General features: G+C 67.0%; 50 protein-coding genes (1 of these 50 only partly in view). 24 read left to right on the top strand and 26 right to left on the bottom strand.

Translation table 11 applies throughout. From position 1 onward, the window contains the following. Together ACWDTD_RS16490 and ACWDTD_RS16495 are read right to left on the bottom strand one after the other, a co-directional pair. Positions 1 to 872, bottom strand: partial view of a DUF5995 family protein gene (locus ACWDTD_RS16490; RefSeq protein WP_449748210.1) — the 5' portion only. The gene continues 58 nt to the left of window position 1, outside the view; 872 of the gene's 930 nt are visible here — the first part of the coding sequence; the start codon lies at positions 870 to 872; its stop codon lies off the left edge, out of view. Positions 873 to 888: 16 nt separating this feature from the next. Beyond that, positions 889 to 1335, bottom strand: coding sequence for a DUF1905 domain-containing protein (locus tag ACWDTD_RS16495; RefSeq protein WP_449748211.1), 447 nt, complete (start codon positions 1333 to 1335; stop codon positions 889 to 891). A gap of 204 nt (positions 1336 to 1539) precedes the next feature. Here ACWDTD_RS16495 and ACWDTD_RS16500 point away from each other — a divergent pair, with 204 nt between their 5' ends. Beyond that, complete coding sequence (locus ACWDTD_RS16500; RefSeq protein ID WP_449748212.1) at positions 1540 to 2037, top strand: hypothetical protein; 498 nt, start codon at positions 1540 to 1542, stop codon at positions 2035 to 2037. Positions 2038 to 2058: 21 nt separating this feature from the next. Here ACWDTD_RS16500 and ACWDTD_RS16505 read toward each other — a convergent pair whose 3' ends face one another. Beyond that, positions 2059 to 3501, bottom strand: coding sequence for a DHA2 family efflux MFS transporter permease subunit (locus ACWDTD_RS16505; RefSeq protein ID WP_449748213.1), 1443 nt, complete (start codon positions 3499 to 3501; stop codon positions 2059 to 2061). Between the two features lie 73 nt (positions 3502 to 3574). Here ACWDTD_RS16505 and ACWDTD_RS16510 point away from each other — a divergent pair, with 73 nt between their 5' ends. Then, on the top strand, positions 3575 to 4120 hold the full coding sequence (locus ACWDTD_RS16510) for a hypothetical protein (RefSeq protein ID WP_449748214.1): 546 nt from the start codon (positions 3575 to 3577) through the stop codon (positions 4118 to 4120). Here the strand turns inward: ACWDTD_RS16510 and ACWDTD_RS16515 are convergent. After that, the gene (locus tag ACWDTD_RS16515) at positions 4098 to 4595 is read right to left on the bottom strand and encodes an SRPBCC family protein (protein ID WP_449748215.1); all 498 of its coding nucleotides are present in this window, start codon (positions 4593 to 4595) and stop codon (positions 4098 to 4100) included. The two genes, ACWDTD_RS16510 and ACWDTD_RS16515, sit on opposite strands and share 23 nt — an antisense overlap. Positions 4596 to 4640: 45 nt before the next feature. Next, positions 4641 to 6011, bottom strand: coding sequence for a glucose-6-phosphate dehydrogenase (locus tag ACWDTD_RS16520; protein ID WP_449748216.1), 1371 nt, complete (start codon positions 6009 to 6011; stop codon positions 4641 to 4643). Between the two features lie 38 nt (positions 6012 to 6049). On the opposite strand from ACWDTD_RS16520, the gene ACWDTD_RS16525 reads away from it, so the two are divergent. After that, entirely contained in the window at positions 6050 to 7843 is a 1794-nt protein-coding gene (locus ACWDTD_RS16525; protein ID WP_449748217.1) for a glycoside hydrolase family 15 protein, read from the top strand. On the opposite strand, the gene ACWDTD_RS16530 is transcribed toward ACWDTD_RS16525, so the two are convergent. Then, complete coding sequence (locus tag ACWDTD_RS16530) at positions 7810 to 8181, bottom strand: DUF427 domain-containing protein (protein WP_449748218.1); 372 nt, start codon at positions 8179 to 8181, stop codon at positions 7810 to 7812. The two genes, ACWDTD_RS16525 and ACWDTD_RS16530, sit on opposite strands and share 34 nt — an antisense overlap. Before the next feature lie 129 nt (positions 8182 to 8310). Here ACWDTD_RS16530 and ACWDTD_RS16535 point away from each other — a divergent pair, with 129 nt between their 5' ends. Next, complete coding sequence (locus ACWDTD_RS16535; RefSeq protein ID WP_449748219.1) at positions 8311 to 9969, top strand: MFS transporter; 1659 nt, start codon at positions 8311 to 8313, stop codon at positions 9967 to 9969. Between the two features lies 1 nt (position 9970). On the opposite strand, the gene ACWDTD_RS16540 is transcribed toward ACWDTD_RS16535, so the two are convergent. After that, positions 9971 to 10636 (bottom strand): nitroreductase family protein, encoded by a 666-nt coding sequence (locus tag ACWDTD_RS16540; protein WP_449748220.1) that lies wholly within the window; start codon positions 10634 to 10636, stop codon positions 9971 to 9973. Between the two features lie 23 nt (positions 10637 to 10659). Between ACWDTD_RS16540 and ACWDTD_RS16545 the strand changes: the two genes are divergently transcribed. Continuing rightward, positions 10660 to 11679, top strand: a complete 1020-nt coding sequence (locus tag ACWDTD_RS16545; RefSeq protein ID WP_449748221.1) for an alpha/beta fold hydrolase — start codon at positions 10660 to 10662, stop codon at positions 11677 to 11679. Between the two features lie 5 nt (positions 11680 to 11684). Here ACWDTD_RS16545 and ACWDTD_RS16550 read toward each other — a convergent pair whose 3' ends face one another. Further along, positions 11685 to 13208: a catalase gene (locus ACWDTD_RS16550; protein WP_449748222.1), complete on the bottom strand. Its 1524-nt coding sequence runs from the start codon at positions 13206 to 13208 to the stop codon at positions 11685 to 11687. Between the two features lie 245 nt (positions 13209 to 13453). Here ACWDTD_RS16550 and ACWDTD_RS16555 point away from each other — a divergent pair, with 245 nt between their 5' ends. Then, the gene (locus ACWDTD_RS16555) at positions 13454 to 14860 is read left to right on the top strand and encodes an ethanolamine ammonia-lyase subunit EutB (RefSeq protein ID WP_449748223.1); all 1407 of its coding nucleotides are present in this window, start codon (positions 13454 to 13456) and stop codon (positions 14858 to 14860) included. Beyond that, positions 14857 to 15669, top strand: coding sequence for an ethanolamine ammonia-lyase subunit EutC (gene eutC / locus ACWDTD_RS16560; protein ID WP_449748224.1), 813 nt, complete (start codon positions 14857 to 14859; stop codon positions 15667 to 15669). The genes ACWDTD_RS16555 and eutC overlap by 4 nt, the downstream gene beginning before the upstream one ends. Positions 15670 to 15900: 231 nt before the next feature. Here eutC and ACWDTD_RS16565 read toward each other — a convergent pair whose 3' ends face one another. From ACWDTD_RS16565 to ACWDTD_RS16585, 5 genes are read right to left on the bottom strand one after another with little or no spacing between them, the layout of a single operon-like run. Then, positions 15901 to 16287, bottom strand: coding sequence for a YybH family protein (locus ACWDTD_RS16565; protein WP_449748225.1), 387 nt, complete (start codon positions 16285 to 16287; stop codon positions 15901 to 15903). A gap of 1 nt (position 16288) precedes the next feature. Beyond that, positions 16289 to 17281 (bottom strand): acetamidase/formamidase family protein, encoded by a 993-nt coding sequence (locus ACWDTD_RS16570; RefSeq protein ID WP_449748226.1) that lies wholly within the window; start codon positions 17279 to 17281, stop codon positions 16289 to 16291. Further along, a complete protein-coding gene (locus tag ACWDTD_RS16575) occupies positions 17278 to 18105 on the bottom strand; it encodes an alpha/beta fold hydrolase (protein ID WP_449748227.1) in 828 nt (275 codons plus the stop codon). The genes ACWDTD_RS16570 and ACWDTD_RS16575 overlap by 4 nt, the downstream gene beginning before the upstream one ends. 18 nt (positions 18106 to 18123) lie before the next feature. Continuing rightward, positions 18124 to 18981: an alpha/beta hydrolase gene (locus tag ACWDTD_RS16580; protein ID WP_449748228.1), complete on the bottom strand. Its 858-nt coding sequence runs from the start codon at positions 18979 to 18981 to the stop codon at positions 18124 to 18126. 20 nt (positions 18982 to 19001) lie between these two features. Next, positions 19002 to 19766 carry an alpha/beta hydrolase gene (locus tag ACWDTD_RS16585; RefSeq protein ID WP_449748260.1) on the bottom strand — a complete coding sequence of 255 codons (765 nt, stop codon included), beginning with the start codon at positions 19764 to 19766 and terminating at the stop codon, positions 19002 to 19004. Between the two features lie 194 nt (positions 19767 to 19960). Between ACWDTD_RS16585 and ACWDTD_RS16590 the strand changes: the two genes are divergently transcribed. Beyond that, entirely contained in the window at positions 19961 to 20932 is a 972-nt protein-coding gene (locus ACWDTD_RS16590) for an AraC family transcriptional regulator (protein ID WP_449748229.1), read from the top strand. Between the two features lie 126 nt (positions 20933 to 21058). Here the strand turns inward: ACWDTD_RS16590 and ACWDTD_RS16595 are convergent, their stop codons facing one another. Further along, positions 21059 to 21673, bottom strand: a complete 615-nt coding sequence (locus ACWDTD_RS16595) for a TetR/AcrR family transcriptional regulator (protein ID WP_449748230.1) — start codon at positions 21671 to 21673, stop codon at positions 21059 to 21061. A gap of 123 nt (positions 21674 to 21796) precedes the next feature. On the opposite strand from ACWDTD_RS16595, the gene ACWDTD_RS16600 reads away from it, so the two are divergent. From ACWDTD_RS16600 to ACWDTD_RS16615, 4 genes are read left to right on the top strand one after another with little or no spacing between them, the layout of a single operon-like run. Then, a complete protein-coding gene (locus tag ACWDTD_RS16600; RefSeq protein ID WP_449748231.1) occupies positions 21797 to 22867 on the top strand; it encodes a Rieske 2Fe-2S domain-containing protein in 1071 nt (356 codons plus the stop codon). A 27-nt stretch (positions 22868 to 22894) separates the two neighbouring features. Next, positions 22895 to 23980, top strand: coding sequence for an NAD(P)H-dependent amine dehydrogenase family protein (locus tag ACWDTD_RS16605; protein WP_449748232.1), 1086 nt, complete (start codon positions 22895 to 22897; stop codon positions 23978 to 23980). Positions 23981 to 24010: 30 nt separating this feature from the next. Continuing rightward, positions 24011 to 24706 carry an N-formylglutamate amidohydrolase gene (locus tag ACWDTD_RS16610; RefSeq protein WP_449748233.1) on the top strand — a complete coding sequence of 232 codons (696 nt, stop codon included), beginning with the start codon at positions 24011 to 24013 and terminating at the stop codon, positions 24704 to 24706. Between the two features lie 34 nt (positions 24707 to 24740). Next, the gene (locus ACWDTD_RS16615; protein WP_449748234.1) at positions 24741 to 25559 is read left to right on the top strand and encodes a transglutaminase-like domain-containing protein; all 819 of its coding nucleotides are present in this window, start codon (positions 24741 to 24743) and stop codon (positions 25557 to 25559) included. A gap of 26 nt (positions 25560 to 25585) precedes the next feature. Here the strand turns inward: ACWDTD_RS16615 and ACWDTD_RS16620 are convergent, their stop codons facing one another. Further along, a complete protein-coding gene (locus ACWDTD_RS16620) occupies positions 25586 to 26536 on the bottom strand; it encodes an oxidoreductase (protein ID WP_449748235.1) in 951 nt (316 codons plus the stop codon). A gap of 121 nt (positions 26537 to 26657) precedes the next feature. Here ACWDTD_RS16620 and ACWDTD_RS16625 point away from each other — a divergent pair, with 121 nt between their 5' ends. Continuing rightward, the gene (locus tag ACWDTD_RS16625; RefSeq protein WP_449748236.1) at positions 26658 to 27713 is read left to right on the top strand and encodes an alpha/beta fold hydrolase; all 1056 of its coding nucleotides are present in this window, start codon (positions 26658 to 26660) and stop codon (positions 27711 to 27713) included. Positions 27714 to 27730: 17 nt separating this feature from the next. Here ACWDTD_RS16625 and ACWDTD_RS16630 read toward each other — a convergent pair whose 3' ends face one another. Then, complete coding sequence (locus ACWDTD_RS16630) at positions 27731 to 29089, bottom strand: styrene monooxygenase/indole monooxygenase family protein (protein ID WP_449748237.1); 1359 nt, start codon at positions 29087 to 29089, stop codon at positions 27731 to 27733. A 144-nt stretch (positions 29090 to 29233) separates the two neighbouring features. Here ACWDTD_RS16630 and ACWDTD_RS16635 point away from each other — a divergent pair, with 144 nt between their 5' ends. Together ACWDTD_RS16635 and ACWDTD_RS16640 are read left to right on the top strand one after the other, a co-directional pair. After that, the gene (locus tag ACWDTD_RS16635; protein ID WP_449748238.1) at positions 29234 to 31408 is read left to right on the top strand and encodes an acyltransferase family protein; all 2175 of its coding nucleotides are present in this window, start codon (positions 29234 to 29236) and stop codon (positions 31406 to 31408) included. Between the two features lie 205 nt (positions 31409 to 31613). Further along, the gene (locus ACWDTD_RS16640; protein WP_449748239.1) at positions 31614 to 32867 is read left to right on the top strand and encodes an acyltransferase; all 1254 of its coding nucleotides are present in this window, start codon (positions 31614 to 31616) and stop codon (positions 32865 to 32867) included. Here the strand turns inward: ACWDTD_RS16640 and ACWDTD_RS16645 are convergent. The 5 genes from ACWDTD_RS16645 to ACWDTD_RS16665 are packed head-to-tail and all read right to left on the bottom strand — an operon-like array spanning position 32851 to position 38873. Continuing rightward, positions 32851 to 34443, bottom strand: a complete 1593-nt coding sequence (locus ACWDTD_RS16645; RefSeq protein WP_449748240.1) for a class I adenylate-forming enzyme family protein — start codon at positions 34441 to 34443, stop codon at positions 32851 to 32853. The two genes, ACWDTD_RS16640 and ACWDTD_RS16645, sit on opposite strands and share 17 nt — an antisense overlap. Next, positions 34440 to 35204, bottom strand: a complete 765-nt coding sequence (locus ACWDTD_RS16650) for a glycosyltransferase family 2 protein (RefSeq protein WP_449748241.1) — start codon at positions 35202 to 35204, stop codon at positions 34440 to 34442. The genes ACWDTD_RS16645 and ACWDTD_RS16650 overlap by 4 nt, the downstream gene beginning before the upstream one ends. 5 nt (positions 35205 to 35209) lie before the next feature. Beyond that, on the bottom strand, positions 35210 to 36241 hold the full coding sequence (locus tag ACWDTD_RS16655) for an NAD-dependent epimerase/dehydratase family protein (RefSeq protein ID WP_449748242.1): 1032 nt from the start codon (positions 36239 to 36241) through the stop codon (positions 35210 to 35212). Between the two features lie 8 nt (positions 36242 to 36249). After that, on the bottom strand, positions 36250 to 38202 hold the full coding sequence (locus ACWDTD_RS16660) for a hypothetical protein (protein ID WP_449748243.1): 1953 nt from the start codon (positions 38200 to 38202) through the stop codon (positions 36250 to 36252). A gap of 50 nt (positions 38203 to 38252) precedes the next feature. Next, complete coding sequence (locus ACWDTD_RS16665; protein ID WP_449748244.1) at positions 38253 to 38873, bottom strand: SanA/YdcF family protein; 621 nt, start codon at positions 38871 to 38873, stop codon at positions 38253 to 38255. A gap of 128 nt (positions 38874 to 39001) precedes the next feature. Between ACWDTD_RS16665 and ACWDTD_RS16670 the strand changes: the two genes are divergently transcribed. The 6 genes from ACWDTD_RS16670 (at position 39002) to ACWDTD_RS16695 (ending at position 48374) form a co-directional block, all read left to right on the top strand. Further along, on the top strand, positions 39002 to 40420 hold the full coding sequence (locus tag ACWDTD_RS16670) for a WS/DGAT/MGAT family O-acyltransferase (protein ID WP_449748245.1): 1419 nt from the start codon (positions 39002 to 39004) through the stop codon (positions 40418 to 40420). Between the two features lie 191 nt (positions 40421 to 40611). Beyond that, on the top strand, positions 40612 to 44073 hold the full coding sequence (locus tag ACWDTD_RS16675) for a heterodisulfide reductase-related iron-sulfur binding cluster (RefSeq protein WP_449748246.1): 3462 nt from the start codon (positions 40612 to 40614) through the stop codon (positions 44071 to 44073). 242 nt (positions 44074 to 44315) lie between these two features. Further along, positions 44316 to 45569 carry a pyridoxal phosphate-dependent aminotransferase gene (locus tag ACWDTD_RS16680; RefSeq protein ID WP_449748247.1) on the top strand — a complete coding sequence of 418 codons (1254 nt, stop codon included), beginning with the start codon at positions 44316 to 44318 and terminating at the stop codon, positions 45567 to 45569. A gap of 261 nt (positions 45570 to 45830) precedes the next feature. Beyond that, on the top strand, positions 45831 to 46265 hold the full coding sequence (locus ACWDTD_RS16685; protein WP_449748248.1) for an alpha/beta fold hydrolase: 435 nt from the start codon (positions 45831 to 45833) through the stop codon (positions 46263 to 46265). A gap of 23 nt (positions 46266 to 46288) precedes the next feature. After that, positions 46289 to 47215, top strand: a complete 927-nt coding sequence (locus ACWDTD_RS16690) for a metal-dependent hydrolase (protein WP_449748249.1) — start codon at positions 46289 to 46291, stop codon at positions 47213 to 47215. Between the two features lie 19 nt (positions 47216 to 47234). After that, positions 47235 to 48374: a PDR/VanB family oxidoreductase gene (locus tag ACWDTD_RS16695; RefSeq protein WP_449748250.1), complete on the top strand. Its 1140-nt coding sequence runs from the start codon at positions 47235 to 47237 to the stop codon at positions 48372 to 48374. On the opposite strand, the gene ACWDTD_RS16700 is transcribed toward ACWDTD_RS16695, so the two are convergent. Beyond that, positions 48336 to 49904: an MFS transporter gene (locus tag ACWDTD_RS16700; protein ID WP_449748251.1), complete on the bottom strand. Its 1569-nt coding sequence runs from the start codon at positions 49902 to 49904 to the stop codon at positions 48336 to 48338. The genes ACWDTD_RS16695 and ACWDTD_RS16700 overlap by 39 nt on opposite strands. An 86-nt stretch (positions 49905 to 49990) precedes the next feature. On the opposite strand from ACWDTD_RS16700, the gene ACWDTD_RS16705 reads away from it, so the two are divergent. Together ACWDTD_RS16705 and ACWDTD_RS16710 are read left to right on the top strand one after the other, a co-directional pair. Further along, entirely contained in the window at positions 49991 to 50569 is a 579-nt protein-coding gene (locus ACWDTD_RS16705) for a TetR/AcrR family transcriptional regulator (protein WP_449748252.1), read from the top strand. Then, complete coding sequence (locus ACWDTD_RS16710) at positions 50569 to 51381, top strand: MerR family transcriptional regulator (protein ID WP_449748253.1); 813 nt, start codon at positions 50569 to 50571, stop codon at positions 51379 to 51381. Before ACWDTD_RS16705 ends, ACWDTD_RS16710 begins: the two co-directional genes overlap by 1 nt. On the opposite strand, the gene ACWDTD_RS16715 is transcribed toward ACWDTD_RS16710, so the two are convergent. The 3 genes from ACWDTD_RS16715 to dcd all read right to left on the bottom strand — a co-directional run bounded on the left by ACWDTD_RS16715 (position 51341) and on the right by dcd (position 54731). Continuing rightward, positions 51341 to 52573 carry a hypothetical protein gene (locus ACWDTD_RS16715; RefSeq protein WP_449748254.1) on the bottom strand — a complete coding sequence of 411 codons (1233 nt, stop codon included), beginning with the start codon at positions 52571 to 52573 and terminating at the stop codon, positions 51341 to 51343. The genes ACWDTD_RS16710 and ACWDTD_RS16715 overlap by 41 nt on opposite strands. 63 nt (positions 52574 to 52636) lie before the next feature. Beyond that, a complete protein-coding gene (locus ACWDTD_RS16720) occupies positions 52637 to 54049 on the bottom strand; it encodes a UDP-glucose dehydrogenase family protein (protein WP_449748255.1) in 1413 nt (470 codons plus the stop codon). Between the two features lie 106 nt (positions 54050 to 54155). Further along, on the bottom strand, positions 54156 to 54731 hold the full coding sequence (gene dcd, locus ACWDTD_RS16725; protein ID WP_449748256.1) for a dCTP deaminase: 576 nt from the start codon (positions 54729 to 54731) through the stop codon (positions 54156 to 54158). Between the two features lie 216 nt (positions 54732 to 54947). On the opposite strand from dcd, the gene ACWDTD_RS16730 reads away from it, so the two are divergent. Further along, on the top strand, positions 54948 to 56411 hold the full coding sequence (locus ACWDTD_RS16730; RefSeq protein ID WP_449748257.1) for a hypothetical protein: 1464 nt from the start codon (positions 54948 to 54950) through the stop codon (positions 56409 to 56411). Between the two features lie 36 nt (positions 56412 to 56447). On the opposite strand, the gene ACWDTD_RS16735 is transcribed toward ACWDTD_RS16730, so the two are convergent. Continuing rightward, the coding region (locus ACWDTD_RS16735) for an SDR family NAD(P)-dependent oxidoreductase (protein WP_449748258.1) at positions 56448 to 56948 on the bottom strand (501 nt) is incomplete at its 5' end.

Consider the following 56948-nt stretch of genomic DNA (forward strand, 5'->3'; position numbering starts at 1 on the left):
GCCCACAGCGCGTTGATCGCCGACACCGCGGCCGGTTTCGTCGCCGGATTCTGCAACGCCAGGCCGTTCTCGAAGGTGAGCACGTTGTATCCCACATCGGCGGCACGCAGCATGGGTCCGGTGGCGCGACCGGCGCCGACGAGGCGATCGAGTCCCTCGCCCAGAAAGTAGAAGCGGAAGGTGGGGCCCAGGTCGACGCCGTAGTACTTCTTCGTCGCGGAAACGATGGAATCGGCATGGGCGGCGATGGCATCGACGATCCGATAGAAATCCGCGGCGTCGGCTCGCGTCGCCCGCGAGTCGGCCACCGCGTACGCGAGGTCGACGGTGATGTGTGCGTTGTACCCGGTGGCCGCCGTAAGTAATTGCGAGGCAGCACAATCGGCTGCCAACGAGAAGTACCGCTGCCAGTGTGCGGGCACCGCGGCGCCGGTGAATTCGGCGTGCAGCGCCGCGAGATAGCGGTCGAGGAGCAGAATGCTCAGCGTCTGCGCCCAGCTTGGGCGGTTCAGCGTGCCGCTGGTCTCCAGCGGAAGTACGGCGTCGCGTTCGGTGGCGGCGAGTCCCACCGTGAACAGACCGCGGCGATCGTGGTTGCGCACCAGGATCGCGGCGATCGCATCGAGGCGCGCCACATGATGCCGGAGGGTGGTCAGCGGCGGCTCGCCGGCAGGTGCCGCAGGCGGCGCCGAGAGGCGCGCCACCTCGGCCACTTCCGCCGGCGACAGCGGATGGCCGCAACCCCCGCGAGCCGGATCGGTCGAGGCGTCTGCGGGCGCGACGACGATGACCGACGCACAACCGAGAGCGACGACGAGTCCGACAACGCTCCCGCAGAGCCGTCGAATGCAGCGGGATTGCATCGCAGGCATCGCGGCACCCACCCGATCAGTGGGCCAACTGCGCCAGCGCCGCCGCCACGCGCCGTGCACGCGTGTCGTCCTTCTTGGCGTCGGCCACCGACCGCACCATCTCCTTGCGGCGCGACGGCGCGAGGGCAGCAAACGCCTTCTTCGCGGCGGGGTCGGCATCGAGCGCTTCGGCCAGCGCGGGCGGGACCTCCACCTCGCGCGGACCGGCATCGAGCGTGATCTCTATGTCGACGGTGTCTCCGGCCGCGACACCGAGTTGAGTTCGAACGGCCTTGTTGAAGCCGAGCAGATTTTCCCCACCCATCCGGCCGATCCGACCCTGCACCGTGGTACCGGCGATGGTGAACGCTACCGGCGGCGTCTTGCCTGCCCCGAGTGATGCCACCTCGTCGTCGGTAAGGATCACCGCGGCGGCAGGCCCGCGCGGCTCGAGTCGGGTGGTCAGTCGCAGAACGTCGCCCATCGCTCGATTCTGACACCGCAGCCGGCGCCGAGCAGGCTGTTCAGACGTCATTTGTCCGAACGACCAAAAACTACGCCGCACTAACGATCGTGCCGTCGACTCCGAACTACCGGTCGATCGACGTACCGCGTCGGCGCCCGCCCCGTTTTCGAGAGGAAGACCATGTCCGTTTTTCGCACGTCCCGCACCCTTCGACTCCGACACGTGGCCACGGTTGCTGCTGTCGCCGCAGCCGCAACCGGTGTCACCGCGCTTGCCGCCGGTTCCGCGCACGCAGCCACGCAGCCGACGCAGATCTGCAAAGCCGCCGCCGGCAATCCGATCTTCCCGCTGAATCCGGGCGGCGCATACATCCAGATCAATCAGAGCTACGACCCCATCTCGATCACCCCGTACCGGGACAAGCCGGTGTCCGGAAACGTCGACCTCACGGCAGTCAACGGTCCGGTCCTCGTGCTCCCCGGATACGACCAGACGGTCCGCTTCGACTGGGAGAATCTGACCACCCACAAGACCGGAACCGCCACCGCCACCACGGCGGTCGGCGGCGAAGGCGGGGCAGCCTACGTTTCGCACGTCGTCACCGGGGCCGGACAGGTCCGTGTGACCGCGCACGTCACCAACACAGGGAACGCAGCCCTCGGGTCGTCGGGATTGCGCCAGTACGGATCCTGCGGCGGTAAACCATTCACGGTGATCTGACGCGAGTTCGTCTGGCCGCACTCATCGCTCGGACCGCAGCAACGTCGCTCGGTCCTGGCATGCCGCGTTCACCGCGGGCATGACCTGCGGCCGGAACCCGGCACCCGACCGGATGGTGAACGCTGCCACGACTCCGCCGAGCGCGCACCCCACCGCAGAGGCCAGCATGGCGGTGGAGAATCCCGGGCCGAGTGGCTGTCCCGGGCCGGCATCGATTCCCGCGATCGCGGGCAACGTGGCCACCGCCAACAGACCCGCGATCCTCGACACCGCGTTGTTCACCCCAGACGCGGCGCCGACGTGGGCGTCGTCGACTGCGGCGAGGGCGGCGGCGGTCAGCGGTGCCACGGTGATCGTCATGCCGACGCCGAAGAGCACGACGGCCGGAAGCACCGCGCCGAGATAGCTTGCGCCGGGCACGATACGCGCCATCAGCGCCAGCCCGCATGCGGCGATCAGCGGCCCCACGGTCATCGGCATCCTTGGGCCGGTGCGCTGCGCCAGCCGCCCCGACAGCGACGACCCGAACAGCATGATCACCGTGCTCGGCACCATCGCAGCGCCTGCTTCGAGCGCCGAGTAGCCCATGCTCTGCTGCAGTTGCAACGCCACCAGGAACAGCGCACCGCCGAGTGCCGCGTACACCAGGAACGTGGTGAGGTTGGTGCCCGAGAACTGGCGCGACCGGAACAGCCGTAGCGGCAAGAGCGGTGCGCGAGTATGGGATTCGACGATCACGAAGACGACGAGAAAGACCGCACCGGCGACCAGGGGGGCCAGCGTCGTCGCGGTCCAGCCGCGCGCGGGACCTTCGATCAACGCGTAGATGATCCCGGCGAGTCCGAGGGTCATCGTCACGGCACCGGCCACATCGGGCCGTCCGCTCTCCTGCTCATCGCGGGACTCGGCGACATGCCGCATCGAGATCCAGATCGCGCCCAACGCCAGCGGAACGCTGAGGAAGAACACCCACCGCCACGACGCCGCGTCGACCAGCCATCCGCCGACGAAGGGTCCGAGTGCGCTGGTGGCTCCCGACATTCCCGCCCACAGCCCCACCGCGCGCCCGCGGTCGGATTCGACGATGCCCGCGTTGACCAGCGCGAGACTGCCCGGGACGAGCGCGGCCGCGGCCACCCCCTGCAGCAGTCGCGCGGCGATCAGCAACTCGATGGTGGGAGCGACACCGCAGGCCACCGACGCGACGGCGAACACGGCGAGCCCACCGACGAAGATCCGCCGCCGCCCGTACCGGTCGCCGGCCGCGCCGCCGGTGAGCAACAACGCACTCAGGGTGAGCATGTATCCGTCGACCACCCACTGCTGTCCGGCCAGGCCGGTGTCGAGGTCGCGGGAGATGGTCGGTAGCGCAACGTTGACCACGGTGCTGTCCAGAAAGGCCACCCCCGAGCCGAGCACAGCGGCGGCGATCAGCCACCGTCCGGCGGCAGACGACGCGGCCACGCCCGGCCCATCCGACGTTCGCTTCTGGTCCACAGGGTTGCCCGCTTCCGGTCACACGTGTTGCGATCGGACCATGTCCACTTTGGTCCGCTCCGTCCTAACTGCCACCTTTTCCGTTCTACTGCTGGCCGGCGGGTCGCTGGTGGCGGGTACGCCCAGCGCAACCGCCGCACCTCCGAGCGCCGACGTGGTGACATTCACCATCCCCGCAACCGGCGGGGTGGAGGTGGGACCGGCGAGCGTGCCCGGCGGATCCTTCCGACCGGTGACCGTCGTGGCCCGGCCGGCACCGCGCACCCTGCAGTACCCGCCACCACCAAGCGCGGTGGAGTTCACGGTTCCCAGGCCCGCGCCCTACCACTACCAGTACTCCTACCGGTACCTCTCGGTCTCGTGGCTCAACCTGCAGACCGGGAAACGCGGGACCGTGCAGCTACGCCACTGGCAGCTACCCGGTTTCGCCGTCGCGGGCTACCCGGCGTCACTGCCCACCTCCGCCGTCGCGCAAACCGGGGCGGGCGCGATCGTCGCGACCGTCACCGTGCTGCGTGAAGAGTGGAAAGCGCCACCGCGCACCATCAGCGTGATACCGGGCCTCACGGCGATTGCCGTGCCCTGAGCTCCCGGTCGGCGACGATGGTCTCGGCGGCTCCGCGCAGATCCGCGCGCAGCGCCGGGGGCGCGATGATCTTGAGAAAGAGCAACGTCGTCGCGAGGACGAACGGGACGGTGATCACCGCACGTGCGTTCACCGACGTCGACCCGTCTGCCGCCGGTTCGACACGCAGCACCAGAGCGGCGTCGACAAAGGCCCACTGGCCGGTCTCCACCCAGCGGTGCGGACGCTCGTTCTTGACGACCTCCATCGCCGGCTTCACACCGGGCACCACGGTGATGTCGACCCACGACGTGCCGACGTCACCCGGCCGCTCGCCGAGCGGCACCAGTTTCGTGATGCCCTTCAGGCTTGACTGCCAGCGAGGTCGGTTGGCCGGATCGACGAGATAATCGAAGACCTCGTCGCGGGGCGCGTGGACGGGCACGGTGACGTCGGCGACGACGTCACGGAATGTGGACGGGATCTTCAGCGGCACCTTGTCGAGGGTAGCGCGCGGCTCACCAACTGCTCCCGCAACGCGTCACTTCCAACCGTCGGGGCCATCGCTGCCCGCCGCATAGTCCTCGAGTGGAACCTTGTTCGCCTGCCACGCATCGAGGACAGGTTGCACGATCCGCCAGCACTGTTCGGCTGCGTCGCCGCGAACGGCGAGGGTGGCGTCGGCGTCGAGGATTCCCGAGAGCACCTCGGCGTAGGCGCGCAGCGAACCGTTTCCCAGATCCGCGTCGAGCGCAACCGTTTTCAGACCGAAGGGTTTGGCGCCCTCGTGCACGTTCAGTTCGACGGACATCACATCCGGACCGAAGCTCAGGCGCAGCACATTCGGCGCCACACCGCTGAATTGTTCCGGTAGATGCCGCAGCGGCCGGAAGGTCATCTCGATGTTCTTCTCGGCGGGGTCGAGCGCCTTGCCCGACCGCAGCGTGAACGGCACCCCCTCCCATCGCTCGGTGTGCACCTCGAAGGTCGCCTCGGCGAGGGTCTCGGTGTCGCGGGAGGCGTCCACCCCGTCCTCGTCGACGTAGGAGGGCAACTGCTTTCCGTCGATCTCCCCGGCGGTGTAGCGCGCCCGCCGCGACGATGCCACCGGATCGTCGCCACGCACGCGGGTGGCCCGGAGCGCGGCGCCGATGGCGTCGCGCAGATCGCGTTCGTTCAGCGAGGCGGGCGGATCCATCGCGACCACCGCCAGCAGTTGCAGGAGGTGGCTCTGCAGCATGTCCTCGAGCGCTCCCGTGCCGTCGTAGTAGCCGGCGCGGCCTTCGAGTCCGAGGCTCTCGTCGTAGCGGATCATCACCGATTCAACATGTTCGGCCGACCAGACCGGTTCGAAGATCCGGTTGGCCAGGCGCATGCCGAGCAGGTCGAGTAACACCGACTGACCGAGGAAATGGTCGACGCGATAGATCTGGTTCTCCGGGACCATCCCGGTGAGCAGTTCGTTGAAGTCGCGGGCGCTGTGCTCGTCGGTGCCGAACGGCTTCTCCGGCGCGAGAATCGTTCCGTCCGGAATGTCCACTTTCTGCAACGCTTTACAGGACGCCTGGGCGATCGCCGGCGGCACGGCGAAGTAGAGCACGGGTCGGCCCTCGACATCGGCGAGTATCGCGCTCAGGTCGTCGGAATCGGTGATATCGCCGCGTTTGTATACGGTCTCGTCGGCAACACGTTGCGCCGTCTCCGACATGTCGTCGCCGAACGCCTCACGCACCTTGTCACGCCACTCGTCGTCGGAGGTGTCGCGGCGACCGACGCCGATCAGGGCCACCGAGCGGTCCGGTTCGAGGTCGAGGAGCTGTCCGAGTGCGGGCAACAGGAGCCGCGCCGTCAGGTCACCGTTGGCGCCGAAGATGATCAGGGTGCTGGTGGCCGACTGCTCGGATGTCATCATCAATCCCTCCACCTCTCCGCAGCGGGCAGAATCGGTTCATGGCCGCCTATATCGAAGACTACGCACTCATCGGGGACTGCCGGACCGGTGCGCTCATCTCCAGCACCGGGAGCATCGACTGGCTGTGCTTACCTCGCTTCGACGGACCATCGGTGTTCGCGAGCCTGCTCGGCACCTCCGAACACGGCAGTTGGCTGTTGGCGCCGACCGATCCGGACGCGCGCGCCACCCGCCGCTACGACGGGGACACACTCATCCTCGTCACGCGGTGGGAGACCTCGACCGGGGTCGCCGAGGTTCACGAATTCATGCCGGTCGACGGCGGGCGGGTGGACCTGGTGCGCAGGATGGTGGGGGTGCGCGGCACCGTCGAGTTCGAGACCGAACTCCGGATGCGTTTCGACTATGCGCGGGTGGTGCCCTGGGTGCTGCAGACCAGAGACTCCGAGATCCCGGGGATTCGTGCGTTCGCCGGGCCGGACGCCGTGGCGCTGCGCGGCATCGCGTTGCATGCCGACGACCACGTCCACCGTGGCACCGCGACCGTGGTGCCCGGCGAGACCGTGGATATCGTATTCACCTGGCATCATTCCTACCGCCGCGAGCCCGACCCGCTCGACGTGGATGCGGCGCTGCACGGAACGCGCGCATGGTGGACGGAGTGGTCGGGACGGATTGACCACTCCGGGCCGTATCACAATGACGTCGTCCGGTCGCTGATCACGTTGCGGGCCTTGAGCAATCTCGACACCGGTGGCATCGTCGCGGCGGCGACCACCTCGCTGCCGGAGCAGATCGGCGGAGAACGCAACTGGGACTACCGCTACGTGTGGTTGCGCGATGCGGCGCTGACCCTCGACGTGTTCGTCCGGCACGGCTTTCTCCAGGTGGCCGAGCACTGGCGGATGTGGTTGCTTCGGGCCATCGCCGGCGACCCCCGACAACTACAGATCCTCTACGGCATCGCCGGGGAACGCGAACTGCCCGAGCGGGAAATGTCGCATCTGCCCGGCTACGAGGATTCCGCACCGGTGCGCGTGGGCAATGGGGCGGTGTCGCAGTTCCAGGCCGACACGCTCGGTGAAGTGCTCTCCGCGCTGCACGCTGCCCGTGCGGCAGGCCTGCCGGAGAACGCGGTGTCGTGGTCGCTGCAGCGGGAACTACTCAACCGGGTGGAGGAGAACCTCGACAAAACCGACAATGACATCTGGGAGATCCGCGGTAAGCCAAGGAAATTCACGCATTCACGGGCGATGGTGTGGGCCGCGTTCGACCGTGGCGTGGACGCGGTCTCCCAGTATGGCCTCGAGGGTCCGGTGGAGCACTGGAAACAGTTGCGCGACAACGTCCGCGACGAGATCGAAGAGACGATGATCGATCCGTCCACCGGACGGTTCGTGCAGTACCCGGGCACTGACGAGGTGGACGCCTCACTCCTGCAACTACCGCAGGTGGGCTTCTGCGACTACGACGACCCGCGCATGCTGGAGACGGTCGCCCGGATCGAGGAGACCCTGATGCGCGGCGGCCTCGTGTTGCGCTATCGCACCGATTCGGGGGTGGACGGACTCGACGGTTCCGAGCACCCGTTTCTCGCGTGCACTTTTTGGCTGGTCGAGCAGTACGCACGCAGCGGACGGCTTGCCGACGCACAGAAACTCATGGCACGAGCGTTCGAAACCGCCAACGACTTGGGCCTGTTCTCCGAGGAGTACGACGCCGAGGCCGTGCGGCAGGTGGGCAACACGCCGCAGGCGCTGTCGCATCTCGCATTCGTCCGCGCCGCCAACGCGATCGGTCAGGTGACCGAGAACTCGACGGCGTCCGGGTAGAAGGCGACATGACCGGCGATGGGACTCACCGCCGCATACGGCGCGTCGTAGAACCACACTTTGTCGGCTTGCACGCCGTCACCGGTGCGCAGGCCGTGGTAGCCGGCCTCACCCTTGTACGGGCAGTACGTCGTGTGCGCGCTGGGGGTGAGGTCGCCGTCGGTCACATCGGCCCGCGGAATGTAATAGACCGGCGGATAAGATGATTCGCGCAACACCAGAGCGTCGTCGGTGTCCGCGACGACGTGGTCGCCCACGAGTACGCGCAGATGGACACCCGCAGACTCCACGGTGATCGGATGATCGGGAGTCGGTTCGAGTACCGGTCGGTCGGCCATGACGCGCTCCTGCTCTCGTTGCCGAGTCCGGCGCGGACGGGCCAGACCTCTTTCGCGACCGTACGCCAATTTGTGCCACGGGTAGTTCGGCGGATGTGACTCGATCCGCGCAGAACCGATACTGGGAGCATGACGACCGACGAGGATGCCGCCGTCGAGGCGGACGACAGCGACGGGGCCGCACCGGCGCGGCGCGACTGGTGGGCGCTGGTCGTGCTGTCGCTCGGCTTGGGCATGATCGTTCTCGACGGCACCATCGTCGGTGTCTCGCTGCCGGTGATCATCGGCGATCTCCACCTCGATCTGACCGACGCGCAGTGGGTGAACAGTCTCTACGCGGTGATCCTGGCAGCCATCCTGCTGGTCACCGGGCGCCTCGCCGACGCGTGGGGCCGGCGTCTGCTCTTCGTCACGGGTCTGGTGATCTTCGTGGCCGGCAGCATCTTCGCCTCGGCGGCGTGGGATGCGACATCTCTGATCTGCGCGCGGGCGGTGCAGGCGCTCGGCGCCGCCGCCATCATGCCGTCGACGCTGTCGACGGTGAACGCGATCTTCCGCGGAAAATACCGCGCGGCGGCCTTCGGTGTATGGGGTGCGGTGATCTCGGGCGCCGCAGCGGTCGGCCCGCTGGCCGGTGGCGCACTCACCCAGTACGCGTCGTGGCGGTGGATCTTCCTGGTGAACATCCCCATCGGCGTGGCACTGCTGATCGCGGCGCTGTTCGTGATGCGTGAGACGCGCGGCGAGATCGTCGGCAGCGGTCACGACGTCGACGGCGCGCTGCTCAGCGCCATCGGCTTCGGTTCACTGGTGTTCGCGGTCATCGAAGGCCCCACCCTCGGCTGGTGGAAGCCTCTGGCCGACCTGCGCATTCTCGGGCTCACCTGGAAAGCGAGCTGGCCGATCTCCGTGGTACCGGTGATGCTGGTGATCTCGGCGGTGAGTCTGGTGACGTTCTGGTTCTGGGAGCGACGACGTCTGGCCGAACGCCGCTCGGCGATCCTCGATGTCAACCTTTTTCACCTGCAGACCTTCTCGTGGGGAAACCTCACCGCCGCAGCGGTCGCGGTCGGCGAGTTCGCCATCCTCTTCGTCTTGCCGCTGTACCTGGTGAACGCGCTGGGTCTGGACGTGATGACCGCGGGCTGGATCCTGGCGGCCATGGCGGTCGGCGCGTTCTTCTCCGGTGCGATGGCGCGGCATCTCGCCGCCGCGATCGGCTCGCCCGGAACGGTTCTCGTGGGCTTGGCCCTCGAACTCGTCGGAGCGGTGGTGATCGCACTGGTGATCACGGCCACCACCCCCGGCTGGGTGATCGCGCTGCCACTGATCGTCTACGGACTCGGCATGGGTCTGGCGTCGGCACAGCTGACCGGGACCGTCCTGCGTGATGTGCCGACCAGCGAATCTGGTGAGGGGTCGGCCGCACAGAGCACCGTGCGGCAGATCGGATCGGCCTTGGGAACCGCGTTCGCGGGGACGGCCTTGTCGCTGGCGCTGGCGCACACCGTGCCGTCGGCGCTCGCCGGCGCCGGGATCCACGGTCCGGAAGCGGACCCGTTGGCGCAGGCGACTCGTGAGAGCGCGGGCACCACCATCGAGGGGATGCGCGAATCCGCGCACGGACCGGGTGCGGTGGAGACCGGGCACGTGGTGGACGCCCTCGCGCAGGGCTTTGCCGACGCCACCCGCGCGTCGATCTGGGTGACCGCGGTGTTCCTGGTGCTCGGCCTGCTCGGCGCGGCGCGGGTGTGGGTGGTGGCGCGACGCCCGGTCGCTGCGGTCTGAGTCAGGGGAACCGCGGCCCATCGAAACGTTCGCGGGTGACGAACTCGGCAACAGGCTGCCGGGTCAGTTTGCGAAGCTGCTTGACCGGCTTACCGAGCGGCAGCACCGCGGCCACAGCGTGGGTGTCCGGCAGACCGAACAGTGCGCGCACCTCCGGCTCCTGCGCCGCGGCCATGGAGGTGATGGTGCCGCCGTATCCGTGCGCCCGCGCCTGCAACAAGATGTTCCACACGAGCGGATAGACCGACGCTCCCCCGACGATGCCGATGCGATCGAGATCCTGATCGGTGGCCGCCACCACGCCCAGGTCCACCGAGACCACCAGCACCACCGGCGCCGCGATCAGCGGCGCCACGAAGGCGTCCGCGCCCGCCGCGGCCTGATCGATGTCGGCGTCGGTGATCATGCTGGGATACAACGGATTCCACGGGTTCTCACCCCTGGCGCGCTGCGCCAGGTAGCGTCGCGCGCCGGGCTTGCTCAGCGCCGCGACCTCGTGTTTGAGTGTGTCGTCGCGGACCACCACCACATGAGCTCCCTGCCGGTTCCCCCCGCTCGGCGCGAAACGCGCGGCGTCGAGGATGTCGAAGAGCACGTCGTCGGGCAACGGATCGTCGGTGTAGTGCCGGGCGGCGAAGGTCGTGCGCATCACGTCGTCGATGTCCACCTCTGCACTGTAGATTGCCTCGGATGGAACCCATCGCCACCTGGGGTGGCCTGACCGGGGTCAGCCAACTCGCCTACGAGACCCCCGACGGGTACGGCGCTCCGGTTCCGGCGACCGCGCTGGTGCGCGTTCCGGCGGGAACCGCACCGCCCGGAGGGTGGCCGGTGGTGGCCTGGACGCACGGCACGTCGGGAATGAGCAGCGCGTGCGGCCTGATCGGATCGCCCGATCTCGAGGCGGGAACGGCACCGACGATCGCACGACTCAACCGTGCCGGGTACGCGGTGGTGGCCCCCGACTACCTCGGCCTGGGGCCTCTGAGCACCGGAACTCATCCGTACCTGCACACCGCCACCGAGGCGTCCGCGACCATCGATGCCGTTCGCGCCGCGTGTGCCGAATCGCCCGACCTCTCGAACCTGTGGGCAGTGGCGGGGCAGTCACAGGGCGGCCATGCCGCTCTGGCCGCCGCGCACGAGGCCGGGCGTGCCCCGGAGTTGACGTTGTGCGGCTGCGCGGCACTGGCGCCGGCGTCGAACATCGAGCACGTCTTTGCCCGCGCACGTCCGGGAATGCCGGTGGTGCCCGGCTTTCCGGTGGGCAGTCTGCTCGCCGTGCTGGCCGGAATGTCAGCGACACCACAGCCCGTCACGGTGCGCGAGTACCTCACCCCGTTCGGCCGCAACCTCGCCGACGAGATCGCGGCCACCTGCAGTGCGGCATGGCCGGATCTGGTGCGCGGCGTGTCCGCCGGTGCAGTGGTGTCGAAACCGCTCGGCGACAAAGCCTTTCGCGCCGCACTCGCGAATTACATGGCTTTGCCGCACGGTGGCTACCACGCACCGATACTGATCGTGCACGGCTGGAAGGACACCCGCGTCCCGCTACCCCTGACGCTGCGCTTCGTCAGAGGATTGCGCGCCGCGGGCACCGCGTACGAGTTCCGCACCGTCAACGCCGGGCACGACGACGTACGCGAGGGTGCCGGGTTGCGTCACCTGCTGGCGTTTCTGGACCGGGTGCTGCCACCGCCGTCCGGGTGATCCGATCAGGCCTTCTTCTGCATGGAGGTCCGCGCGGGATTGCCCTGCTTGTCCGCCTTCGGATCGAGCTCGTCCGCCTTCTCCGTCACACCGGCCTTGATCTTGGCACCCACGTCGGGATCGATCCGGCTCCAGTATTCGAACGCACGGGCCAACACCGGTTCACTCACCCCGTTGAGCAGGTGACCGACGACGTTGTCCACCAACCGGTCCCGGGCCGCATCATCCATCACGTCACGTACCAGCGCACCTGGCTGACTCCAGTCGTCGTCGGCGGGATGATCCACATAGGCGCTGCGGACGATGTCACCGTCGGCGGCCCACTGCGGCTCGGCCTGTCCGGAGAATGCGTCCGCGGTGGGTCCGCCCTTCGAATTGGGTGCGTAGACCGGATCGGACACCGGATTGATCCGCATCGCACCGTCCTTGGAATAGCTGTGCACCTCGTTGCGGGGTGCGTTGACCGGGATCTGCTTGTAGTTCGTTCCGAGCCGCGCGCGGTGGGCGTCGGCGTAGGCGAACACCCGTCCCAGCAACATGCGGTCGGGGCTGAACCCGATACCCGGAACCACGTTGTTCGGCTCGAAAGCGGCCTGCTCGATCTGTGCGTGATTGTCGGTGGGATTGGTGTGCAGGGTCATCTTGCCGACCTCCTGTAGGGGATAGTCGGCGTGCGGCCATACCTTGGTGAGGTCGAACGGGTTGTGTTTGTAGGACACCGCATCGTCGTAGGGCATCACCTGGACCTTGAGCGTCCAGCTCGGATGATCGCCCGCCGCAATCGATTCGAAGAGGTCGCGGGTGTGGAAGTCGGTGTCGGCCGATGCCATCTGGTCGGCTTCGTCCTGGGTGAAGAACTCGACCCCCTGGTCGGAGATGAAGTGGTACTTCACCCAATGCTTGACGCCCTCGGCGTTCACCCACATATAGGTGTGCGAGCTGTAGCCGTTCATGTGCCGCCACGTCTTGGGAATGCCCCTGTCGCCCATCAGCCAGGTCACCTGATGCGCCGACTCCGGCGACAGCGTCCAGAAGTCCCACTGCATGTCGTGATCGCGAAGGTTGTTGTCGGCGCGACGTTTCTGGGACCGGATGAAATGCTGGAACTTCAACGGGTCCTTGATGAAGAAGACCGGCGTGTTGTTGCCGACCATGTCGTAGATGCCCTCGTCGGTGTAGAACTTCAGCGCGAATCCACGCGGATCGCGCCACGTGTCGGGGCTGCCACGCTCCCCCGCAACGGTGGAGAACCGTGCGACCATCTCGGTCTTCACGCCCGGTTGAAAGATGTTCGCGCAGGTGTACGACGACACGTCTGCGGTGGTCTCGAATGTGCCGAACGCGCCACTGCCCTTGGCGTGCGGCTGACGTTCGGGAATGCGTTCACGATTGAACTGGGCCATCTGCTCGATCAGGTAGTGATCGTGCAGCACGATGGGGCCGCCCGCGCCGACGGTCAGTGAATGCTCGTCACTGCCGGCAGGGGCCCCCGAGTCGCGCGTGGTGTAGAACTCGTTTTTCTCGGACATGTCGCCTCCAACGGCCTCGATCCGTGTGGACTGTCGGGATCGGGGGCGCCGGGGCTGTTTCAGCGCCCCGTTCCGACACTAGCCGTCTCGGCGCAGCGTCGCAGTAAGTTCAGGTCGGGCCGTCGTCGGTGCCCGCAGAAAGCGGGCGGTAAGGTCAATGGGCACCTGTCTTCGCCGGCGCCGCCGAAGAATCACCGGGCACCGCTGCTCGCGGTCACCGCCCCGGAGCGAATGAAGGACCTGCCATGACCTATGCCCACACCGTTCGCGGCCACACCTATCAGTTCGCGAACCTGGTGGACGTGATGGCCAAGGCCACCCCCGCGCGATCGGGAGACGAGCTGGCGGGGTGCGCTGCCGAGTCGGACGCCGAACGTGCCGCCGCCGCTTGGGTTCTCGCAGATCTACCGTTGACCGTGTTCCTCGAACAGGTGGTGGTGCCGTACGAATCCGATGAGGTGACGCGCCTGATCATCGACGGCCACAACCGCGCGGCCTTCGCCCCGATCTCGCATCTGACCGTCGGGGGGTTCCGCGACTGGCTGCTCGAGCAGGTGGTGGCTCCCGGTGGCGCCGAACGGCTATCCGCGGTGGCGCCCGGCCTGACCCCCGAGATGGTGGCCGCGGTCAGCAAGATCATGCGCAACCAGGATCTGATCGCGGTGGCCCGACGCGTCGAGGTGCGCGCCGGATTCCGCACCACCATCGGCCTGCCCGGACGGCTGGCCACCCGGTTGCAGCCGAATCACCCCACCGACGATCCCCGCGGCATCGCCGCCGGAATGCTCGACGGACTGTTGCTCGGTTGCGGCGACGCCGTGGTGGGCATCAACCCGGCGACCGACTCGCCGCAGGCCACCTCCACCCTGCTCGAACTCCTCGACGAGGTGCGGATGCGCTTCGAGATCCCCATGCAGTCGTGCGTCCTGTCCCACGTGACCACCACGATCGACCTGATCGAGCGGGGCACCCCGGTCGATCTGGTGTTCCAGTCCGTGGCCGGGACCGAGGACGCCAACAGCGGGTTCGGCGTGAATCTCGCGCTGCTGCGGGAGGGCAACGAGGCCGGGCGGTCGCTGCACCGCGGGACCGTCGGCGACAACGTGATGTACCTGGAGACCGGGCAGGGGTCGGCACTGTCGGCCGGCGCGCACATCGGCACCGGCGGCCTGCCGGTGGATCAGCAGACGCTGGAGGCGCGCGCCTACGCGGTGGCCCGCGACCTGCAACCCCTGCTGGTGAACACCGTCGTCGGTTTCATCGGGCCGGAATACCTCTACGACGGCAAACAGATCATCCGCGCCGGACTCGAAGATCACTTCTGCGGGAAACTCCTCGGCCTGCCGATGGGCGTGGACGTCTGCTACACCAATCATGCCGAGGCCGACCAGAACGACATGGACACCCTGCTGAGCCTGCTCGGTCTGGCCGGTGTCGCCTTCGTGATCACCGTGCCCGGCGCCGACGACATCATGCTCGGCTACCAGAGTCTCTCCTTCCACGACGTGTTGTATCTGCGCGACGTGATGAATCTGCGCGCTGCACCGGAATTCGAGGAGTGGATGCAACGCATCGGGATGGCCGACGCGGGCGGCCGTGTGCTGCCGGTGGACCCGGCGTCCTCACCGCTGCGCGGACTGGCGGCGTCGTGACCGGCGACGTGCGAGCGGTGGGCAGCGAGGGCGCCGACAGCAGCGATGAGCTCGATCCCTGGGGTTCGATGCGGCAGCTGACGCAGGCCCGGATCGGGTTGCGCCGCACCGGAAACACCGTTTCGTCGGACGACCTGCTCCAGTTCCAGACCGACCACGCCGCGGCACGCGACGCCGTCCACACGCCGCTGGACACCGACGCCGTCGGCGCCGCGCTGGAAGGACTCGGCGTCGGCACCCCGGTGACGGTGCGCAGCCGGGCACAGTCGCGCGCGGAGTATCTACGACGCCCCGACCTCGGACGCGTGCCCGATGACCTGTCGGCGATCACGGCGACGAACGCTGACATCGGCATCGTGGTGGGCGACGGGTTGTCGGCGACCGCGGTGGACGTGCACGCCGCGGCGCTGGTGGGCGCACTGGTCGACGAGTTGTCGCCGCGATACACGATCGCACCTCCGGTGATCGCCACGCAGGCGCGGGTGGCGCTCGGCGATCACATCGGTGAGGCGCTCGGCGTGCAGATCCTGCTGATGATCATCGGTGAGCGCCCTGGCTTGTCGGTGGCCGACAGCCTGGGCATCTACCTCACCTACGAACCGCAGCCGGGGCGTCGGGATTCGCAGCGCAACTGCATCTCCAACATCCATCCGCCCGACGGTCTCACCTACACGCAGGCCGCTCGGATCGTGGGAGCGCTGGTCTCCGGCGCGCGGGAGCTCGGTGCTTCCGGGGTGGCGCTCAAGGACACGTCGGCGGGCGAGGCCGCTCTCGCCTCGGCCGACCCGGAATCGACGGTCAGCCCGTAGACCGGGAGAACAGCGCGGCGAGTCGCCCGGTGATCACCGCATCACCGCGCCCGGACTGCACCGTCGACGTCGTGGATCGGGACCGCCATGGGGCGTGTCCGAGGCAAGTTCGTCCAACTTTACCGCGTAGCCATGCACACCGGATCTCCTTGATCTGGGCGGCGAGCGCGCTGATGCCGGTCCGAAACAACCAGCACCAACGAATATTTCCGTCCACAGAACATCGGGGCGTCAGCGGATTCGCCGTTCCGTGAACAGCCAGCCCCCATCCGGCGCACGCTCGAGTCGGTGTGTGATGCGTTGGGCGGCGATCACCGCATTCGTGTCGGGACGCACGAGGAGGAGTCCTGAAACAGCTACTGCCGCACCGGACTCGAGCTCGGGAGAGACCGCGACAGAGGTTGTCAGATGAAGCGTGCCCTCAGGTTCGGACCCCCACACCTCGTCGATCAGAGCACGGATGGCGTCGCGTCCGGTCACATCGCCCTTGGCGCCGGCGAAGCTGGCGTCGACGTCGAAGAGGGCGAGATAGCCGCGATCGTCGCGATCGGAGGCACAATCGTCGGCGGCAACGACGAGCGCGGCGATGTCCAGACGTTCCTCTGGGGTGAGTCGCATCTCAGCCCTTCCCGCGCAACCATCCGCTGATCCCAGCGGCGGTGTCCGGATCGAAAACAGCCTTGGGCACCATCGCATGCACGGTCTTGGGTGGCGCGAAACTGTACGCGGAAGCAGTCTGATTCGCGTATTGAGTGATGCGGAAATCGACACACAGGCTGCACAACGCGTAGGCCTCGCTGGCGGTCAGGGTGCTTGTCTCGGCCAACCATGAGATCGTGCCGCGGAGACAGTCGACGAGGGCATCGTCGAGGGAGTCGGCGAAACCGAACCGAATCCAGTGCGTGGGGGTCTCCACGAGAGGCCCGTCCAGCGGAACTGCGGCACGGACATCGACTCGAAGGTCGATGCGCTCGGCAGCGGTTTCGATTCCGGTCTGATCGACGACGCCCTCGGCCTGGCGGGCATGGATGTCGCCGAGCCAGATCCGAGCACCCGGCCGCTGCACGGGAAGAAACAGCGATGCGCCGACGGTGAACTCGGGGAGAACGAGATTGCCGCCCCACGGTCCCGCGGTGATGGCACTGACCTCCGCGGTGCCCGGCTCGACGCCGAGGACGCCTACGAGTGGCCGCAAGGGCAGCTCTATCCCGTGGACGAACTCGGTGGCAGTGCGCTCGGCGTTGAATCGGAAGTAGTGCACGTACGGTTCGGCGAAATCGTGCGGCAGCGCGCCGACACCCAGGGGAAACGAGTTCCAGCCCCAGCCGATGGTGCGCACATCGAGGAGTTCGCACTCGACGACGTCGCCGGGCGCCGCGCCCTCGACGTCGACCGGCCCCACCATCGAGTACGGACCTTTGGGATAGCGGTGCCGAAGCGGCTCGCGGTCTGCGAACGACATGCCGTACACCGCCTCGTTGCCCCAGTGCGTCCACGTGTCGATGTAGCGGACGGTGTCACCCGACGTGATCCGAACGGCGGCCGGCGCGGTGGGATCGAGGAAGCCGGAACGGACCGTGTCGGTGGTGGAAGGCAGCTCGACGACACTCATAAGGCTTGTAGCCAGGACAGCAAATCGGCGTTGATGGTGTCGGCCTGGGTTGTGGGCATCCCGTGCGGGAAGCCCGGATACGACTTCAGTGTGCCGTTCTGGACAAGTGTCACGCTCAGTGCACCGGAGTCCTCGAAGGGCACGATCTGGTCGTCCTCCCCGTGCATAACCAGCACGGGCACGGAGATCTTCTCGAGGTCTTCGGTGAAGTCGGTTTGCGAGAACGCCACGATGCCGTCGTAATGTGCCTTCGCACCGCCCATCATTCCCTGACGCCACCAGTTCTCGACGATCGCTTCGGATGTTTCGACGCCGGGCCGGTTGAAGCCGTAGAACGGCCCCGCGGCGAGCCCGCGATAGAAGACCGACCGGTTCGCGGCCAGCTGTGCCTGCAGGTCGTCGAACACGCTCTTGGGCAGTCCGCCCGGGTTGCGCTCGGTCCGGACCATGATAGGCGGCACCGAGCTGATCAAGACGGCTGCCGCTACCCGTGATTCGCCGAACTGTGCGATGTAATGCGCAACTTCTCCGCCGCCCGTCGAATGCCCGACGTGGATCGCGTCTCGGAGGTCGAGTGCCTCGGTGAGCGCCGCCAGATCGGCGGCGTAGTGGTCCATGTCGTGGCCGTCGCCGGTCTGGGTGGAACGGCCATGTCCGCGCCGGTCGTGTGCGATGACGCGGTAACCGTGTTGCAGGAAGAACAACATCTGGGTGTCCCAGTCGTCGGCCGAGAGCGGCCAGCCGTGACTGAAGACGATCGGTTGCCCCGACCCCCAGTCCTTGTAGAAGATTTCGACTCCGTCAGTAGTGGAAACGGTGCCCATGGTCTGATCTCTCCGTTCTCAGGCGCTGGCGGTGGAAGTGACGACACGGCCGAGGAAGTCCAAAGCGATGTCGGCGACTTCTGCCCACCCGTGGTCGATCGTGAGGGAGTGACCGCGGTCGGCGACCTCGACGATCTCGGTCACTCCCGGATTCTTGTGCTGCAACTTGAACATCGCGTGGGTGATCGCCAACGGAATCGTGTTGTCGGCCTGCCCGGCGATGATCAGCAAGGGACCGCGGTCAGGGGTGCGTGAGTCGACCTGTGCCTCGGTCCACGGATTGAAGTTTGCCGTCGCCGCCTGGAACAGCGGGGCGCCCGCCGCCGCGACATGGAACTCGTCGTAGAGTTCGTGCGCCTCCTCCTCGGTGAGATTGTTGGCCCACGCGTAGGAGAACTGCTCGAACGTCAGCGCGACCGCCCGCCCGGCGTTCGCCGGATTGCCGAGTACCGGCGAACCCGACTTGAGCGCCGACCAGGGCAGTGGCAACACCCCGCGATAGGGCGCCGGGTCGATCGCCACAGTCGCCACCGCGGCGCCCTCACCAGCAAGTTTCTGCACGATCAGCCCACCGAACGAGTGACCGATCAGCGCCGGCTTCTTCGCCAGCCGACTGCACGCCTCGAGATAGTGATCGGTGACCACACCGATCATCTTGTGCGCGAACACGTCTGGATCTGACCGTGCCTCTGCAACCGTCTCCGGATCGTCCGGCCAGGCGGGTGCCAAGGTCGCGTACCCGCGCTCAGCGAAGCGCTCACGCCAGCGTTGCCAACTACTTGACAGCAGCCACAGTCCATGGACAAACACCACGGGCTGCTTACCGGACGCGTTCGCAGCATCGATATCTGCAAGTTCTGATTCGCTCAGGCTCATGTCGACGTCTCCCTTTCGGATCAGTGGCTGTTGACTGCGGTCTGGATGAAGTCGGCCACCGCGTCGGGGTGGCCGACGAGCGAGGCGTGCGATGACACGATCTCCTGTGTGTGCGCTCCCATCCGGTGGGCCATGTAGCGTTCTGCCGCGGGCGGGATCACGCGATCGTTCTGCGACACGAGGTACCAGCTCGGTGTGGTGGCCCAGGCGGGTGGACCACTCGGCTCGATGTTCGTGGTTGCGGCGATGGACTGCTGGTGGGCAAGCATCACGGCGATCGTGGCGTCATCGACGTCCTGGGCGAAGACCTCTTTGAATCGGTCAGGGGCGATGTACCCATCGATCCCATGCCCGCCGGGTACGGTCGGATCGGCGACGAGTTTGAACTGCAGCGCGGGCGGCACGAGTCGGCTGCCGGGGAACTGCAGCGGGTTCAGTGCGAGCGAGATGGGTTCGCCCTGAGCAGGCGCGAATGCCGCGATGTAGACGAGCTTGATGACTCGCGGGTCGTGGATCTGCGTGATCACTGCGCCCCCGTAGGAATGCCCGACCAGCACGATCGGGCCACGGATGTACCGCAGGGATTCCTCGACGGCCGCCGCGTCGTGAGCCGGTCCGCGGAGCGGGTTGTCGACGGTCACCACAGGATCGCCCTTAGCGCGCAGCCGCGCGGCGACGCCGTCCCAACTTGTTCTATCGGCGAACGCACCGTGCACCAACACGATCGTGGGCGTGGTACTCGCCCGTGCCGCGGTCCACGAGGGCACCACGATGATCACGAGCAGCGAAAGAATCAGGGAGACAAGAACATACTTGGTCTTGCGGTGACGTATCACAGCCTTTTGGCCTCTCGAAAAACGGTGGTGGACGACTTCATCATCGTCGGGCGATCGACGGGCGTCTTGACTCTGGGCGTACTAACCTGTGCTGAGACTGAACCGTCCCGCACCCACGCTGAGATCGACGGAAGGAAGCACCGATGGTGGCCTTTCTGGACCTCGAGAATCTGCCGGTAACCGACAAGATCGAATTCCTGCGGGAGCGGATGGCGTGCGCACCGGTACCGCTCGCGCTCGACCCACACGACGGCGCCGACGTGATCGCGCACTCTCGAGTGGCCGATTTGGGTCGGGTTCATCTGCTCTCGACGAAGGCCTACGGCGCGGACGTGGTGAGGACCGAGAGCTTGATCCGAAACGACACCGCACCCCCGGCCCTGCTGGTGACAGTGGTGGAAAGCGGCACATCGCTCGTCGTGCGGCACGACCACGCGATGACGTTGCGAGCGGGCGACATGGGAATATGCCTGACAAATGAACCCTATCGGCTCCGATTCACCGACGGCACGCATCGTCACACCTACCAGATCCCACTGGACGGACTCGACCTGCCCGTTGACCTGATACGGAGACCGCTCGAAACGCCGATGATCGCCGATCGGGCAATCACGGCGTCGGTATCGGCATTCCTACGGACCACCGCACGAACGGCGCCCGATGCGTCCGAAGCAGACAAGTCGTCGTTGGAGCGTCCGATCATCGATCTGATTCGCCTGCAACTCACCCGTGTGGTTGCCGACACCTCCTGCGGGAGGCGCGCTGCGACGATGTCACTGGCGACGCGAGTCGAGGAATACGTGCTTTCGAGGTCGAGCGATCCCGATCTGTCCGCGAAATCCGTGGCGGAAGCATTCTCGATCTCGGAGCGGTACGTCTACAAAATCCTTGCCCGCCGGGGGATCGATCTCGGCGAACTCATCCGTAGCCAGCGCCTGGAGTCTGCGCTGCGGTTGCTCGAGGACTCCCGTAACGACTCGATGACCGTATCAATGATCGCCTACCGCTGCGGTTTTCACGATCACGCGCACTTCTCCAGAGCGTTCCGCAACCGCTTCGGTACCACTCCGTCGCAATGGCGGCGACAGTCTCGCCACAACGGAGCCACCGGGTAGATTCCCCGGCACGAAAGCCATCTCGAGCGCGCTGGCCGCCACACCGCCGGGCCCGGTGCGACGCTGCACAACTCACGCATCAGGACTGGGGGCCGACCGGCTGACGAAGCAGCGACACCGCACCGCTCAGCCGTCGAGATAGGCCACGATCGCGTTCGCCAGTCCTCGTCGGGCCACGTCGAGGTCGACGAAACTGCCCAGTTGCTTCTCCGACACCAGTCCGCGCATGGCGCCCGGCAGGAACGCGGCGACCTCCCGCACCCGGTCGCGGTCGACGTCGAGATCGGCGAAGGCATGCTGGCAGGCCTGTACCCACACCGGCGCCCACGACGAGAGTTCCGCTGCGGTACGGGGATACAGGCGGGTGAGTTCATCCGGGTCACGGGGGAGGGCGGCGCGCAGCGTCTCGATCGCGCGCGAATCCGACTCCGTGAGTCCCTCGTACATCAGTTCCACGATCGAGGTCACCCGGTCGGCGATCGAGGTGCCCGGCGCGGGGGTGGTGACCGGCAGCCGCCCGCGCCGTTGTGCCGTGCGTGCCAGCACGGCGGCCCACAGACCGTCGATGTCGCCGAACTGATACTTGATGGCCCCCCAGGTGGCGCCGATGTCCTTGGCGATGCGGTTGCCCGACACCGAGGCGGGGTCGCCCGAGGCCAGCGACCGCAGGGCGGCGTCGAGCATGCTCTCCCGGGTGGCCTGTCCACGCCGGTTGGGCCGTCGGGTGTCGACATTGGTCATGGCCAGGACTGTACGCGTCCCGCCGAGTTTTCACAGAGGGCTCTTGTACTTTTTCACAGAGGTCTCTATCTTCTGATGTGACGCAGATCGCGACAGCCACGCGAACGCCGAGAGGATGCTGTGATGGCCAAACCGCCCCTGTCCATGGAACCGACCGGCTGGTATCAGGTCGCGTGGTCGACCGAGATCGAGACCGGCGCGGTGCACAAGATGACGTACTTCGGACGCGAGATGGTCGCCTGGCGATCGGCGTCGGGCACGGTGGCGGTCTTCGACGCCTATTGCGAACACCTCGGCGCCCACCTCGGGTACGGCGGCCGGGTGGACGGCGAGAACCTGGTCTGTCCGTTCCACGGCTGGGAATGGAACCGTGAGGGACGCAACGTCTGCGTTCCCTACGAACGCCACCCCAACAAGGGCAGGCGCATCCGCAGCTATCCCGTCGTCGAGCGCAATCACGCCATCTGGATCTGGTTCGACATCGACGGTGCGCGACCGTATTTCGAGGTTCCCGACATGTTCGCCGCATTCGGGGACGATCCGGGCGACGCCGACAACTACTATCCTCCGGTTCCCGGTGCCACTCTGTTTCATTCGCGCCTGGAACTGCATCCGCAATACATCATGGAGAACGGCGTCGACTTCGCCCACTTCACCTTTGTCCACCAGACACCGTTCATGCCCGAGTTCACCCGTCACGACTTCGCCGGGCCCGTTTCCTACGTCGACTTCACGATCGCCTTCGAAGAAGGTGCGACCCTCGAGAATGCCACCAGCGGCGTGCAATCGGTCAATGCCGGACTCGGGTGTTCGGTCACCAAATCGTGGGGCATGGTGGAGAACCGCACCATGCCCGCGGTGACGCCGGTCGACGACCACACCTGCGACGTGCGTTTCACGGTGTGGGTCGGCAAGAAGCCCGGCGAACAGGACGCCACCGAACTCACCGGCTACGGCAAGTCCATGGCCGATCTGATCATCGAGCAGTTCGAGCACGATGTCGAGATCTGGTCGCACCAGCGCTATTCCGACCCACCGGCGCTCTCGCGACGGGAGTTGAAGGGCTTCACCGCCTTGCGGGAGTGGGCGGTCCAGTTCTATCCGGGCAACTCGGCCGTCGGCCGTGACCCGCGCCGCCCGGAGAGTGGTGCGATCGTGCCACTACATCCTTCCGCAGTCGCCACCAGCGCCTGAGTACGTCCACCCAGAAAGGCAAGAACAGTGAGTACCCCCGACAAGATCCGCGTCTTCCAGGTCGCCACCGGCAATCTCGGCACCGAGATGATCGGTCGCATCGGCAATCATCCCGACCTGGAACTGGTTGGCCTGCACTGCTATACCGCCGACAAGATCGGTCGCGACGCCGGCGACATCGTCGGCATCGGCCCCATCGGGGTACGGGCCACCGGAACCGTCGACGAGATCATCGCGGCGAAGCCCGATGTGCTGACCTTTCACGGTGTGTTCCCCGACGAGGCGCTCTACGAGAAGGTGCTCGAGGCCGGCATCAATGTGGTGACCACCGCGGACTGGATCACCGGCTTCCATCGAGACCAGAACTGGCAGCATCCGTCCGGCCGCAAGGTGAGCGAGGTGATCGCGGCAGCGTGCGAACGGGGTGGCGCCACCTTCTACGGAACGGGCATGAATCCAGGGCTCTGCCAGATCCTCGGCATCGTGCATTCGGCCGACGTCGCCGACATCGAGAACGTGACGGTCACCGAGTCGGTCGACGTGTCGTGCCATCACTCCGTCGACACCTGGAAAGCCGTCGGATACGGACGGCCGGTCGACGACCCGACGATCCCCGAGTCGCTGCACAAGTACACCGCGGTGTTCGCCGATTCCGTGTACCTCATGGCCGACGCCTTCGGACTCGCACTCGACGAGGTGAAGTACTCCTACGAACTCGGTGCGTGCACCAAGGACGTCGACCTGGGGTGGTACTTCCTGCCGAAGGGCTCGCTGGGCGCCAACTACATCAAATATCAGGGCATGGTCGACGGCGTACCTCGCGTCGAAACGCACCTGGAGTGGCAGATGACGCCGCACACCGATCCGGCGTGGGACATCAAGTCCTGCTATATCACCCAGATCACCGGCGATCCGAGCATCTACAGCAAGCACATGATCTTCCCCAAACCCGGTTTCGACCTGTCCAAGCCGGAGAACTTCGCGTCGATCGGGATGACGGTGACCGGCCTGCCCGCGCTCAACTCGATCCGCTCGGTGGTGGCCGCCCGGCCCGGCATCATCACCAGCAACGATCTTCCGCTGCGCGCGTTCGCCGGGCGGTTCGCCGGCTGACACCCGTCCCCCCACCTAAGGTGTTGCTCGATGGACACCTTCTTGGTCACCTGCGAACACGGTGGCAATGACGTGCCTGCCGAGTACCAACCATGGTTCGCCGGACACCGGGATCTGCTCGGCTCCCATCGTGGGTACGACGCGGGAGCGTTGGTGATGGCCGAACAACTTGCGCGCGAGTTCTCGGCACCGCTGGTGGCGTCCACCACAACGCGCCTGCTGATCGACCTGAATCGGTCGCTGGGGCACCGACAGAGCTTCTCCGAGGTGAGCCACGATCGGCCCGCGGCGGTGCGCGCGCAGATCGCCGAGCGCCACCATCGGCCGCACTGGGAGGAAGTGGCGGGACGCATCGAGTCTGCAGTGGCCACCGGGGATCGCCTGATACACATCGCTTCGCACAGCTTCACGCCCGAACTCGACGGCGTCACCCGGACTGCCGACGTCGGCCTGCTCTACGACCCGCGGCGACCGGGGGAAGTCGAGATCTCCGCACGGTGGAAGGCTGCGCTGGCACAGGCGATTCCCGGGCTGCGGGTGCGCCGCAACTATCCGTACGCGGGAGACGGCGACGGGTTGACGACATCGATGCGCCGCCGCTTCGCAGCCGCGGAGTACGTCGGGATCGAGCTGGAGGTCAACCAGGCCATGGTGGTCGCGGGCGCGGATCGTTGGTCGGCGGTGCGCAGCGGATTGATCGAATCGTTGCGCAGCGTGTGGTCCTGACCGATGCCGCTCGTCGCGCAATCCTGCTGCGACGGTGGGAACCTTGGATGTGCAGATTCGCATCGGCTTCGACATGGCCTTCCAGTGCCCCGCGCCCACCCCGATCATCTTCTCGCTGAATGTCCACTATTCGAGGATCTCCGACCTCCTGCACCCCGATGAGTTGCTGATCACCCCATCGGTGCCGATGTCGGCCTACCGCGATACCTACGGCAACTGGTGCACCCGCGTGGTGGCACCGCCCGGCATCACCAGACTGCGGTCGGACAACGTGGTCAACGACAGCGGCATGCCCGACGTCGTCGTGCCCGATGCGGGCCAGGTGCCGGTGGAGGATCTACCCGAGGACACGCTGCTGTTCCTCCTGAGCAGTCGCTACTGCGAAGTCGACCGGTTGTCGCAATTCGCGTGGGACACCTTCGGCACGGGACCCGAGGGTTGGGGTCGCGTCCAAGCGATCTGCGATTTTGTGCACAACCACATCAGGTTCGACTACATGCTCGCCGACAACACGCGAACCGCCGCGGGCGCCCTGCATGACGGCGTCGGGGTCTGCCGCGACTTCGCCCATCTCGCAGTCACCCTGTGCCGTTGTCTGAACATCCCGGCGCGGTACTGCACCGGCTATCTGGGCGATATCGGCATCGCGCCGATTCCCGGCCCGATGGATTTCTCCGCCTGGTTCGAGGTCTTCCTCGGGGGTCGGTGGTACGCCTTTGACGCGCGGCACAACATTCCGCGGATCGGCCGGGTACTCATCGCCCGCGGACGTGACGCGGCCGATGTGCCACTGAGCAACACTTTCGGCCCAAACACCTTGGCGAGCTTCGAGGTGTGGGCCGACGAGGCGTGATCCGAGGAGTCGAGCGCGATGCAACGTCAACGGACAGGTTCGCCCGGCAGGTCGTAGACAACCCCCGTCGACTTCTCCGCGAACTCCCAGAGTTGTTGCGCCAGAGCCAGATCGGTGGTCTGACGAGGAAGCGGAACCAGCACTGGCGTTCCGCTGAACTGTAAGAACCCGTTGGGACCGTAGTACTGACCGCCCAGTGCGGCGGGATCGGTGGCGGCACGCAACGAGGGCAACGCACCCTCGGGCGGATCCATGATGAAAGTGCGGCGCAGACGTCTCAGCGACGGCGTGGTGAACAGCCACCGAAGCGCCCGCTGATCGCGCATGACCCCGGTGTGGGTGGCACCCGGGTGGGCGAGCAACGACGACGGCGCATCACCATCGAGTCGGGACAGTCTGCGCTGCAACTGGATTCCGTACACCGCCAGCGCCATCTTGGAGCGGGCGTACGCCGTCGCCGGGTGATACCCGGACTCGAGGGTCACGTCGTCGAAATCGATCGTGCCGACTCTCGACAGGTTGGAGCAGACGGTGACCACCCTCGCGCCGCGCGCGGCGCGCAGGCGGTCGAGCAGTAGCCCGGTGAACGCGAAGTGCCCCAGGAAGTTTGTGCCGAAGTCCATTTCGAAACCGTCGACGGTGAGTTCTCGCCGTGCCCGCATCACGCCGGCATTGTTGACGAGGATGTCGATGGCGCGGTGCCGGTTCCGCAGTTCGTCGGCCGCGCGGCGCACCGAGGCGAGGTCGCCGAGGTCGATCTGCACGAGCTGTGCCGACGCGGCGGGGGTACGGGTGAGGATCTCGTCACGGGCGGCGGCCGCGGACCCCGGGTTGCGGCACGCGAGTACGACGTGCGCACCGAGTGCGGCGAGATATCCGGCGGTGGGCAACCCGATCCCGGAGTTGGCACCCGTCACCACCGCGGTCCGACCGGACAGATCGGGCGCATCGGACACCGACCATCCCGGTTTCGCCACCACACCCCACCTTTCGTCGGCTGTTCACACGATCTCACACACGCCCATCAGGAAGCCGACGGGCGAGCCGGGCACAATGAAGTGAGCCAGGACGATCGAGCGTGTGGGGGTATGAGGAGCCGTGAACACCAGAACGGGTGGCATTCGTGCTGCCCGCATCACGGTCCCCGTGCTCACCGCGATCTGCCTTTTGGCGGCGGCGTGCGCGGCGCCCGGCGAGACCTCCCCGCCGACCTCCGCGGCGCACTCGTCGACGGTGAGTCTCATACCCGGGGACGCGCAGGGGCCCGCTGCCAAGGACATGGCGAACGTGGGTTCGGTCGAGGGCATCAGTCTGCACCGCTACTTCTATGCGGTACAGGGCGGTCACCCCGATCCGCGGCAGAACTGGATGGATGTCTACCTCCCCCACCGGAAGGACACCGAACACGGGGACACCCACCAGAGCGACACCCCACAGCAGAACGGCACACTGCCGCTGGTGATCCTCATCCACGGGGGTTCGTGGCAGGCGAAGATCGGTGCGAACACCTTCGCCACATTCGCGCGGCGCCTGGCCGAACGTGACCTCGCCGTGGTCAACATCGAATACCGGCGCGTCGGGAACGGCGGTGGCTGGCCCACCACATTCGACGACGTCGCCGCCGCGATGGACGCGATGCCCCAAGTGGCCCAACGGTATCCGCAGATCGATCTGCGAGATGCGGTGGTGGTGGGACACTCGGCGGGCGCCCAGCTGGCGGTGTGGTCGAGCACGCGGCACAAGCTCGACGAGGGCGAGGTGGGTGCCGACCCGGCCTTCCGGCCGGTCACGGTGATCGCGCTCGCCGGGCCGCTGGACATGCGCCGGGCGGTGCAGTTGGGCGACACCCGGATCGTGCGCGTCCTCGGCGGCACGCCCCGGCAGGTGCCCGATCGCTATGCGTCGGTGGACCCCATCCAGAACATCGATCCCGACACCCCGGTGATCGCCATCGCCGGGTCGGCCGACCGCGTGGTGCCCCACGTGCTCTCCCAGGAGTACGTCACCGCCGACAAGGCCGCGGGCGGACACGCGGAAGCGATCCTCCTGCCGGGGCAGACCCACGGGTCGATCGTCGATCCCAAGACCAGAGCGTTCACCGAGATCATCGAGATCATCACCCGCGTCGCGCACGACACGCACCGCGGGGAGTGATCAGCGTCGGGGAGTGATCAGCGCGACGCGAAGGAGCCGACAGGCTCAAAACGCCCGATCACCTCGTCGGCGGGCTCCCCGGAAACGGTTTCGATGAACCCGAGGACGTCGTCGCGATCATCGAGGGTCAACAGCGGATTGGGGTCCGACAGCAGACCGAACAGCGCCGACGCCACGCTGGTGCTGACCGCCGCGGCCGGAAACGCCAGTTCGAGGTGGGTGGCGTAGTCGGGATCACCCAGGTACAGGCGGGTGACCTCCACCGCGGCACGGCCCCGGCGTTCCCAATGCTTCTCGAACTCATCGGTCAGCCACTGCGCGGTGAACTCCGCCGCCGGGTCGGCGGCCACACGTGCCGCGGCGGCCCGCACCAGTTCGGCCACCTGGATCAGCGCGTTCTGCGCCCCCTGCCCGGCCACCGGGTCGACGGCGATCGCGGTGTCGCCGATGGCGGCCACCACGTGCTCGTGTTCGGTGACGCCGACCGGCTTTCGCACGGTCGGGGTCACCGCGCCGGTGAGCCACGAATAGGGATCGGAGTCGATGACCTGCAACGTTTCGACTGCCGGGGTATCGACGGGGAACCACTCGGCGAAGATGTCGACGATCGCCCGGCGCGCCGACGCGGCGTCGGTGACGTCGTCGAACAGCGGCGCCCAGGCGCCGTCGGGCTTGGCGAACACGATGAACGACCAGGTGGCGCCGGCGTCCTTGTGCAGGAACGGGCCGACGAAGATCTCGCCGTTCTCACTGTCGAGATTGAACAGGGAGTGCGCACCGCCGCCCGCGGCCCGGTACGCGAAGGTGCCCGGACCGTGATCGAGTCCGGCGAGGGTCACCTGCAGCAGGCGTCGCTGCGGTTCGCGGTAATGGCTGCGTGCCTCGTCGACGGGGAACAGCGACGAGAGGCCGCCCTTGCCGGTGGCCACCAGGGTCAGATCGTGGGCGGCGGCGATCTCGTCGAGACGGCGGGGATCGACTGCCTCCACCTCGAACCGCCCGCCGCGCTCGAGGAATCGTGCGAGCCGGTCGTCGGCGCGCAGCCGCAGATCCACCGCCTGCGCGACGTAGCCGTAGTCGGGGTTGAACTCGAGAACGTCGACGCGGTCGTCCCCTGTCCCCGACGAGAGCCGGACACTGATACCGGTGGTGTTGCCGACGTCATAGAGGTCGTCGATGATCTCGGCGTCCCACTCCCGCGACTTCCCGAACAGCACACCGACACCGGTCGGAGGTACCTTGTCGCGCAACGCTTCCCGGTCACGGTCACTGTAGAGGGTCACGTCGAATCCGGCGTCGAGAAATCCGAGTGCCGCGCTGGTGCCGGTCACCCCGGCGCCGACAACGGCCACGCTCCGGCTGGATTGTTCGGTCATGGTGCTTCTCCTTCGATGTGGGGACTGGCGCTCAGCCTCGGTGATGGACCGCGATCGGTGAAGGTTTAGGAGCACACCGGAGCAAACTCCGGCGGGTGGCCTGGTCCCACGAATGGCCGCCGCAGGGCAGTAGCATCCGTGCGTGTGAGTTCCACGCTGACAACCGCCGGGGTGTCCACCACCCCGAACGAGGATGCCGCCACCGGCAACACCTCGGGTTATCGGCTCGACCTCGACGGCCTGCGCGGTATCGCCATCGCGCTGGTCGCGATCTTCCACGTGTGGTTCGGCCGGGTATCCGGCGGCGTCGACGTGTTCCTCACCCTGTCCGGCTACTTCTTCGTCGCGTCGCTGCTCAAGCACGTGATCGCGACCGCGCCGCAATCGGTGTCGTGGCGGCGGGCGGTCGATCCGTGGCCCCGGCTGTGGCGGCTGGCGCGTCGTCTCCTGCCCGCACTGCTGGTGGTGCTGGTGTTCATCACCGCGATGATCGCGCTGATCATGCCGAAAACACGGTGGGGGCCGCTCGGCGCGGAGATCCAGGCCAGCGCGCTGTACTACCAGAACTGGCACCTGGCACTGGACTCGCAGAACTATCAGGCGGCGGACTCGGCGAACAGTCCGATGCAGCACCTGTGGTCGATGTCGATGCAGGGACAGTTCTTTGTGCTGACCCTGCTGTGCGCGCTGGCCCTCGGCGGGCTGTTGCGTGCACTGTCACGGCGTTTCGATGCGTTCGCCGATCCTCGCGTGATCCGCGGCGTGGTGGGTGGCGCACTGTTGCTGGTTGCGGCCGCGTCGTTCGCCTGGGCCAACTACCGGCACGGGGTGAATCAGCCGTTCAACTACTACGACACGCTGTCGCGGCTATGGGAGCCGATCGCCGGTGGACTGCTGGCCGTGGTGATCGCCGCGCGCATCGCACGCGGTGAACGCACCCGCCCCGCATTGCTGAGCATGCCGACCTGGTCTCGCGACGTGGTGGGGCTGATCGCGCTGGCGATGATCATCAGCTGCGGCTGGTGGATCGAGGGCGTCGCGGAGTACCCGGGCGTGTGGGCGCTGGTGCCGGTGGGGGCGACGCTCGCGCTGATCTGGACGGGGTCGCCTGCTGCCGCGCGCGACACCGAATCCGCCGATCGGGGTGCGGTGACCCGCATCCTCTCGCATCCGCGTCTGGTGTGGCTGGGATCGGTGGCCTATGCGCTCTACCTGTGGCATTGGCCGTTGTTGATCTTCTACCTGGCCTGGCGCTATCAGGATGGCGTCTCCTGGCTGGAGGGCACCGCGATCCTCGCCGTCTCGCTGCTGTTGGCGTGGCTGACCACGAAGTTCGTCGAGGTGCCATTGCGTGCCGGCCGGTCGGGATTCTCCCGCGGCTATCGGCGGACCCTGGTCGCGGTGATCGTCGTCGCCACGATCGCGGCGGGCACCACCGCGGTGGTGTGGCAACGCAACGCCGCCAACGCGACCGTGAACACCGCGAACCTCGATCCGCGGCTCTACCCGGGTGCCCGCGCCTTCCTCGACGCAGCGCCGGTACCGCACGTCGACCCGCAGCCGAGTCCGGAGGTGGTGGACAAGGACTGGCCGGTCACCTCCTACGACTCGATGATCAGTGGCTGGAAGGATCCGTCGATCAAGGTGGGGGTGTACGGCGACAAGAACGCCCAACGGACGGTCGCGCTGGTCGGCGGATCGCACGCCGAGCAGTGGATCACCGCGCTCGACGCCATCGGGCAACAGCGCGGCTTCCGCGTGACCACCTACCTCAAGGTGGGCTGCGCCCTGACCACGTCGCACGTCTTCACCTGGTTCGGGCAGAAGTACTACCAGTGCAACGACTGGTCGCGGCGCGTGATGGACCGTCTCGCCGTCGACAAACCCGACGTGGTGTTCACCAACAGCACCCGTCCGGTGGAGAATGGTCCCGGCGACTTCGTGCCCACCGATTACACCGACATCTTCACGCAGTTCCGCGACCGCGGTCAGCGTGTGGTGGCCGTCCGCGACAACCCCTGGGCGCACGGAAAGCTCAAGCCGCCCGAATGCCTGGCCGAGGGTAAGAAGCCGCAGGTGTGCGGCGTCGACCGCAGCCTGGCGATGGCTGCCACCGATCCGTCCCGGGCGATCGCGCCGCAGTTCCCCAACATGTCGTTCCTCGACTACACCGACGCCATGTGCACCCCGACGTACTGCCCCGCGGTGGTCGGCAACATCGTGACGTGGCACGACTATCACCACCTGTCGGCGACATTCGTCCGAAGCCTCATCCCTGCCGTCGACGCCGATCTCGGCCGAACCGTGCACTGGTGGTGAGCAGACTCCTGACCAGGCTTTATACAGACCGCCAGCGTCGTCTCAGGGACCGAACAGGTTGCACTGTTAAACTAACTCGCAGATAACGGTTGGATCACGGCAGTCATCTCACCCGTCGGCACGGCGGGTGACGAGGGAGTGAAGACGCTCGGACGCCGGTCCCGCCGACACGGTTGGATCACACCGATCAAGGGGCGACACAGGTATGACGACGTTGGTGACGCGCGCGACCGACGTGGCAGGGCAGGCCACCGAGGTCATCGCCCGGCCGACCCGTCGTGCCTACCTGCATCACGTCGACCTGATCCGCGCCACCACCTTCTCGCTGGTCATCTTTGTGCACTGCCTCACGCAGACCACCGACGAGTTCAACAGCATGCCGGTGAACATCACCTCGCTGTTGCTGCATTTCACCCGCAACACCTTCTTCGCGCTCACCGGCTTCGTGCTGATGTACCAGAACTACGACAAGGGCGACTTCAACGCGCTCGACTTCTGGCGCCGCCGGATCAAGCTGGTCATCTACCCGTATGTGATCTGGTCGGCGGTGTACTGGGTGGTCCAGGACATGTGGGCCGCCGGACGCACCAGCGAGATCCCCACCAGTCTCGGTGATTTCGCGCACAAGCTGAGCTGGGGACTATCCGGCTTCCAGATGTACTTCCTGTTCGTGATGTTGCAGGTGTATCTGATCTTCCCGCTGGTGGTGTGGCTGGCGCGGGCGACCGCGGGCCACCACGGCAAGCTGCTGCTCGGCAGCCTTGTCGCGCAGTTCACCATCGCCACCACGATCACGCACTGGAATCCGCCGGCGTCGGTGGCCAACTACTGGTGGCACAACTACGCAACCTTCATCCCGTATCAGTTCTTCATCCTCTACGGCGCGATCGCCGCGATCCATCGTGAGGCCATCACCCGCTGGCTGTCGGGCAAGGCGTGGTGGCTGTTCGCAGCGCTGATGAGCACTGCCGCGGTTGCCGTGGGCACGTACGTGTGGAGTGTGTGGGTCGACGGCAAACCGGTGCACGACAACAACTCCGCCTTCTACCCCACTCTGCTGCCGTTTCTGGTCGTCGCGATGACCTGCCTCTACGCGGCGGCCGCGCATTGGGCCGAACACTGGCGCGCGTTCACCCCCCGATTCGCCCGGGCGGTCAAGTACGCGTCGAACCGGTCGTTCCCGGTGTTCCTGGTGCACGTGCTGGTGCTGTTCCTGATCCTGCGGCCCCAGTCCGGTGGGCAGCCGTGGCTGCTCGCCACGATCCCGCAGCCGTGGGCCACCATCGTGGCCTATGTCGGCACCCTCGCGGGGTCGCTGATGCTGGTGGAGGTACTCCGCCGACTTCCCGGTTCGCTCTATCTGACCGGCCGACCACGGATTCCGGTGCGCCGCAAGCCGGTGGTGGAGGAGCCCGTCGACGCGAGCGCGGCACCGGAAGCGGTCACCGCGGGTCGCTGACCGCGCGGTCGAGGGCACGAGCCAGTGCCGGGCGGTCCGGCTTCCTCGTCCGTCCGCGTCGCGGGATGGCGTCGACGAACACGATGCGGTCCGGTCGCGCCGCATGGTCGATGAGGGTCTCGGCCGCGCGCTCGACGCGTGCGCGCACCGCTTCTGCCGGGCCGTCGGCGACCACTGCCAGGATCACCTCCGGGTCACCTGTTGCCTGCATCGACGTGTCACCGCCCCCCACGCCGACGATCGCGCACTCGCGCACACCGTCGAGGAGCGACAACGCCGGCTCGTAAAGTCCGGGATAGATGTTGGTGGTGCCGCGGATGATCATGTCCTTGCTACGGCCGGTGAGCGCCAGACGTCCGTCGACGTCGACGGCCAGGTCGCCGGTCGCCACCTCATGCAACGGTGTGACGGTGCCGTCCAGGGGTGAGAGCAGCCCCGCACACAATCCGGGTCCGCGCACGATCAACTCGCCCTCTGTGATGCGTGCGTGCACGCCATCGACGAGGCGGCCGAGAGGGTCGCCCGGCCCGGTCCAGTCGAGCTTGTCGGTCCCGGAGGCGACGGCGATCGGCACGATCTCGGTCATGCCGTAGATGGATGCGACGTCGACGCCGGGCCAGGTGTCGGCGACCGATCGGACGAGTCCGGCCGTGACCGGCGCCCCGCCGCACAGCAGTGTTCGCAGCGATCCGGGGCGGGCCGCGACCGCGTCGAGTATCGCGGGCACCTCTCCGGGAACGACGAAGACATGGGTGATGTGGTTGTGTCGCTGCAGAATACGTCCCAGGGTTGCGGGTCCGGCGTGCGTGCTCAAGCCCAGTCGGGGCATCATCCAGGTGGCGCCCGCGAGCAAGGCGGGCAGTCCGATCATCGCCTGATCCGAGAGCACCACCGATCCCCGCTCCACACCGAGCGCCGCCACCGCCGCGCGGAAGCCGGCGAGCAGCGTCGCCTGGGTGTGCACCACACCGCGGGGTTGCGCGGTGGTGCCGGAGGTGAACACCACCAGCGCCTCGTCGTCGACGGTGGGAGATGCTGCGGCGCAACGGGTCACCTGGCGCCGTTGGCGACCGAGGTGCCGCAAGGAGGTGGCGTCGTGCGGGACACCGGGTAGCCGTGGCCCCGAATAGATCTGTGTCACCGGCAGATCCGCGAGCCTGGGCAGGGTGAGTCCGCGACCGCGGGCCAGTGCGCCGATGGGGCCGCGGGAGGTGGCGGCGTGGATGAGCGATTCGGCTGCCGCATGTGTGGGGGCGGCCGCGCGGACACGGGCGTCGAATAGGTCTGGGGCCATCCCCGGGTCTGCGAACACGATCGATCCGCCGGCGGCAAGCGCTCCCGCGAGCAGGATCATCGAGTCGGGTGCGGGGCGGATGGAGAACAGCATGCGATGTCCGGCACCGAAACCCACGTCGTGCAGCGCTGCCGCGGTGTGCCGAATACGTTGCCCCACTTCACCATAGGTGAGAACGGTGCCGCGTCCGGGTCGGCGGGCACCGACATAGGACACCGCAGGCCGATCGGCGAACCGGTCGCAGAACTCCAGCAGCACATCGGTGAGCGCCCCCGTGGTCATCGGATGTCCACGTCCTGCGGACGATAGCGGTGGTCGGCGTACCAGCCGAGTGTGCGCAGCACTCCCCACGCCTTGGCCCGTCGCGCCGACACCTGCACCCGCACGTCACGCCGCAGCGCGTAGTCGGTGGTGAGCGTGCGGACCGCGTTGACCAGTGCCCTGTCCTCGTGGACATCCTCGATCTTCGTCCGCGGGAAACCACCTGCCGCCTCGTACAGTTCGGTGGTGATTCCCATGTTGCAGCCCGCCAGCATCTGGTAGGGGCCGCGGTACTGCGGGCCCCGGTTTCCGGGCCGGAGTTTGCCCGCGAACGCACCGAACTCCACCATGACGAGGAGGAAACCCGCCCGCCAGCGGGGGATTTCCTCATCGCTGCGGGGCATCATCTGCCCGGCCACCAACCGCACTCCATCGTCGAATGCGCTGCGCAGACACGCGATCCAGTCATCGTTGGGCACGCAGTCGGCGTCGGTGCGCGCCAGATGTGTCGCCCCGCGGTCGATGGCGTGACGCATCCCGGTGTCGGCGGCGGCACCCGTACCCTTCTCCGATTCGTCGATGATCTCGATGCGCATCTGCCGGTGACCCCGCGCGAAGTCTTCCGCGAGCTGCCGCGTCCGGTCGCCAGAACCGTTGTCCACCACCACCACGCGGAAGTCCGTATCATTCTGCGCCGCAAGGCCCTCGAGCACCCCGGTGATCCAGCGCTCCTCGTTGTAGGCGGGGATCACCACCCACAGATCCATGCTCGTCACCGTCATGTCCGTCACGCCGCCGACCCCAGCGCGGCGATGCCGCCGATCGAATCCACCCACGTATGCAGCCGGGAGATGCCCTCGGCGCGGGAGATCCACGGCTCGACACCGAGGTCGCGCCGGGCCGCCGAGGTGTCGTAGGTGGCGGTGCGGGTGAGCAACGCGATCGTGTACGCCGACACCGGAGGTGTCCGGTGATGTGCCAGTGCGGGCAGGCGCCAGATCACGTCGGCCACACGCGCGGCCGCGGTCACCGCGGCCGGCGGCAACCGCGGATGCGGTGGGGCGAGACCGAATTCGCCGGCGATGTCACGGAGCATCGGCCAGATGTCGACCGGCTGGGCATCGGCGATGAAATAGGCTCTGCCACCGATGATGTCGGCCGGCGCGGTCAGCGCAGCCAACGCGGCCGCCACGCAGTGGTCGATGTAGCACAGCGATGCGTACACGCTGTGGCCGGGATCGAGATCGGGGATGCGCCCGGCCGCAAGCCGCGTGAGCACCACGGCGATCGGCCCGCGACTGTCTCCCGGACCCCACACGGCCCGCGGTCGCAGCGCAGTGGTCGTCATGCCGGTGTTGTCGGCGTCGAGCACGAGTTGTTCGGCTTGTGCCTTGGTGGCGCAGTAGTGATTGAAGAAGCGGGTTGGGTAGCCGACTCGTTCGTCGATGCCGATCTGATCGCCACCGTCCGGGGACATGAGCGCACTCGGCGAGGACACGAAGACGAACCGGCGAACCCCGGCGTCGCCCGCGGCAGCGAGCAGGCTGCGGGTGCCCTCGACGTTCACCCGCCGGAACGTCTCGGCGGGACCGGTGTCGGCGAGGTGGGCGGCGGCGTGAAAGACCGCATCGGTTCCGCGCGCCGCGTCGGCCAACGTGCGTGGTTCGGTGAGGTCACCGAACGCGATGTCGGCTCCGGCATTCCGCAACCGCGCCACCGCCGGGTGGCCGGGATTGCGGACCAACGCCCGCACCCGGGTTCCCTGCGCGCACAACGTCGTGGCGACGGCTCCCCCGATGAAGCCGGTGGCACCGGTCACCAGCACCGTCACGGTGTTGCGGGAGAGGGCTGGCGATGGGCGAAACGTACTGCGGCGGCCAGTCTTCCGCCGCCGGCGGTCACCAGGCACGCCGCATCGGTGCCCGCGTCGCGGGCGGATGCCAGTGCGATGATCGGTGCGGCCGTGTGCGCGGTGTCGGGTGCGGTGAACCACCGTCCGTCGGCGGTCACGACCGCGGCGGTTGCCGGCGGCACCGCCGTGACGATGCCCGACCTCGATGCGACGTCGGCAACAAGGGGCGCGAGGTCGGCGACCGTCGGGGCGTCGACCACGATGCTGCGTCGCCCGCGGTGCCCGACGTCGGGAATGCGTGAGTAGCCGACGGGTGTCGAGGTGTCGCCCGCGGCCGCCACGAGACCGTCGAAAACCGGTGCGGCGCTGTCGTCGTCGGGCGCCCGCGCGACCACGACGGCGGCCGCCGTCGGACCGTACGGGAAGTCGGGCGACCGGTCCTCGGCGTCGCCGCCGGGATGTGCGTCGGCGGCGGTGATGAGCACTGTGCCCGCGCCGCAGGCGATCAGCGAGTCGGCGACGGCGAGCGCGTCGAGCACACCGGCCGCGCCGTTCATCAGGTCGAAGGAGTACATGGTGTGATCGCCGCGTCCGTAGTCGAGGCCGATACCGATGCGCTGCTGCACCAGCGCCGCGACCGCCGGTTCGACGATGTTGTCGTCCCGGTAGACGCCCACGTGGATGAGGACGTCGATGTCGTCGTCGGCGCATCCGGCGTCGGCGATCGCGGCACGCCCCGCACGGGCGGCCAGCGTGATCGCCGACGTCTCGTCGCCCGGGTCGGCGACGGCCAGCCCGACGATCGTACTGCGGCCCTGACCGTCGGCGGTGGCCGAGCGCATGACATCGGTTGTCGCCGAGATTTTTTCATCCTGATCACCGGCGGCGCACACCCGGTGCACGGCGTCGTCGAGGGTCACCGAGCAGAACCCACCCACCACGCCGCTGGCCGCAGGCACCAACAGCACCCGGGTACCGGGGTCGATCCCCTTCTCCCTGATCTGGGTGGCCAGCACCAGCGCATGCGAGGTGGAGGCGGTGTTGGCATACTCGGCGAGCACGTTGAGGTGCGGGGGCATCGTCGTACCGAACTCACGCTCGGCGATCGTCTGGACGAAGGCGATGCCCGGTGCGCTCACCTGGTGGTGCACCATCGCGTCGTAACCCTCGGCGGCGAAATCACTTCCGCGTTTGTCGAGGAAGTCACGGTGCGCGTTCATCCACAGCAGATAGCGCGATTCGTTGTGCATGGTGCGGTTGTCGGTGTACAGCGCCACCCCCGGTCGTTGATCGCTGGGCATCCCGAGGCATGCCTGCGCGAATCCGGCGGCGGTGAACAACTCGATGTACTCGATGCGGTCGGCCGGATCGGTGGACACGTCGAGGATCACCGCGCTCCCCGCGTCGCCGACCGTCAGTGACGCGAACTGCGGGTCATAGGGCAACGCGATCTCGGCGACCGCGGTGTCGGAGATCGGGGTGATGTCCTCGCCGCTGACCACCAGGCCGGTCTGTGCCGCACCCGCGCGGATCATCGCGTCGAGGATCTTGATGCCGGTGAGCATTCCCGCGCACGCATTGGTGACGTCGAAGGACAATGCCGCCGACGCGCCGATCTCGCTGCAGATCCGCGCCGCGAGCGAGGGTTCGAGCGTGAAGAGGCCGGGCTCGACCGTCCGTGTGATGGAACAGCAGATCACTACATCGAGGTCGGCGGCGCGGTACTCGGAGGCGGCCAGCGCGTCACGGGCGGCGCGGACGGCGAGGTCCAGCGACGAGGTACCCGCGATCCGTCGTTCGCCGATACCGGTGATGGCCTCGATGTCGAGAGCGAACTCGTCGGGTAGCCGTGCGAGCAGATCCGCGGTCGACAGCACCGTGTCGGGTACGTACGCGCCGATCGATTCGATCCGGGAGAACTGCGGCATGACCACAACCTAACGTCCTCCGGTCGCCGCCGACACCGTCGCACCTGTCATCAGGTGAGCACCGACCAGAGCGCGCGGGGCCGCGCGAACAGGCTCTCGCGAACCTGGTTACGCGCCAAAGTCCACCAACTGCAGTCACATTCGGCCACAACACCCACCGCGTCGACTCCGTGATGACGACACAACGCGATGGCGCGGGACAGGTGGAAGTCCTGGGTCACGATGACGATCGGAGGCGTCGATCCGTCGTTCGCGCGGACGACCTCGTCGATCCGGTCGCAGCTCTGTTCGGTGTCGAAGCCGGCCGGATCGTCGACGATGGCCGCTGCGGGAACTCCGCGTGCCTCGAGGTAGGAGCGCATCACCGCTGGTTCGTTTCCCGCGTCGGCCGATCCGTTTCCCGAGTTGATGATGCGCACCACCCGTCCGGATCGGTAGAGGGCCAGCGCGGTGTCGAGACGGCCCCGGACGTAGTCGCCGGGCTCGCCGTCGGACACCAGCGAGCCGAGCACGAGGGCGGTGGATCCGGGCGCGACGCCTGCCGGGTCGACGACTTTCCCGCGCGCGGCGACGAGGACCCAGACGTTGGCGGTCACGAGCACGGTGACCACCGCAACCAGCAACGATGCGACCACGACGGTGCGGGCGCGGGGACGTCGCACGCGATTCACGTCCCTCACCGTAGAAGCACTCCACCATTTGCCGGCACGCGGTTGGCCGCACAGTGGATACTGGTCTGTGAGATATACATCGCCTCCCACAGCTCGTGAGGCAGATCACCATATGGGAGGAAATGCGCATGCCGTACATGCCGGTCACCGAGTCGATGTTCCTGTTCGCCGAGACGCGCGAGCAGCCGATGCACGTCGGGGGACTTCAACTCTTCGTCCCCCGAGAAGGACAAACCGCCTCAGAGCTGGCCGAAGAGATGATCGAGCGGTTCTCCGCGGCCACCGAGGTGCGTCCGCTGTTTCGCAAACGTCCCGCCTCACCCGCTGCGGTCTTCGGCCTCATGGCGTGGTCGTACGACGACGAGATCGACTTCGACTACCACGTCCGGCACGCGGTGCTGCCGCGACCCGGTCGGATTCGGGAACTCTTCCGGTACGTCTCGCTGCATCACAGTGCGCTCCTCGACCGCAACCGTCCGATGTGGGAACTGCACATCGTCGAAGGTCTGGCCGACGGCCGGGTGGCGCTCTACACCAAGGTGCATCACTCCCTGGTCGACGGTGTGTCGGCGCTGCGCCTGCTCGAACGCACCCTGACCGCCGATCCCGACGACCGCAACGGCACCGCACCCTGGGACCCCTCCCTCGTCCGGGCACGGCCCAAGCAGCAGAAACCTGCCGGCGGCGGACTGAAGCTGCCCGGGCTGTCGGCGATCCGGGGTGCAGTGGGGGCGGCCGTCGGGGTTGCCGGCGACATCGTGGGCATGGCCCCGGCCACCGCGCGGATCGCGTGGAACGGGCTGACCGAACCCGAGTTCGCGACGCCGTTCAAGGTGGCGCCGCGCACGATTCTCGACGTCCCGATCGGCAGCGCCCGACGCTTCGCCGCCCAGCAGTGGCCCACCGAGCGTCTGCGCGCGGTGGCCGACGAACTGCAGATCACGCTCAACGACGTGATCGTGGGAATGGCCTCCGGCGCCTTGCGCTCCTATCTCATCGACCGTGATCAACTACCCGATTCGCCGCTCGTGGCCGCGCTGCCGGTGTCGATGCACGTCGACGACGAGAAGGAGGGCAACGCGATCACGGTGGTCATGGCCAACCTGGCCACCGACCAGCCCGATCCGGAGCGACGCATCAACACCCTCGTCGAGTCGACCCGCAGATCCAAGCAGGTGATCCGCAGCCTCAGCCCGCTGCAGGCGCTGACTTACGGAGCGGCGACGTTCGCCTCTCTCGCCTTCGCCGCAATCCCGGGTTTCGTCTCCTACGCCCCGTCGCAGTTCAACCTGATCATCAGCAATGTCCCCGGGCCGAGTGAGCATCTGTACTGGAACGGAGCGCGACTCGACGGCGTGTACCCGGTGTCGGTGGTACTCGAAGGCCTGGCCCTCAACGTCACCGTCACCACCACCGCCGAGCACGTCAATTTCGGGCTGATCGGCGCGCGGAAAGAGTTGCCGAGCCTGCAGCGGCTGCTGACCCACCTCGACACCGCCCTCGAGGAGATGGAGAAGGTTGCGCACGTCACATCGGTAGCGAACTGACTGGATAGTAAGTTACCGGTGAGTATCATCTCACTACGCCCTGGCGTGTCCTTTTTCGGTGGTTAGGGCAGCCTTGGCGGCGGAGAGGTGCCCGAACGATTTACGGTTACCTCTAACAGACGTCCGACCCCGCGCACGTCAGCCCGGCGCGAGTGGTGGTCGATGATCAACCAGAGAGGGGCCGGGACGCCGTGAATGCCACGACGATCACCATCGGCACGATAGCCGCGGTCATCAGCCTATTCTGCTGGGCTCTGTTCCTCCGCGGCGTGTGGACCATGGTCCGCGCGATCGCACAGGGACAGCGCGTCGACCGCAGTCGGTTCTGGCCGTTCTTCCCACGCTTCTGGACGATGCTCAAGGAGTTCGTCGCCCATACCCGCATGGTGAAGTTCCGCACTGTCGGCTGGGCGCACTGGCTGGTGATGTTCGGCTTCCTCATCGGCGCGATCTTCTGGTTCGAGGCCTACGGACAGATCTTCGACCCGCACTTCCACTGGCCGGTGATCGGCGCGTGGAACGTCTACATCTTTGCCGACGAGGTGCTCGGCCTGGGCACGGTGATCGGTATCACCGCGCTGATCATCATCCGTCAGATCAACCACCCGCGCGTGCCCGCACGGCTGTCGCGGTTCTCTGGGTCGAAGTTCGGTGCCGCCTACTTCGTGGAGGCCGTCGTTCTGCTCGAGGGCCTGGGCATGATCTTCGTGAAGACGTTCAAGATCTCCTCGGGTATCGAGGACCCGCCGATCTGGACGTCGTTCTTCACCCACTATTTCGCGCAGCTTTTCACCGGTTCGTCGGAGTACTGGGTCACCGGCGCCGCCGTGATCAAGCTGATGAGCGGCATGGTGTGGCTGGCAGTGGTGGGCGTCAACATCGACTGGGGCGTGGCCTGGCACCGCTTTGCCGCGTTCTTCAACATCTATCTCAAGCGTGAGCAGGACGGCAGTGTCGCGCTCGGCGCGGCCAAGCCGATGATGAGCCAGGGCAAGGTGCTCGACATGGAGACCGCCGACCCCGACGTCGACGCCTTCGGCGCGGGCAAGGTGGAGGACTTCTCCTGGAAGGGCTGGCTGGACTTCACCACCTGCACCGAGTGCGGTCGCTGCCAGAGTCAGTGTCCGGCGTGGAACACCGGCAAACCGCTGAGTCCCAAGCTGCTCATCATGTCGCTGCGTGACCACGCGCAGGCCAAGGCGCCCTACCTGATCGCGGGTGGTCGCAAGGACATGGGTGGCGACGAGGTGGGTCTCGTCGACGCCGACGGCAACGTCGACGAGGCGAAGCTGGCGAAGATCCCCGAGTCGGCGCGGGCCGAGGCCGATCGCAAACTGGTGGGCGAGTCCGCGGGCACCGGCATGGTCGACGACACGCTCGGCGCGGTGATCGACACCGAGACCCTGTGGAGCTGCACCACCTGCGGCGCCTGCGTGGAGCAGTGCCCGGTGGACATCGAGCACGTCGACCACATCATCGACATGCGCCGCTACCAGGTGCTCATCGAGTCGGACTTCCCCACCGAGCTGGCGGGCATGTTCAAGAATCTCGAGAACAAGGGCAATCCCTGGGGTCAGAACGCGTCGGCGCGGACCAACTGGATCGACGAGATGGACATCGAGATCCCGGTGTTCGGGCAGGATGTCGAGTCGTTCGAGGGCTTCGAGTACCTGTTCTGGGTGGGCTGTGCGGGTGCCTACGAGGACCGCGCGAAGAAGACCACCAAGGCCGTCGCCGAACTGCTCGACATCGCCGCGGTCAACTTCCTCGTGCTCGGCGAGGGTGAGACCTGTACCGGCGACTCGGCCCGGCGTGCGGGCAACGAGTTCCTGTTCCAGATGCTCGCCCAGCAGAACATCGAGATGATGAACGAGGTCTTCTCGACCGCGCCGCAACAGCGCAAGAAGGTCGTCGTGACCTGTGCCCACTGCTTCAACGCCCTGGGCAACGAGTACCCGCAGCTGGGCGCCGGGAGCGGAGCGAGCGGGCCCGATGGCAACCGCGCGAAATACGAAGTGGTGCACCACACCCAGCTCCTCAACGGGCTGGTGCGCGAGAAGCGGCTCATCCCGGTGGCCCCGATGGGCGAGGGCGTGACCTATCACGATCCCTGCTACCTGGGCCGTCACAACAAGGTCTACGACGCCCCGCGTGAGCTGATGGCCGCGGCAGGGTCGGATCTACGCGAGATGCCGCGCCACGGCGAACGGTCCATGTGCTGCGGCGCCGGCGGTGCCCGCATGTGGATGGAAGAGCAGATCGGCAAGCGCATCAACATCGACCGGGTGGACGAGGCCCTCGACACCCTCGGCGGCGACATCGCGTCGGGGACGACGAAGGTGGCGACCGGTTGCCCGTTCTGTCGGGTGATGCTCACCGACGGCGTCACCGCCCGCACCAGCGGCACCGAGAACGAGGGCAAGGTGGAGGTTGTCGACGTCGCGCAGCTGCTGCTGTCGTCGGTCAAGCGCGGCCTGCCCGAGGTGACCCGCAGCGGCCGGTTCCTGGGACCGGTGGCCAAGCCGGCCCCGGAGCCGGAACCGGAGCCCGAGAAGGTTCCCGCAGCGGCTGCGGCCGGGGCTGGGGCTGCGGCTGCGGCGACCGGTGCGGCCACCGAGACTGCGCCGAAGCCGAAGGTCGGGCTGGGCATGAAGGGCGGCAAGAAGCCCGGCGCAGCGGCCAAGGCCCCGGCAGATTCGACGCCTGCGGAATCCGCTCCCGCTGCCGAGAAGAAGCCTGCCGCAAAGGGATTCGGCATGAAGGGCGGCATCAAGAAGCCGGGCGCCGCGAAGGCCCCGTCGGCGTCTGCAGCACCCGCACCCGCCGAGACGGAATCGTCGGCCGCGGTGGAGTCGGCTGCCACGGAGTCTGCAACACCGGCTGCGCCGAAGAAGGCCGCGGCCAAGGGCTTCGGCATGGGCGCGGGTGCCAAACGTCCGGGTGCCAAGGGTCCGGGTGCGGCCAAGCCGAACGCGGCCGCCGCGGACGCGGGTGTGACCGCTCCGGCCGAGAGCATCGTCGCCGAGACGGAGTCGGCACCCGAGGCGGTCCCAACCGCCGACACCGAGTCGGCCACCGCAGCGGCCCCGACCACGACCGAGGAGAAGCCGGCCAAGGCCAAGGGCTTCGGCATGGCGGCGGGCAAGAAGCGGCCCGGCGGCGTCGGCAAGGCGTCGAGCGTGCCCACTTCCGAGTCGAGCGTGCCCGAAACCACGTCGAGCGCGCCCACTTCCGAGTCGAGCGTGCCCACTTCCGAGTCGAGCGTGCCCACTTCCGAGTCGAGCGTGCCCGAAACCACGTCGAGCGTGCCCGCGGTGACCGAGGAGAAGCCGGCCAAGGCCAAGGGCTTCGGCATGGCCGCGGGCAAGAAGCGGCCCGGCGGCATCGGCAAGGCTGCGGCCGCGCCTGTCGCGTCGACCCCCGCGGTCGAGACGCAGGCGCCGGCAGAGGTTGTCGACGATGAGCCTGCCGAGTCGGTCGACGACGCGCCGTCGCCTACGCCGACCGAGACACGCGCTGCCGAGACACCTGCGACCGATGCACCGAGCGGAAACGGCTCAGCTCCCGACGACCGCACCATCGGCGAAACCGGAGCAGCGAAGGCGAAGGGCTTCGGTATCGCCGCGGGCAAGAAGCGCCCCGGTCACCGCTAGAAGGTCGACTCGCCCAGTTCGCTGGTCGAGTTCGACCTGCGCGCCCGGCAGGCACGCTCGACCGGGATGTGGGCACGCCCGACCGGAAAGTGGGCACGCTCGACCGGAAAGTGGGCACGCTCGACCGAATTGTGGGCACGCTCGACCGAATTGTGGGCACGCTCGACCGAATTGTGGGCACGCTCGACCGGGAAGTGGGCACGCCCGAAACTGATTTGCCCACGGCTGCGACAATTGAACCCGTGAGTAGGCCTTACGTATCCCACCTGAATCAGAACCTGAAGCCGCTGGAGCAGTCACTGAAGCTGCAGAACGTGTGCTACGAGATCAGGGGTCCGGTGCATGCGCACGCGGCGCGGCTCGAGGCCGAGGGTCACCGGATCATGAAGCTGAACATCGGCAACCCGGCCCTGTTCGGGTTCGAGGCACCCGACGTCATCATGCGCGACATGATCCACGCGCTGCCCTATTCGCAGGGGTATTCGGAGTCGGCGGGGGTGCTCTCGGCTCGCCGCGCCGTGGTGACGCGCTACGAGCTGATCCCCGACTTCCCCTACTTCGACGTCGACGACGTGATCCTCGGCAACGGCGTGTCCGAGCTGATCACGATGACGATGCAGGCGCTGCTCAACGACGGCGACGAGGTGCTGATCCCCGCCCCCGACTATCCGCTGTGGACCGCGATGACCGCGCTGTCGGGTGGCCGCCCCGTCTACTACCAATGCGACGAGGACAACGGCTGGAACCCCGACATCGCCGACATCGAGTCGAAGATCACCGACCGCACCAAGGCGATCGTGGTGATCAACCCGAACAATCCCACCGGCGCGGTGTACTCACGCGAGGTGCTCGAACAGCTCACCGACGTCGCACGACGACATTCGCTGCTCATCCTGGCCGACGAGATCTACGACAAGATCCTCTACGACGACGCCGAGCACACCAACATCGCCGCCCTGGCCCCCGACCTGCTGTGTCTGACCTTCAACGGCCTGTCCAAGGCCTACCGGGTGTGCGGTTACCGCGCGGGCTGGGTGGTGATCACCGGTCCCAAGGACCACGCCCGGGGCTTCATCGAGGGTCTCGGCATCCTCGCATCGACGCGCTTGTGCGCCAACGTGCCCGGCCAGCACGCCATCCAGGTGGCGCTGGGCGGCTACCAGAGCATCGAGGCGCTGGTTGCGCCCGGCGGTCGCCTCTTCGAACAGCGCAACGTGACCTGGGAGAAGCTCAACAAGATCCCCGGCGTGAGCTGCGTGAAGCCGATGGGTGCGCTCTACGCCTTCCCGCGCCTCGATCCCGAGGTGCACGAGATCCACAACGACGAGCAGTTCGTCCAGGATCTCCTGCTGCAGGAGAAGATCCTGGTGGTTCAGGGCAGTGGCTTCAACATGGCCGACAGCAATCACTTCCGTATCGTCACCCTGCCCTGGGCACGCGACCTGGGCGACGCGATCGACCGGATCGGCAACTTCCTGTCGTCGTACCGGCAGTAGCTTTCCGCGTCGAGTGGGAGTCCAAAGCGTTGCGTCAGTACCCGAACCGATTCTTCCAACCGTTACCCGGCATGTATGAGCGTGGAACGCTGCGGCCGGAGCGATACTCGCTGCGCGTCAAAGAGGCCGCCCCGCTGTCCTCCTGACCGGACGTTGACGAGGGGCGTCATGTGACACTCTTCGTTGTTACAATTCCTGGACATATCTGTGACGTTTGGTTACGTTAACCCCATTGCAGTGCCGAAGGGGTGGGGGTGGCGAATGACCGATTGGGCCGAAGGGTATGTCGACGTCGACGGAGTGCGGCTGGCCGTCTTCGAGTTCGATCGTCAGCCGGCCGACGACGACCGCCCGACCGTCCTGTTGGTGCATGGTTGGCCGGACACCCATCACGTGTGGACCCGGGTTGCCCGACTCCTCGCCGACGACGCGCGGGTTGTCGCGTACGACACTCGTGGGCAAGGCAGCAGTGACAGCCCACTGGTCAACACACGCGACTTCGCCGTGCGCACCCACCTGCTGCGTAACACAGGCCGCTACGCCACCGACCTCGCCCGTCATGAATCACCGACACCCCACTGGGTTCCGACAACGCACCCCGCCCACGTCGCCGATATGGTCCGCGACTTCGTACACCGCAACGACTCTCGTCGGTCCAACGAGTCGGCACCCGGCGCCAACACATCGGTCCGATAGCTACGAGCGCGAGGAGTAACGCGATGCACGCACACACCGAAAACGGCGCCGTCACATCAACATACGTGCCGTATACCGATGAAACCGATCCGGGCGAGGTCGAACTACACGCGCGGAATGTGGCGTTCGACTGGTCCGACGTCCCACTGCACTGGATTCCCGGACACCCGGTGGCGTCAGACTTCATCAGCGTTCTCAATCTGCTTCTCCCCGAAGGAGAACGGTGGTTCGTCCAAACCTACAACGAGGCGCTTGGGCTCGTGCACGACGAGGAACTCGCCGCGACAATGCGCGGTTTCATCGGCCAGGAAGCCATGCACGCCGAGGCCCACGATCACGTCCTGTGGGAGTTTCTCGACCACCACGGTATCGACCCCCGGCCGTACTGCCGACAGATGGAGTGGATGTTCCGAAAGGTACTCGGCCCACCGGAGACCGGTAGCGCCCAGGCTCGGCAGAAGCATCTCGTCGAGCGACTCTGGCTCATCGCCGCCATCGAGCACTACACCGCGATCCTCGGTGACTTCGCCCTGAACAACACCTGGACCGAAGTCGGCGCCGACCCGACGATGACGGATTTGTTCACCTGGCATGGAGCCGAGGAGGTCGAACACCGAGCGGTCGCACACGACGTCGCGGTCTACTTCGGTGACAGCTACCTCCGACGCGGACGGGCTATGCTCATCGCGCTTCCGACGCTGCTCATTCTTCTTTTCCGGGGCTTCCGGTTCATCACCCACCAGGACCCGGCAATCCGGCACAACAACTACTTCTATCGGCAGTACCATTACGCGCGCGGAGTTCGCGCGGGCGTTCTGCCGCCGATCCGCAGCGTACTGCTGGCGACCTTGAGTTACTTTCGTCCCGGCTTTCACCCGAGCGAAATCGGTTCCACTGCACAGGCTGTCGCCTATCTGGCGGCCTCACCCGCGGCTCGAAACGCCCCGTGACCGCCGACCGGAGGCGATCGTGAATCAACGTGCACACCCGCACACCACCGAGATGACCTCGCCGCCACCACATCTGTATGGGCGGTGGCGACACGATCCACTGATGACATTCGGCACCGTGCTGTCCAAGACCTGGATACCGTTCTGGCGCCCCTTCTCGCCACTCCATCCGACTGTCGAAAACGACGGCGTGACCACGCTGCGCATCGTCGGACGGCAGGTGGTGGCGCAGGACGAGAACGTCGTCGCGCTGACGTTCGCGGGCCTCGACCGTCAGCTGCTCGATCGGTGGCATGCCGGCGCGCACATCGACCTTCTACTGCCATCCGGCAGGATGCGGGAGTACTCGTTGTGCGGCGACCCGGCCGATCGGTACACGTACCGCATCGCCGTCCGTCGCATCCCGGACGGGGGCGGTGGCTCGGTGGAGGTGCACGACGACCTCCGCGTCGGTGACACCATCCGAATCAAGGGTCCGCGCAATGCGTTTCCTATCGCCCTGCCCGGGCACGGCTCGCCCGCCACGTCGTTGCGTTTCATCGCGGCCGGGATCGGTATCACGCCGATCCTGCCGATGATCCGGGCCGCGCAACGCTTCGGCCTGGACTGGTCGATGATCTACTCCGGGCGAAGCCGCGACTCGATTCCGTTCATCGACGAGGTCTCGGCATTCGACGAGAAGGTCACCATCCGCACCGACGACGAGCACGGACTGCCCACCATGGACGAGCTGCTCGGGCCGGCCGATCCCGAAACCGGCCGCACGCCATCGAATCTCGCCGTGTACTGCTGCGGGCCGGTCGCCATGTTGGAAGCGTTGCGACGTCACCTCGGGGATCATCCCGACATCGAGCTGCACTACGAGCGATTCAGTCCGCCGCCGGTGGAGGACGGTCGCGAATTCACCGCCACCATCGCATCCACCGGCCGGCAGATCACCGTCGCCGCCGACGAACCGCTGCTCGCCGCACTGCGACGCGAGATGCCGTCCGTGCCGTATTCGTGTCGGCAGGGCTTCTGTGGCACCTGCAAGGTGAGGACGCTGTCTGGTGCGATCGACCACCGCGACAACATCCTCACCGAGCCCGAACGCGCCGGCGGAACCATCCTCACCTGCGTGTCACGCGCGGCCGGCGATCACCTCACCCTCGATCTCTGAATCTGTTGTGGGCAAGTTGCTCTCGGCATCGTCCCGGTTCGGCGCGCCGCGCAGCAACACCGCTGCGGCCACCGCGGCGGCGACGGTCACCGCAACCGCCACCCACACCGCGCTGTGCAGCCCGTCGACGAACACGTCCTGCACCGCCGACCGGATGCCCGCGGCCATGGTTGCGGGCGCCTGCTGGGCCACCTGGACTCCGGCCATCACCGAATCCTGCGCCATCGCCGACACCGCGTGCGGAAGCCCCAGTGCGGCAAGACGTTCCCCGACACCCGACGTGTACACCGATGTCAGTACCGATCCCAGCACCGCCACCCCGAGGGTGCCGCCGATCTCGCGCGTGGTGTCGTTGACAGCCGAGCCCGCCCCGGCCTGCTCGGGGCGCAGCGAATCCATGATCACCTGCGTGCAAGGACCGGAGATGAAGGCCAGACCGGCAGCCATCAGTGCCATCGACCAGACGATGAGTTCCCAGTACCCCGATGCGGCAGAGGATAATTCGACCAGTGCGAATCCCGCCGCCATGAGCAACGATCCGGCGACCGCCACGAACCGGGGACCGAACCGATGTGCCAGCATCATGGCAACCGGCGAGAAGACCGCCATCACCACGGCGAAGGGCAGCGTGCGCAGACCCGCTTCGAGCGGCCCGTAGCCCTTGACCGCCTGAAAGAACTGGGTGATGAGGAAGATGAATCCGAACAGCGCGAAGAACGCGACGCTGATCATCCCCGCGGCGGTGGCGAAGTGGCGGTTGGCGAACAACCGGAGATCCAGGATCGGGTGGGGCACCCGCAGTTCACGCCCGGCGAACAGTGCGAGCGCGATCGCCGCGCCGGCGAGTCCGCCGATGGTGCGCGGGTCGGTCCACCCGAAGTGCGGTCCCTCGATCACCGAATAGGTCAGCAGTCCCAGCCCGGCGATCGAGAGCAGCAACCCGGGCAGATCGAACCGCGAGACGGCGTGGGGCCGGGTGCCGGGAACCACCGCGATGATGGCGGTCACGGCCAGCGCCCCGATCGGCACGTTCACCCAGAACACCGATGACCAGCTGAAGTGCTCCAGGAGCCAGCCGCCCAGCACCGGCCCGATCGCCACCGCGACCCCGGACGTGGCCGCCCAGATGCCCACCGCCGCCGCACGCTGCGCGCGGTCGGTGAAGACGGTGACGATCAACGCGAGCGTCGCCGGGAACACCAGGGCCGCGAACGCACCGAGTCCGCCGCGGGCGACGATGAGCTCGCGGAGCGTCGAGGACTCCGCGGCCAGCGCCGACACGGCCATGAAGCCGACGATGCCGGTCAGCAGCATCCGTCGATGGCCGAAGCGGTCGCCGAGGTATCCGCCGGTCAGGAGCAGTCCGGCGAAGACGAGCGTGTACGCGTCGACGATCCATTGCAGGCCCGAGATTCCCGCCCCCAGATCACGGGCCATTGTCGGCAACGCGACGTTGACGATCGTGTTGTCGATCATCACGAGCAGTTCGGCAAAGCACAGGGCGCCCAGCGCCCACCACCGAGTTCGCATCTGAAACCTCCGTTAGTAGAGTGGCGATCCATTGTTGTAGAACGTTGTTCTTTTCTAGTAGCACACAGTTCCAGTAGATTGTCAATATGGCCGCCACCCGCAGTACTCGCCGAACCCCAGCCATCGAGGTCAGGAGCAATCTCGTCGCCTCCGGGCGCCGGATTCTGGAACGTGACGGCGTTGCCGGCCTCACCATCCGGGCAGTCGCGACCGACGCGGGCGTCGCCCCGATGGGCGTCTACAACCACTTCGACGGCAAGGAGGGTCTGCTCGACGCTCTCGTCTCCGACGCGTTCGAGGAGTTCGCGAGGCTCATCGCGGTCACCGACGACGATCCGCGGGTGCGCCTGGCGCACAGCGGGAGGGCATACCGCGAGTTCGCCACCACCTACCCCGTGGTGTACGCGCTGATGTTCTCCTCGGACTGTCATCCCGACGACGAGTCGGCGGCGAATGCCTTCGCCGCGCTCACCGAGATCGTGCGCTACGGGCAGGCGGGCGGGGTGATCGTGGGCGGCGACGCGGCCGCGCTGGCCATGCAGATCTGGAGTTGCGTACACGGGGCGGTATCACTGGAACTGGCCGCAAGCCATCCGCCCACCGTCTGCGCGGTGGCCAACTACGAGCAGGTGCTCGGACTGATCGCCCGGGGGGTGCGACCCTGATGCCGGAGCCGGAACCGACGGTCGAATACCGCATCGACGACCTGGCCCGGGCTGCGGGGACCACCACCCGCAATGTCCGCGGCTACCAGGACCGCGGGTTGCTGCCGCGCCCGCATCGTCGCGGCCGCATCGCGATCTACACCGACGCGCACCTGGCCCGGCTCAAGGTGATCAACGATCTGCTCCGGCGCGGCTTCACCATCCGCCACATCGGCGACTTCCTGTCCGGGGTGCAGCGTGGCGACGACCTCGCAGATGTGCTCGGTCTGCGTGAGGTGGTGGCCACACCCTGGGCCAGCACGTCGCGTCGTTCGGTGTCCACCGCGGAACTCACCGAGATGCTGAACACCAGCAATCCCGCATATCTGCAGCGGCTCAACGACTTCGGGCTGATCCGTCCCGACGACTCCGCGAGCCCTCCGGCCGGCTACATTCTCCTCGACGAGGAGACCGTGACCGCGTACAGCAGACTGATCAAACGAGGACTGTCGCTCAGGTACATCCTCGACGTGCACGAAGCGCTCGACCGTGACATGGATGCGGTTGCGGCCACGGTGATCTCCGCCGGCCGTCGAGCCATCACCGAAGGTCGTTCGGACGGTTGGCTCCCCCAGACCCCAGCCGAATCCGAATGGGCGACCGATCTTCTCGCCGAACTCAAACGCGCCGGCTCGATTTCGGCGCACAACGCGCTCGACCGGGCCCTCGACCGCGACATGGCCCGGCAGCTCGACGATTATCTCGGTCGCGCCCATGGCGACGAGAATGTTGCTACGGAACCACAATCGGGGGCAGGCCCGGAATCGGAATGACCACACGCGGACGTGGACGCGGTCGAGGAGCCGGAGCGGGGGGTGCCGGGCGACGGTCCGACGTCGCCGCCGGCGGGGGCGGCGGTGGTGGGGGCGGAGGCACGTAGGTCGCGGCGGGACGACCCGCCTCCGCGAGGTCGGCGAGATCGGCATACAGCGTTGTGGTGGAAGGCTTCTGAGACGGACTGGCCACCACCGTCGGTGACGCGGAATGCCCGGTGACGGCCACCGCGGTGGCCGTGGCCCCGGCAGCCAGCACACCCGCACCGATCACCCCGACCAGCACCTTGGTGCGAATCCGCGACCCGCGTGGCGACGAGACCTGTTGGGTCCGAGCAGGTGTCGCGGGCACCGCCGAGTAGGCCAGGGTGGGCACCGACACCGGCTCGATCCGGTCGGTCACCTCGAGGGCGTTCTCGTCGGGGCGGTCCGGCGCGATCTCGAGGTCGGCGGACGGCGGCCCGGCGGGGGCCACGTCGCCGTCGAGTGATTCGTCGGGAAGTATTTCGTCGGGGGCTACTTCTACTTCGACGGGTGGCACGTCGTCGGCGGCCACGGGCACAGGCTCAGGCACAGGCACAGGCACAGGCACAGGCACAGGCGAAACGTCGATGGGGATCACGCCGTCGAGCACGACGATCGGTACCGCGGTGACCGGGGCGAGCACGGCGGGCAGCCCCGGCCAGCACGGGTGGCTTTCGGCCAGCACGAGCGCGTCGAGATCTCTGCCGTGATCGTGCGCCATCTGCTCGGCAAACGACGGCAGCCCTTCGGCCACATCGCGGGTGGCGTCGGCGAGGTCGCGGCGCGTCACCCGAAAGAGCCGGACATGCTGCTGCCCCATGATGAAGGTGCCGTCGGACTCCACCAGACGTGCACGCCCGCGTTCGGCAAGCGATCGCAACTCCGACCACCACTCGTCGTTCTCCGGCGTCTGCACGCGCCCCACCTGCACCAGGTACTCGGCCACGAGTTCGTCGAGTTCAGCGGCCGCGGTGCCCGGCACGCGCCGTTCGTCGATCACCACTCCGTCGGCGGCATCGACGACGGCGACGTCGACTCCGGCATCGGTGACGACGACCAGCGCAAACGAGGTGTGCAGATCGGTGCCGCGGCGGCGCAGAAGATTACGCGCACGCTCGACCACGGACGCGTCGAGCACGCGTGTCATCGCGGTCGTGTCATCACCCATTCGACTCTGTGATCCCCCATGGGCCGAGCGTCCCCGGCCCTCGACTGCTCAACCTAGCATGCGCTAGTGGTGCACCACCGGTGAGGCGGCGTCGGCTGATCGTCGAAACGGGGCTTGAGCAGCACTTCTCGGGGTCTGCGACGGTGCGCCGGTGGTGCCGCCCAGGGCGTGATAGGTCCACCCGGCGTGTCGCCAGGTCTGCGGGTCGAGGCACCGCCTGCCGTCGACGATGACACGTGCGCGCACCATGGGTTCGAGTTCGTCGGGCGTCATGTGCACGAACTCGGCCCACTCGGTGGCGATCACCACGACGTCGGCGTCGCGGACGGCGTCGGTGGCCGATTCGGCATAACCGAGGAGCGGATACATCCGGCGGGAGTTGGCGTTGGCCTTGGGATCGAAAACGGTGACCGCGGCACCGCGCAGCGCCAGTTGACCGGCCACGCTCAGCGCCGGGGAGTCCCGGACGTCGTCGCTCTCGGGTTTGAACGCGGCGCCCAGCACGGCCACGTTGGCGCCCAGCAGATCACGCGGGCACACCTGCGCGACGAGGTCGACCATGGCGGTACGCCTGCGCATGTTGATGGCATCCACCTCGTGCAGGAACCGCAGCGCCCCATGCGCACCGAGTTCCTCGGCGCGGGCGACGAAGGCGCGGATGTCCTTGGGGAGGCATCCACCGCCGAAACCGAGTCCTGCGTTGAGGAATCGCCGTCCGATCCGCTGGTCGTAGCCGATCGCGTCGGCGAGTGTGGAGACGTCGGCCCCGGCGATCTCACACAGCTCACTGATGGCGTTGATGAACGAGATCTTGGTGGCCAGAAACGCATTCGCCGAGGTCTTCACCAATTCTGCTGTTGCCCAGTCGGTGTGGATCAATGGTGTGCCGGAATCGAGGATCTCCCGATAGATCTCGCTGATCACCGCCACCGCGGACGTGTCGGTATCCAGCGGATCAGTGCCGATCACCATGCGGTCGGGGGTCAAGGTGTCCTCCACCGCGAATCCCTCGCGCAGAAACTCCGGACTCCACGCGAGTTCGATGGTGGTGTCCGCCGCGGCGCGCAGCGCGATACGCTGCGCCAGACCGGCCGCGGTTCCCACCGGGACCGTCGATTTGCCGATGATCAGGTGCGGCCCGCGCAGATGCGGCACGAGCGCATCGACCGCGGCGTCGACATACGAGGTGTCCGCGGCGTACCCGCGTGCGCGTTGCGGGGTTCCCACGCCGATGAAGTGCACGTTGCCGTGGGCCGCGGCGACCCGGTGATCGGTGGTGAAACGCAGACGGCCTGCGTCGATGTTGCGTCGCAGGATGTCGGCGAGGCCCGGTTCGAAGAACGGCACCTCGCCGGCGGCGAGGAACTCCACCTTGCCCGGGTCGACATCCACCCCGACGACGTCGTGCCCGAGTTCTGCCATACATGCGGCATGGGTAGCTCCGAGGTATCCGCACCCGATCACAGTGAGCTTCATATCTGAAGTGACTACGCGGGAGGATCTTCCGGCAACCAAAGCAGGCGTGGCCTGTCGCGGGCCGGTCGGTGAACTCCGTTACGGGAACGGTGAACAGAGGGCCAACTCAGCCGTCGTCGCGGATGAAGTTGAGGTAGGCCTTGGACGGGGTGGGGCCGCGCTGGCCCTGATACTTCGATCCGACGGCGGCGCTGCCGTAGGGATTCTCGGCCGGACTGCTCAGCCGGAACAGGCACAGCTGGCCGATCTTCATCCCGGGCCACAGCGTGATGGGCAGGTTGGCCACATTGGACAGCTCGAGGGTGATGTGTCCGGAGAAGCCGGGGTCGATGAAACCTGCCGTCGAATGCGTCAGCAACCCGAGGCGCCCGAGCGACGACTTGCCCTCGAGCCGGCCCGCGAGGTAGTCGGGCAGCGAACACACCTCGAGGGTGGAGCCGAGGACGAACTCGCCGGGATGCAGCACGAACGGCTCGCCGGTGGCCGGTTCGACCAGCGTGGTGAGCTCGTCCTGGCGTTGCGCCGGGTCGATGTGGGTGTAGCGGGTGTTGTTGAAAACCCTGAAGAGGCTGTCGAGCCGGACGTCGACACTCGACGGCTGGACGAGAGCCGGGTCGAAGGGGTCGATCGACAGGCGTCCGGCGGAAACCTCGGCACGGATATCGCGGTCGGAGAGCAACACGTCTGCGAGCGTATCGGACCGGATCGCCCGCGGCGGCGGGACGGGCTCGGCGACGCGGGGCCAACGGGCAGATGAACGGTCGGAGTCGCGTGCTGGGTACTTGAGGTCAGTCGGGTTCCAGGGGTCGCCGATTCAGGTCAGATGACCTATCGTCGTGCCCGGCGCCGGTCACGCGGCGCTTCCAACCGGTCACATAGCTTGTCGGGGAAAGAGAATATGGGCGCTCATTCGGGTCATTCATCGGCGTCGGCACATCGGCGGAAACGCCTGGGGCTGGTGGTGATCGGGGTGATATTGAGTCTGGTGGTGTCGTTCGGTGGCGAGAAGGGTGTGGCCGGTATCGCAGCGGCGGCACCACATTCCGCGCCCGCCCCCACACCGGGACAACCACGGCCCGAGCCGCCGACGCCGGGCTCGACTCCCAAGGAGTGCGTCGGATCACGGTTCGCCACCTTCGGCGCGATCTACGACGCGATCTTCGACTCGCTGCTTCCGGTGCTGCCGCAGAACGTGCGGGACAGTTCGACGCAGATCAAGGCGGCGGCGCACCGCGACATGGACGGGATGCGGATCTCCACGCTCGCGATCTCGAATCATCCCTATGACATGGGAGCCAACGAGAAGTCGCCGATCATGACCTACCGCGAACCCATTTCGCAGTGGATCGTCACTCAGCTCATCAATGTTCGCAACGGCAAGACCGCCGACGCGATGACCGTGGAGAACCTCACGGTGGCCCAAGCGGTGGAGACCGTCTACCTCTATCTGTATGTGACGGTGCTGGTTCCGCTGACCATCGTGCGGCGCACCATCCCCTCGATCGCCACGGTCGCCGGCCCCATCACGGTTGGAACCCTGCTCACCCTTCCGATTCTCCTGGGCGTGTTCGCCACCAACCAGTTGTTCTCGGCGTTGAGCAAGGGCCTGGTGAACGCGTGCATCGTCTCGGTCACCAAGGAGCAGAAGGATCGCGCCGGAAAGCCGGTCAAGGATCTGCGCTTCGCGTGGGCGGTTCCCGGCATCGTCCGCGACATCGCCAACCAGGTCTCCATGGCCGACCCGCAAACCTGCCCGGCCATCGGCACGCTCCCGTTGTCCCGCATCGTGACCCGGACGTCGAACTACCTGCAGGCGATCAACCGAAACCCGGTCACCGACCGTCAGATCCGGCAGATCACCGGCCAGGTGCAGCAGTTCATGAAGACCACCCGAGTCAACCAGAACCTGATTCCGGCCGACCCGGCCGACTTCAACACACCGGAGTACGTGATCTCACAGATCGGCGTGCTGATCCCCTACGTCGGCGGCGCACCGCTGGACGTGGTGATCGGGTTGAACCACAACAAGAATCAGGGCGCCGACTTCGCGGCGACAGAGCCGCTGTGGGATCTGTCGGTCACCAAGACGCTGACCGCGGCGTACTACGCGTACGCGCTCACCACTCACGTGATCGAGTTGGCGTGGGAGAACGGCGGAACCGATCCCGCGGCGTCGCTACTCAACGATCTGTTCCCTGGTCTCGGCATCACGTCGGACATGATCCCGCACGGCACAGGCATTCTGGGAGCACCCAACCTGTACGGACTCGTGGTGTACCACAACGTTCTTCGCTCGATGTGTTTGAGCGAGGACCGCAAGCCCGCCAAGCCGGGCACCGCGGTGTCGACGGTGCGCTGGTAGGGGTGCGCCGGGGGTGACGCCGCCCGCCTCTCGCGCCTAACGCACCACGCGTTCGGAGATCCGGAGGATCAGACGCGTCGGCACGAAACGGCCCATCACCGCGCCGATCCGGTTCTGCAGCCCGTCCACCACGCTCGGTTTGCCGGCATCGAGGGCGCGCAGCGCGGTGTCGACCACCTGCGTGGTGGAACGCTTGGCACCCGCCGCGGCATTGTCGGTACCGACAACATCGAAGAACCCGGTGTCGGTGGCGCCCGGGCACAATGCGAGCACACGCACGCCGCTCTGCTTGCCCTCCCACCACAGCGCCTCACTCAACGAGAGCACGTAGGCCTTGGTGGCCGCGTACACGGCCATCCGCGGAACCGGTTGGAAGGCAGCGGTACTCGCGACGTTGATGATGACACCGGAGCCACGCTCGGCCATCTGGGCGAGGTATGCGGGCTCTTCAAGGTTGAGCGGGCAATGCCTGGTCAGCGGACCGGCGTGTCGGTGACGTAAGGCGCCCCTGGTCTCCGGAAATCTGGATGTTGCGAA

It is taken from the genome of Gordonia sp. NPDC003425, from assembly GCF_053588635.1.

Excerpts from the sequence above, each read along its gene's own strand:
- ACWDTD_RS16495 (WP_449748211.1), bottom strand. The coding sequence starts at position 1,335 with ATGGGCGACGTTCTGCGACTGACCACCCGACTCGAGCCGCGCGGGCCT.
- ACWDTD_RS16510 (WP_449748214.1), top strand. The coding sequence starts at position 3,575 with ATGTCCACTTTGGTCCGCTCCGTCCTAACTGCCACCTTTTCCGTTCTA.
- ACWDTD_RS16520 (WP_449748216.1), bottom strand. The coding sequence starts at position 6,011 with ATGATGACATCCGAGCAGTCGGCCACCAGCACCCTGATCATCTTCGGC.
- ACWDTD_RS16525 (WP_449748217.1), top strand. The coding sequence starts at position 6,050 with ATGGCCGCCTATATCGAAGACTACGCACTCATCGGGGACTGCCGGACC.
- ACWDTD_RS16530 (WP_449748218.1), bottom strand. The coding sequence starts at position 8,181 with ATGGCCGACCGACCGGTACTCGAACCGACTCCCGATCATCCGATCACC.
- ACWDTD_RS16535 (WP_449748219.1), top strand. The coding sequence starts at position 8,311 with ATGACGACCGACGAGGATGCCGCCGTCGAGGCGGACGACAGCGACGGG.
- ACWDTD_RS16545 (WP_449748221.1), top strand. The coding sequence starts at position 10,660 with ATGGAACCCATCGCCACCTGGGGTGGCCTGACCGGGGTCAGCCAACTC.
- ACWDTD_RS16550 (WP_449748222.1), bottom strand. The coding sequence starts at position 13,208 with ATGTCCGAGAAAAACGAGTTCTACACCACGCGCGACTCGGGGGCCCCT.
- ACWDTD_RS16555 (WP_449748223.1), top strand. The coding sequence starts at position 13,454 with ATGACCTATGCCCACACCGTTCGCGGCCACACCTATCAGTTCGCGAAC.
- ACWDTD_RS16565 (WP_449748225.1), bottom strand. The coding sequence starts at position 16,287 with ATGCGACTCACCCCAGAGGAACGTCTGGACATCGCCGCGCTCGTCGTT.
- ACWDTD_RS16570 (WP_449748226.1), bottom strand. The coding sequence starts at position 17,281 with ATGAGTGTCGTCGAGCTGCCTTCCACCACCGACACGGTCCGTTCCGGC.
- ACWDTD_RS16575 (WP_449748227.1), bottom strand. The coding sequence starts at position 18,105 with ATGGGCACCGTTTCCACTACTGACGGAGTCGAAATCTTCTACAAGGAC.
- ACWDTD_RS16580 (WP_449748228.1), bottom strand. The coding sequence starts at position 18,981 with ATGAGCCTGAGCGAATCAGAACTTGCAGATATCGATGCTGCGAACGCG.
- ACWDTD_RS16590 (WP_449748229.1), top strand. The coding sequence starts at position 19,961 with ATGGTGGCCTTTCTGGACCTCGAGAATCTGCCGGTAACCGACAAGATC.
- ACWDTD_RS16595 (WP_449748230.1), bottom strand. The coding sequence starts at position 21,673 with ATGACCAATGTCGACACCCGACGGCCCAACCGGCGTGGACAGGCCACC.
- ACWDTD_RS16600 (WP_449748231.1), top strand. The coding sequence starts at position 21,797 with ATGGCCAAACCGCCCCTGTCCATGGAACCGACCGGCTGGTATCAGGTC.
- ACWDTD_RS16610 (WP_449748233.1), top strand. The coding sequence starts at position 24,011 with ATGGACACCTTCTTGGTCACCTGCGAACACGGTGGCAATGACGTGCCT.
- ACWDTD_RS16630 (WP_449748237.1), bottom strand. The coding sequence starts at position 29,089 with ATGACCGAACAATCCAGCCGGAGCGTGGCCGTTGTCGGCGCCGGGGTG.
- ACWDTD_RS16640 (WP_449748239.1), top strand. The coding sequence starts at position 31,614 with ATGACGACGTTGGTGACGCGCGCGACCGACGTGGCAGGGCAGGCCACC.
- ACWDTD_RS16645 (WP_449748240.1), bottom strand. The coding sequence starts at position 34,443 with ATGACCACGGGGGCGCTCACCGATGTGCTGCTGGAGTTCTGCGACCGG.
- ACWDTD_RS16650 (WP_449748241.1), bottom strand. The coding sequence starts at position 35,204 with ATGACGGTGACGAGCATGGATCTGTGGGTGGTGATCCCCGCCTACAAC.
- ACWDTD_RS16660 (WP_449748243.1), bottom strand. The coding sequence starts at position 38,202 with ATGCCGCAGTTCTCCCGGATCGAATCGATCGGCGCGTACGTACCCGAC.
- ACWDTD_RS16670 (WP_449748245.1), top strand. The coding sequence starts at position 39,002 with ATGCCGTACATGCCGGTCACCGAGTCGATGTTCCTGTTCGCCGAGACG.
- ACWDTD_RS16685 (WP_449748248.1), top strand. The coding sequence starts at position 45,831 with ATGACCGATTGGGCCGAAGGGTATGTCGACGTCGACGGAGTGCGGCTG.
- ACWDTD_RS16690 (WP_449748249.1), top strand. The coding sequence starts at position 46,289 with ATGCACGCACACACCGAAAACGGCGCCGTCACATCAACATACGTGCCG.
- ACWDTD_RS16700 (WP_449748251.1), bottom strand. The coding sequence starts at position 49,904 with ATGCGAACTCGGTGGTGGGCGCTGGGCGCCCTGTGCTTTGCCGAACTG.
- ACWDTD_RS16705 (WP_449748252.1), top strand. The coding sequence starts at position 49,991 with ATGGCCGCCACCCGCAGTACTCGCCGAACCCCAGCCATCGAGGTCAGG.
- ACWDTD_RS16710 (WP_449748253.1), top strand. The coding sequence starts at position 50,569 with ATGCCGGAGCCGGAACCGACGGTCGAATACCGCATCGACGACCTGGCC.
- ACWDTD_RS16715 (WP_449748254.1), bottom strand. The coding sequence starts at position 52,573 with ATGGGTGATGACACGACCGCGATGACACGCGTGCTCGACGCGTCCGTG.
- ACWDTD_RS16720 (WP_449748255.1), bottom strand. The coding sequence starts at position 54,049 with ATGAAGCTCACTGTGATCGGGTGCGGATACCTCGGAGCTACCCATGCC.
- ACWDTD_RS16730 (WP_449748257.1), top strand. The coding sequence starts at position 54,948 with ATGGGCGCTCATTCGGGTCATTCATCGGCGTCGGCACATCGGCGGAAA.